This is a genomic window from Saprospiraceae bacterium (genome assembly GCA_016717265.1).
In the GTDB taxonomy this organism is placed as follows: Bacteria; Bacteroidota; Bacteroidia; order Chitinophagales; family Saprospiraceae; genus Vicinibacter.
Map to the genome: position 1 here is coordinate 1310172 of JADKFX010000001.1, position 57671 is coordinate 1367842.

The window sequence follows — 57671 nt, forward strand, 5'->3', positions numbered from 1 at the left end:
TCCATGATAGTTAAAGGTAATTTCTTTTCCAGCTGGAATATTTTTTATAGCAACAACCTCAATCGCTTCGTTTTCAAAATCAAAGATATATTCTGCATTGGGTTTGTAAGAATGGTTATAAAGGGAACCATAACCAAGGGCAATGGCGGCCTCTTCATCCTGTTCACCCCAAACAAAATAATAATCGTGCAATTCTGTTTCATGAATGATATCCACTTCATTTTGAGGAATTCTGAGAATAGGACACACTTCAATTAAAGATCCAGCTGGAATATCAATAGCTGAAAACACAGCTCTTCCTTTGTTTTTGATTTTAGAAATGTAGAGGCCCTGGATTCTTTGCATACATATATTTTTTTTGTATACAAAAGTATTAGCTTTGTGTTACTTTTTCATTAAGGTATGCAAGACGTAAAATTATTTTCAGGAACTTCGTCCAGATATCTGGCGGAAAGTATAGCGGATTATTATGGCTATTCATTGGGGAATCTAGATTTGATGCGGTTTAGCGATGGTGAAATGCAACCCGTGATCAATGAATCTGTGCGGGGTATGTTTGTTTTTTTTATTCAATCTACCTATGCTCCATCAGAAAATCTATTTGAGCTACTTCTCATGATTGATGCTGCAAAGCGGGCATCAGCAAATTATATATCGGCAGTAATTCCATATTTCGGCTATGCACGGCAGGATCGGAAAGATAAACCAAGGGTCCCAATTTCTGCGAAGTTGGTAGCCAATTTGTTGCAAGCTGCCGGAGCAGATCGCATTATGACTATGGATTTGCATGCGGATCAAATTCAAGGATTTTTTGATATCCCTTTAGATCACTTAAAAAGCGAGGCCATATTTATGCCTTATCTGGAAGAAAATACCCATTCACAAGTAGTTTTTGCCTGCGCTGATGTTGGTGGTGTAAAACGGGCTCGATCCTACTCCAAACATTTTGGCAGAGACCTGGTAATTTGTGATAAGTATAGAAAAAAAGCAAATGAAGTCGAAAGTATAACGGTTATAGGAGATGTCAAAGGCCGGGAGGTGATTCTTGTCGATGATATTGTCGATACAGCAGGTACCTTATGTAAAGCAGCAGATGCATTAATCGAAAAGGGTGCTATTAATGTGAAGGCTATTTGTACACACCCAGTACTTTCTGGAAAAGCATATGAAACCATTGAGGCATCCAGGATTTCAGAAATGATTGTAACCGATTCTATTCCACTGCGAAAGCAAACGCCAAAGATTAAGGTATTGAGCTCAGCAAAATTATTTGCCAAAGCAATCCGAAATACACATGAACATCGTTCGATAGAAGCGCTATTCGTTGATAAATAAGGCATTATCTATTATTTATCGTCAGTTTTGAAGAAAAAATAGGGATTTATTAAATTCTGTTAATATTTTACAGGTTTTCGGATTTTTCTTATCTTTGCGCTCCCTTTTCGGGATTTTAGTTTAATTTGAATCTATATGGAAACAATTGTATTGAATGCTACGCCAAGATCAGCTTTTGGCAAATTTGCTTCAAATAGTCAGCGTAAAGAAGGTTTAGTGCCTTGTATTTTATACTCTAAAGATGAAAATATTTGTTTTAACGCTTCTCCTGCGGAATTAAGGCATTTGCTTTATACTCAAGACTTTAAGACTGCAGATATTCATTTGAATGGGCAAGTTCATCGTTGTATATTAAAAGATGTGCAGACACATCCCGTTACGGATAGTATTGTTCACCTTGATTTTTTAAAATTAGTAAAAGGAACCACAGTTAAAGTTCAGGTGCCTTTAAAATTGACTGGATCTGCTACAGGTGTAAAATCTGGTGGTAAATTAGTTCAACGAATGAGAACTGTTTTAATTAAAGCAAGCTCAGAGGATATTGTCCCAGAAGTTAAATTAGATGTAAGTAAATTAGATCTTGGACAAACCATGAGGATTAAAGATATTTTGCCAATTTCCGGCGTTGAAATTTTAAATCCAGGTAGTACCCCAGTAGTTGGTGTCGAAATCCCTAGAGCATTAAAGAGTGCTGCTGCTGAAACAGCTGCACCTGCAAAAGGTGCTGCCCCAGCAAAAGCTGCAGCGCCAGCTAAAGCAGCGGCTCCAGCTGCAAAAGCACCTGCTAAGAAATAAGCTATTATTTAAAGATTATTATATAGAAAAGCCAACCCTAATGTTGGCTTTTTTTGTTTCTGTTTTAATTTTGTTAGGCTTATTTTACTATTTTGAAACATGCTTTTATTCTAGCTGTTATTTTATCGACTATGATCTATCAAGACTATAATTTTATAATTCTGTGGGTAACTTGCGAATAACTTTATGTCAATCTGATATCATTTGGGAACAAGCAGAAGCGAATTGTTTACATCTGGATTTGTTATTTGACAATTTAAAAAAGGATGAAACAGATTTGATTATTCTTCCAGAGATGTTTTTAACAGGATTTTCAATGAATTCAAAGCTCCTGGCGGAACCCATTTTAGGACCTGGATTTCAATGGATGAAAAAGCTTGCTCAAATGAAAAATGCTGCTGTTACAGGGAGCTTGATCATTGAAGAGGATGGTAAATTTTATAATCGATTACTTTGGGTAGAACCAGAAAATGAAATGCCTGAATTTTATAATAAAAAGCATTTATTTACTTTGGCTGGAGAGCAAAACCATTATAATTCTGGAAATCAAAAGCTTATAGTATCTTATAAGGACTGGAAAATCTCCTTTTTTATTTGTTATGATCTCCGGTTTCCTGTTTGGTCCAGAAATACAGATGCTGTGGATCTAATAATCTATGTAGCAAATTTTCCGGAACGAAGAGAGCAAGCTTGGAATTGCTTGTTGCCAGCCAGAGCCATTGAAAATCAATGTTATGTAGCGGGCGTAAATCGGGTTGGATTGGATGAAAATGATATAAAATATAGGGGTGATTCTGCTGTTTATAACTTTGAAGGCTCGAAAATTCTTGATTTAGAAGACCGTGAACAATGGTTAACAAGCACTTTAGATTCTCAATCATTGAAGGCTTATAAGCGGGCTTACCCGTTTTTAAAGGATCGGGATCTGTTTGATTTCAATTAGTTTAACCTTAATTAAATAGTGAATATTTTAATTAAACCATTGTAAATCATTGGTCTAGCTCATTTTCATATTATAATATTTTATAATATGAATAATTTACCTTACTTTAGCGTTTTATGTCGGAGTATGATTTGACTAACTCTGATTTAAAAGCTGCATTCGATAAACAGCGATGAAAACTACGAACTTTAATCGATGGATTCTGTATGCCTGGATTGCAATCCTGCTGAGTGGTATTGTCCTCTCCTGTGCGCCTGAAAGGCCTTCATTACAAGCATATAGACTAAAATCTAAGGATTCTAAACTAACAGAAAATTTCCGAAATGAAATTGTAGAATTTGCCAGAAAGCAAATGGGTACAAAATATAAAAAAGCGGGCAAAGGCAATGAGGGTTTTGATTGTAGTGGTTTTGTAGGATTTGTGTTTCATGAATTTCGGATCCAAATGGGTTCTTGTGCTCTTGAACAAGCTGAACCAGGGGCAGAAATTTTAACAAAAGAAGCCAAATGCGGAGATCTTATCTTTTTCGGTACACCAAAAAGAATTTCTCATGTTGGAATCATTACACAAAATAAAAAAAACGAACTTTGGGTAATTCATAGCACTTCTTCACGCGGTGTCATAGAAGAAAATATATTAAAGTCCGATTATTGGGTTCGAAAGATTATAAAGATTGTAGACTTGAATTCATATTTAAAATCGGGAGATATTTCACAACTTTAAATCGAATTTTTATTTTGATTGAAGCAATTCATTTAGGATGTCATGATTTCAATTTATAGATTGGTTAAATTTTTATTTCTTTAATCTTTGTATTTAAATCTTACATGATTAATTAATCAATCGGTCAATAAATCCTGTTTGAATTGTTTTAAGTATATTAATTTTTTCGGGTGCTAAACAGGCCTATTTGTTGATTCGTTTTGAAATACTTGTTAATCCATAGTTAGATTTATGAATTCAGTGCGTTGATATTTACCTTAATGTATCTTTGCGCCTCAAATAATTTTATGATTCATTTGATATTATTCGGACCACCAGGAAGTGGAAAGGGAACGCAAGCTGTTAAACTTGCAGAAAAATATGATTTATACCATATTTCCACGGGTGATTTATTCCGTTTTGAAACTTCTCAGAAAACCGAATTGGGTTTAAAAGCGCTTGAATTCATGAGCCAGGGTATGCTTGTCCCGGATGAAATTACCATTGGCATGCTAAAAAAGAAAATGGAGTCCATGCCTGAGGTTAATGGATTTATTTATGATGGCTTTCCAAGAACACAGCCACAGGCAAATGCTTTGGATGATCTATTAAATGAAACTGGACAAAGCATTAGTATCTTATTATCTTTGGATGTTCCCGAGCAAGAAATTGTAAAACGAATTCTGAATCGGGGCCTGAGTTCTGGGAGAACGGATGACAATGATGAATCCATTATTAGAAAACGGATTCAAGTATATTTAAAAGAAACATCTATCGTTTTTGAACATTATGCATGTACAGGTAAATCTAAAAGCATAAATGGAATTGGGAGTATTGAAGAAATTTTCGAACGACTCTGTATGCATCTCGATCTATTATGTTAAACACTCAATATGGCAGAGCAAAATTTTGTTGATTATGTAAAAATTATGTTTCGTTCCGGCAAAGGAGGGGCTGGATCTGTCCATTTTTTTAGAAGTAAGCATAACCCAAAAGGGGGTCCCGATGGAGGGAATGGAGGGCGTGGAGCGCATGTGATTTTAAGAGGCAACGCACAATTATGGACATTGCTCCATCTTAAATATAGAAAACATATTTATGCAACCGATGGTGAAAATGGTAGAGAAAATAATTCTACTGGTGCTGATGGGCAAGATATGATCGTAGAAGTACCATTAGGAACAATCGCTATTGATGCTGAAACAGGTGTTAAAGAATTAGAAATCACACAAGATGGGGAAGAAAAAGTACTGATGTCTGGTGGCCGGGGTGGTATGGGAAATACTTTTTTTAAATCTCCTACCCAACAAACACCAGATTTTGCACAACCCGGTGAACCTGGCCAGGAAGCTTGGAAAATTCTTGAATTAAAGATTCTTGCAGATGTTGGTTTAGTTGGATTTCCAAATGCTGGTAAATCAACTTTATTATCCGTTTTAACGGCGGCTAAACCTAAAATAGCAGATTACGCCTTTACTACTATCGTACCTAATTTAGGAATTGTTTCATATCGTGGAGACCGCTCCTTTGTAATGGCAGATATTCCAGGGATCATTGAAAATGCACATCTGGGGAAAGGACTCGGAGTGCGATTTATCCGGCATATAGAACGCAATAGTGTGCTGTTATTTATGATTCCTTGTGATAGTCAGAATATTCGTCAAGATTATCAGATATTATTAAATGAACTCGAACAATTTAATCCGGAACTCCTTGACAAACCTCGTGTTCTCGCAATTACGAAAATGGATATTGTGGATCCTGAATGGAAAGAGTTAATTCATAAAGACCTTCCAGAAGGTATACCCTTTGTATTTATTTCATCTATTACACAACTTGGCCTTGATGAATTAAAAGATTTATTGTGGAAAAACTTACAAACTCCTATGAATTATTAGGGTCTTATTTTTTAGGTATTTCAGATTCAACCTTATTCAAAGCTTCTTGTGTTTTTTGCCAAAATTCAAAAAATATTGGTTTGCATTTATCTATTGCCCATTTGGATTTAGCAGGTACAGCTTCTAAGTAATAATAAGACACTGACTTTTCTTTAGTTTCTCTTCCAATTAGATTTAATTGATTAAAAAACCAAATTACAGAACTGTATATGACAAGCGCAATGATCGCAGAAGTTATACCTCCGGCAAGTTGGTTAATAAAATTAATATGCGCCGTTTCTAAAATTTTTTCAAAGCCTCTTCCAATAAGCCGGATGCCAATCATGATTAATAAAAAAGTCAAAACAAAACCTATCATAATGGTCAACCTTGGATCCACAACTAGAATTTTTTCAACCAGGTTGATCATTAGAAATGAGAATTTTAAAGTAACCAGAATTGCCAAAAGAATACTGACGATTCCGAATACAGATTTAATGATCCCTTTCGTATACCCTAAATAGAAACTACCACCCAAAATAATTGCACATAGAATATCGATGAACATGGCTTGATTTTTGATTATTAGAAAGCACTGCAAGATGCTAAAAAGTTTCAAAGATCTAATCAAAAAGTTTAAAATCTTAATAAATACATCATGAAACAGTTTTCCTAAATAGTATTAGATTTGTATTATAAAATGTATTGCTTTAACCCACTTTTCTTGGTTTTTTTATTTTATACCTATACCGGTATAGCGCAACCCGCGTTTAGTAACAAGAATTTTCAAGGGGAGGTGTTGCCAAAAGTCTTTTTGATAGGTGAATATGAAAAACCATTTGAAGAAATGTCTTCAAATTATAGCACCCTGCTATTGAATAATTATCAGGATGATTTGGATAAAGCGTTTAATGGTTGGACTTCTGTATTGGTTGGAATGGAAGATTATGCGAATACGATTTCATTTGATCTAAGAGGATTAAAGCTTTGGGTGAATATTTTTTTTAATGTGGACGGCTCCATTCAACATTTAGTATATTATCCAAAACCAAATTCTAAAAATATGGATTTTGAATTACTGACAAATTTTTTTATTAGTTTTTGCAATACCTATCGATTTAAAGATCCTATTTCAAAGAAATGTTCACATATTGGAAGTGCATCTTTTCCAACATTTTCAAAAAGAAATTGAATTTGAATTCTTTCTATTTTAAGATTCTTTTTATTCTAACACTATTTTGTGTTTTTACTTCCTGTACAAAACAAGAAGCTATTCAATTTCAAAGCTATTCTGTTCTTACCAAAGATGAATTGACCGGCATTTATTTTGCAAGTCCGGATATTGCGTATGCAGTTGGTGGAAATACCTGGCTTCGTGGGATTATTTGTAAAACTACAGACGGTGGTCAAAATTGGAAAATCGATTCTGTATTCGATAAAGAATTATTCTGCATAAGTGGACGTGAATCTGGTTTAGTCATCGGGATGGGAATCGAGTTAATGTTTCATGCAATCACCCCAACTACCATCACTACACATAAACTAAAGCATGCCGGAAGTTTCAAATTTGTTAGAGGTGTATCGGTTTTTAATGCCGATTTAATGCTGGCAGTAAATGGTAATGGAACCGGAAGTATTGAAAAGTTTTCTATACATTCTGATACCACCAGGACTATTTTGGAACTGGATCACGAATTAAATGCCATCCAATTTATTGACAGTTTACATTGGATTGCAGTTGGTTATGGTATCGTTTTGCGATCTGTAGATGCTGGAGAACATTGGGATACTTTAGATATTAGGGGCGATCAGTTTTTGGATATTTCTAAGACTGATCAGGGAAATTTATTTTTTTTAGGTGCCGGAGGAAGTGTATATAGATCCAATGATAAAGGCGCTACATTTGAAAACATTAAATCTGGAGGCATTATTAGTAACAATCCCCCTATGCGTGCCATTTGTTTTATAAATGATACGAAAGGGATTATTGCAGGCGAAAATAGTTCAGCATACATTACCCGGGATGGCGGTTCAGAATGGATCCAATTAGAAGGTCTTCCGGATTTTGATATTAAAGATATTTTTTACGATGGCGATTTATTTTGGTTATGTGGATCAATGGGTACAATAATTTCACTAAAAATATAATGGCTTTTACCTACACCTTGATATTTGAAAATTATCCTTAGTCACTCATAAACGAACATCTTAGTATTGCAGAATTTAATTTTATTAAAATTAAGAAGTCTTGTTATTAATCTATTCCTGGCTCCTGGTTTTAAGCTACAAAAAAAAATAGCCCTCCTTTCGGAGAGCTATTTTATAGAAAGATTTTTGGGCTATATTAATATTTACATTGTTAGACGATTAATACTCTTTCCGATATAAGTTCCTTGTTTCTGGCCAGCCTCTAAACTAAAGCGATAATGAATTCCTCCATATAAGCTAGACATATTGATTTCGTCTGCCATTTGTTGGAATGTTTTATAAGATCTAGGAGATCCATTGATGTCTTTTCTAAATTCATGGGTACGATCTGTAAATGCATAATTGAATCCAAATAAGTCACTAAAAATTTCAGCACTTGTCATTGCAACAGAAGATGGACTTGCTGAATATTCTGGAGTAGCTTGTGAATTAATTAAAGATATGAAATCACCATCAATGTTTTCTTTAATATAGGTTTCGGGTCTTTGCATATTGTATTTATATTTTACTCTCCAAGCAGTTACAGTTGCATCATGAATTCCAATGCCTAATTTCACAAATGCTTTTGCAGTAAAGGCAAGATCTTTATTTTCTTTAGTTAAAATACTAATCATAATGGCCATCATGTGTCCTGATGTTGAGATAGAACGATCTTGATCATCATTCCAATACTTCACCATATTTTCAGTCAATTCATCTAAATTTTTAACCCGATTTCTTACATCTAAAGCATATGCATAGAAAACAGAATTAGTAGAGGTAGAATAACTTGGTGGTGTACCCATTTCTAAATCATTTGATGAACTTAAAAAAGTACGTACTTCACCCCAATAAGGAAGTAAAGGCTTTTTAATCTGGCTGGAAGTAGGTGACCATAATCCTTGTCCTTTAGGAGCAGAATATGAAGTTGGATAATTATTAAGATATGCTTCATCTTGACCATCTGTCATAGAATAGTCGTGAATAGCTTTTCCCATCATTTCACCAAACTGGCTAGATTTTTTGAAAATAGCTGGACTTATAATTGTTGAGAATGCATTTACATTTTCCTTATATAAATCCTGAATTTTTTTAACACCTGCAGGTGGTGCGTTTCTGTAATACCTTGTTAAAAGGTAATTCATACTCTCATTCACAGCAACTGACCAGTTGACTTCACCACCTTCATAAATAATTGGAAGGCTGTTTACAGGAAGGCCGTTTAATTTACCTTGCAAGCTAGCTTGTTGATCAATTCCTAAAACAACAGTTTCATAAATTGCTAAACCGAGATAAGCATATACACGGGATGCAATTGGAGAGGTGTATCCAGGCGTTTCAGAAGTTAATTGTAAACTGAGATTCATCCAGTCTGTGGCAATTTTACCACTTTCTAAATTCGTTTTACTCAATTCACTAATGACAATTGTTCTGTCGTCCTTAGTACAGGCAGCTAAAAATAATAGAGCTACCATTAAGCAGAAGTTTACTGGGGATGCTTTAAATTGTACTAAATGCCTCATGATAAATAGATTTAATAGTTTTCTAAATGAATAACTAAGAATCTGACTTAATCTAAAATTATCTTAAGTCCAGATAATATGATTGAGGCAATAGATCAGACCTGATCTAAAGTTAACAAAGGGGAGAATACGACACGAAGTTAAGAAGTCCTTTCAATAGTTACCAAATTTATTTTCACTTTTCAGTAAAATTCAGGGTTTACCCTGATAAATTATGTACTGTTAAGTAATTAATATTTTAATAAAATAATTTGTAAATAATTGATAATCAATTTAATAGACTATTGATTTGTATATATACATTTTTTATGTTGGACTAAGTCGTTTTCAAAATTCATTCTCCAGCTCTATAATTTATTTGTAATGTTGTTGATTATGAGGCTAATAGATGTAAATAAGGGTGGAATTTATCGAGGATCGGGATCCTAAATTAATTTTTGATATAATTTAGCCAATTCAAATAGTAAACTAAGTTTCAGAATTTCAAAGTGTTGTATTTAACTTTATAATTCTACCAATAAATTAAATTTGCAATACGTCGTTGGAGGGTTTGTATTTGCTGTAATTTCAATATCTACTATTTGAGGACCGATTTTATCCTTGCTATTATAGATGATTTTAATCGGACTTCTGGTGCCCGGTTTTATTGGGAGTCTTGACCAATCTAAGCTAGTGCATTCACAGGCAGACATCAATTCAATTACCAAATCACCAGGTCCAGGATTTGTAAAATAAATTTCTTTCTTTAATAAGCTACCTTGTTTTAGGCTTCCAAAATGGTAATTTGTAGAATCAAAAACAAGTTTTGCAATTTTACCAATCGTATCCGGAGATTCTATTTTCTGACTGTTTATTGAATTTGCTTTGCCAGCATCTTGTGTCTTTTTTTGAGCTATGGAACATGCTACACATACACCAAGTAAAATCAAAAGAACTGGTAAAACGCAAATTTTAATTTTCATAAACCAATTTATTTATATAAAAGGTAACTACCTATATTAAAATTGAAAATCAGCCTTTTAGTTCAAGTATATTGAATAGACTTCATACATTTCTTAAAATTGAACAGCCCTAATCGATTAAAACCAGGGCTGTCTGAAATTGTGAACGAGATATAATTTAATTATTTCTTAGGAGCTTTTGATTTCTTGTTTAAAACTTCTTTTTTAACTTCAATAGTGGTTGGTCCGGAAAGTATTTTAAATTCGGATCTTCTATTAAAACGGTGTTCTTCTTCAGTACAATCTTCACCATTTGTACAATTATTTAAAATTTTATCCTCACCATATCCTTTCGCCACAATTCTGGCAGCAGTCACGCCTTTTCCAACTAACCATTTCTTTGCTGAATTTGCACGTCTTTGAGACAATTTTTCATTATAGTTATCATCGCCTCTGGAGTCTGTATGCGAACTTAACTCAATAACCATATCAGAATATTTATCCATAAGTCCTTTTAATACCATCAAATCTTTTTCGGCATCTAATAAAATTTTATCATCATCAAAATCATAGTAGATATTATTCAATCGGATAGGTTCATTAATAGTTATAATTTCAACATCTGATTCTGGAGGCATCACTCTCAGAATGACTTCTTTTTTCATGGATTGATCCGATGTAATGCCTACTGTATTGACTTGAAAATCGGCTGGAAAATAGCCTTCCTTGCTGACTACAATTTTATAGGATCGATCTTTGTCCAATAAATGGCTTATTTCATTTCCTTCTGAATTCGTTTTAGATTGAATTGAACCTTCTTTACCAGCCATCACCTCAATTAACTGAGCGGTTGCAGCTTTAATTGGTTTTTTCTTTTCGTCTAAAACAATTGTCGTTAAATCAATTACTAATTTTCGTTTATCGACAAAGTAAATATCATCACAACAGGTTTTGCTTTTTAAGGATTTAGATTGTTCATCCGGCCGATTAGAGATTAAATATGCGCGATCACCACCTGGACTTAATTTATAAAATAAATCATCTGTACTACTATTTAACGGTAATCCTAAGTTTTCAGGGATTGACCAATCACTTCCATTCCACTTACTTTTAAAAATATCAAAACCTCCTATTCCAGGCCAATAATCTGAACTAAAATACAAGGTTCCCTCAAGCATATATGGGGTCAATTCATCTCCGACTGTATTTATAGATCCAATATTTACAGGAGAGGCATATTCTCCTTCAGAAACTTTATTAGCATAATAGATATCATATCCTCCTTTTCCTCCAGGAATGTTGGCACAAAAGATGAGTACTTTAGTCCCAAATAATTCTCCTTCTACAGGATGTCGGGCCATATATTCACCATTGATCCCTTTAACTTCGAGTGCAGGACTCCAATCGGTTGCTGTTCTGGAAGAGATATAAATTTTACTTTCTTCCATATGACCTCCCGTGGAAATGGTTCTGGTAAAAAACATGGTATTCCCATCTTTTGAAAAACTTACATTCGCTGTATGATATCCATTTCTATTAATTAACTCCGGAAGTTCAGCTGCTTTTGACCAGCCTTTTCCTTCAGAATAGCTACTATTATAGATCTTTGAAAAATCACTTGCATCGTCTTTAGATTCTTTATTTTCTTTTTCTTCTTTAGCTGTTTTACCTTGAAGCGAACTAAAATATAAAACACCTGCTGGATCGGATGCCGGGCTATTTTGTGATTCGGGTGTATTAATAGAATTTCCTGCATTTTTTACAACCAATGCAACATTTTCTTTCATTGTGGCACGCAATTCAATTCCTTTTAATTCGTTTGTTGCTAATTTTTTTAAATCATCATCAATCCCGGTTTCAATATATTTTTTAAACTCTTCAGAAGCTTCTGTATAAGAACCATTCATCTTAAGTGCCTTGCCAAACCAATAACGAGATTCATTATATTTATTTGCCTTATCCCGCGCTAATACCCGATTGTACCAATTTGCTGATTTTGCATAATCTCTTAATAACAAATGTGCATAGGCTATTTTAACTGCAATATCTTTTTCTTTTGCATCTTTATATGCTTTTTCATATTGCTCAAGAGCTCTATAATATTGTCCTTTTTCAACTTGTTCATCGCCAGATTTTAGGAGCGCATCTTTTGTATTTCCATTTGCAGGTTGCGCAAACGTTGTTGCAGAAAATAAGATAGAAACTGCGAATAGGTATATGAATTTATATTTCATGGATAACAATTTGAAATCATTCATTTATTTAGAATCAAAAATTAAAATCGTGGACAGAATATTTTTGGTTTTGGATTTGGTTTCTTTGTTACTGCACCAATATAGCTTACACCTAATTCTATTGCACCATAACCCGATGGATCCTGCGCTTTAGTCAGTCCAGACACCGTTTGATCGTATCCGATTTGTGCTTTTATTTTTCCATAGTCCATCCCGACCATAACTTGCAAAGCATCTCCAAAACGATAGCCTAAACCAGCATTTAAACGAATTTTCTTTTCTACATTAAATAAATAGCTAAGCATGCATTGGGTAACAGTTTCATTTGCTTTTTCCAAATTTCGCAGCCAAACCATAGGAATTAAGTCTGTTTTTTCATTCAAATGATATTGTAAAGAACCATGTGCACTCCATAACATTTTTAATTTATAGGCTGCACCGCTGCCAAGAATTCCAATGGTAGGTAGGGTAATATGTCCGGAGGATAGCCCAACTTTTAAAACATGTTTTGAAGATGTAATTGGAGCTGTATATGCTAATCCACCTGCGATATCCTGATAATTTGCTTTCGCTTGTTGTAATTTCATTTCATCTGCGCCAGAAGCACCGGTACTTATTTTTTGAAAAGTATTGGCTTTCTCAGGATTTTTAACATTTAAACTCACACTTCCAAATTGAGCTCCAATAGATAAATCGCCTTTACCAAGTGCCAAATGATATGCACCTGAAGCAAGAAATCCGCCTTTTCCTAAATTGATTTCGCCAGAACGGTCCTGAAAAAAACTAATCGACAAAGAAGTCCAGTCTTTTGGCCTGAATGCAAAGCCAAAATTTACATCAATGGCTAAAAACGGAGTTCTATAGTCCGATCCAAAGCCACTTATAGAAGCTGCCTGATCTCGATAAACACCGCCAATCCGATAGGTCCCTAGAAAACCACCTGTATTGGCAGGATTCACATGAATAGGCGTGAATTCATATTGAGTAAAGTGTAAATCCTGAGCTAATAGTTGATTAAAACTACCCAAGATTATAAAAATCCATAACTTTTGTAAGGTTTGTTTCATGTTGAGAAACTTTAAAGGCGAAATATACTGATTATTGTCGGATGCATTCATATCAGGGTTCAAAGATTAGAATTTTTAACGTTTTGCTAATCCAATTTCTGATTATTTTGAAATTCTTGGAAGCGATTCCATTCTTCCTGAGTGTCAATATCTTCAAGCTCTTCTAACATTTTAAAGCGTTTACCAAGCTGATTTAATGTTAAAAGGGTCTCTTTCAATAAATTTGAGCTACTCCAAGTTTTATTTTCAAATAGGGAAGGGAGCCATTCTCTTAAACCTAATAAATAATATCCCCCATCTTTTGCAGGACCGATCACACAATCTTGAGATTCAAGTAGCTGATATGCTGAAAAGAAAGTTTCCATTCTTAAATAAGGGCAATCACTACCAATAATTAAGGCTTTTTGGTGTTCCTTTAATATCGATTGCATTGCCTTAGACATGCGTTCCCCTAAATTGTTCCCTTCCTGCAATCTTTTGTTATATTCTAAAGAATTCCAAGTGTCGTTTAAATCTATAAAATCACTGTAGTAAAGGTATTTTTTTTCCAACGAAGCCAGAAGCTAGCGTTTGTGTAATTTTAAGTAATTCAATGTAAACGTTTAACGCTTCGGCATCGCCAATGGATTTAGCCAGCCGGGTTTTTACTTGTGATCGGATTGGATTTTTAATAAAGATTATTAAGGCTGAATCCGTATTCAAGGGTGTATTAATTAGTCGCGAATGGTAAGTTTGAACGAAATTTAGTTTTGAATTTATCGCAATCGATCCATAGATTTAACTAAGGCTTCATCTCTTCGAATGGCACGGGTTGCTAACCAAATTAATACGATCCCTGCCATGCTTAAAAATAAGCCTGTATCTGGCACAAATTCATTTAATTTATTACTTTTTGATAATAATAGAAAGGGACTGCCAACACATAAAATCAAATGAAGTAAACTGGAACCAGCAGATAATAATATTTGAAATGTGCGTTCCTTATACAAAAAAATTGAAATGAACACCAAAATGCCGGTTACACCAGAACCAATTAAAATAGACATACTCTCATTTGCATAGAGTTTAAGATCACTAAAAACACCTGCTGAAGCTGAAGTTGTTTTTACAACACTCAAGGAAGGTGCCCAAAGTCCTAAAAAACAAAATGCTGATAAAGTTAACCAAATGGTTTGTATGCGTTGAATCATAAAAATCAATTAAAGCCGAAAAATAGAGAGAATATTTAACTGTCTGAAATAAACATTGAATTTATGGCATTCTTATTCATTTTTTAACATCAAAAATATGCATTTGAGATAGTCGATTTAATAAAATTGAAAGTTTTATTTTCAATTGGAGTCTTCATTTTATAATGAATCGCTTTTTAAAATAGCACAATAAATTTCTTAATTCCTTATGAGTCAGGTGGTTTAACAGAATTTCTGCGTTTTTCGAGCTAATTTTGCATTAAATTAGGATATACTTATCATGTCACATCTAAGCTATTGGGAAAAAAGTATTTATTTTAATGATGTAGATATTGTAATCATAGGTGCTGGTATAGTTGGCCTTTGTACAGGAATTTCCCTTTTAGAAAAAGATCCAACGCTCAGAGTACTCATCCTTGAGCGAAATTATCTTCCTCTAGGCGCAAGTACAAAAAATGCTGGATTTGCTTGTTTTGGTAGTCCTTCAGAATTATTGGAGGATTTGGAGCACCATAATGAAGAAAAAGTATTTTCACTGTTTAAAAGACGTTTTGATGGAATCCAGAAATTAATTCAGTATACACATTCATTTCCAATTGAATTTGAGCACATTGGAGGATACGAATTACTGCATGCTAATCGGTCAAAATTTCTTTATGAGGAACAGGATTTAAATTATTTAAACAAACATATTCAAGAATATACCGGTTTAAAAAATTTCTTTTATTTTGAGGATGAAAAATTAGCCTCTTTTCAACTGTTTGGTTTTAAAAATTTAGTTGCAAATAAATATGAAGCAAGTCTTCATCCTGTAAAAATGATCTCGGCTTTGCAATCAATTTACCAATCGAAAGGCGGTAAAATTTTATTTGGAGCTGAATTAAAATCTTGGCATGAAGAAGAAAAATATGTAAAATTAGAGTTATCAGATTTTACGAAATTTCAAACCCGGAAAATAATTTTTTGTGTAAATGGCTTTGCGAAAAAATATTTTCCAGACATTGAAGTAAAGGCAGCTAGAAATATGGTTTTATTAATACAAACACAATCAAAAATTAAACTGAAAGGCTGTTTTCATATGGATCGTGGATATATTTACTTTCGCAATGTAGAAGATTATTTATTGATTGGCGGGGCAAGAAATGTGGATCTAGAGAATGAATACACAGAACAATTTGGATTTAACGAAACAATTCAAAGCTATTTAATGTCTTTTGTAAAAGAATGTATTTTGCCAAAGCAGGAAATTGAAATAAAAGAGCAATGGTCGGGAATTCTCGGATTGGGACACGAGAAAAAACCAATCATAAAAATGGTTTCAGATCATACTGCGGTTGCAGTTCGTATGGGCGGTATGGGAATCGCAATAGGCAGTTTAGTAGGAGAAGAAGCTGCTGACATTTTATATCAAAATTTACAGCTTTTACGTTGATTACACGATGTTTCAAAAAATGAGAAGGAAACTGCTATTTTTGTGCATACTATGCATCAGTCTTTCCAAGCTGTATAGTCAACAAGATACTGGGTCGACTAAAATTCAAGTGATCCATGCTGATATTTTTCGATTTGAACGGATTGGCGGAAAGGAATTTCAGTATTTATCCAAAGATGTTTTAGTAAGGCATAAAAACACCTATCTCTTATGCGATTCCGCAATGATAGATGGGAATAAAATGATTGCTATCGGACATGTGAGAATTGTGGAAGGTGATAGTTTACAAATTTATGGAGATAGTTTGAAATATGATGGGGATAAATTAACTGCAGATTTTATTAATAATATTGTTTTAAAACATAAGGATCAGGAATTATTTACAAATCAATTGCAGTATGATCTTAAAAATCGGATTGCAAGTTATTTTCAAAAAGGTGTTTTGTTTTCTGAAAATACAAAATTGCAAAGTAATCGAGGTTACTATTATGCACAAACTGGAAATGCCTATTTTAAAGATAGTGTTATCGTTTTAATGCCAGACAGTATGACTTTATTGTCAGATTCCTTAGTGTATGAGACTAAAAGTAAATTTGTCAGATTTACAGGACCCACCTTAATTGAACAAGATAGTTTGAATATTTATACAGAAAAAGGATATTATGATGTTGGCTTGCAAAGATCTTATTTTGGAAATAACCCACGTTACAAAAAAGGTACACAAATAGCAGATGCAAGAGATATTTATCACGATGCTAAAAATAAAATTATCACTTTAGTGCATGATGCCTATATCCGGGATCATAAGCAGGAGGCTAAAGCAGATAGTATTATTTTTAATGAAGCAACGAATGATGTGAAGCTTTATAAGCGGGCAAGTTATAAAGAGGGTGATCGCTTTTTAACAGGAGATAAAATAGAATATAACCGGAAAACAAAATCATTGAAAGTATCTGGAAGATCCAGTGTAACAGAAGCTGGGCGAACCATTGAAGCGCAACAATTAACCTATGATGGTGTGAAAGATCAGGGGATTGCAATTGGTGAAGTAATTGTGCAGGATACTTCCAGTGGATATTCAATAGTTTGTGATACCTTTTTGTACAATAAAACAAGTTCTAAATATCGGGCAATAGGTGGACGTAAAAGAGCCTATATCGTAAGCGCATTTGATAGTGACTCCCTCTATTTATCTGCTGATAGTTTGCTTTCAGAAAAAGTATTTGAAATTGCAGATACATTTCAGGTTTTATTTGCTTGGGGAGATGTGAAAATTTGGAGTAAACGAATGCAGGGACTCTGCGATTCCTTATTTTTTTCTGGAAAGGATTCCACCTTTTATTTATTTGAAAATCCTGTGATGTGGTCTGACACTTCTCAATTTTCAGGAGATACTATTTGGATTGTAATGGCAAATAAAGTATTGAAAGATATTTTCTTGAAACAAAAGGCATTTGTTATAAACCATGATAAAAGTAGTCTTGAAAATCAACTAAAAGGACGGGAAATTCAAACGCATTTTTTGGAAAAGAAACTCCATTCTATGGATGTACAAGGAAATGCTGAATCTGTTTACTTTATATTGGATGATGAAAAAGGCTATATAGGGACAAATTTTATTCAATGTAGTAGTATGCATTTGATTTTTAATGAGCAAGAAAAAATAGAGACTATTGATTTTTTTACAAAGCCAAAAGGAACGATGATGCCGCTTCAAGATGGTAAAAAGAAATTTCTGGAAGGTTATTTGCCACGAGATCCGGAAAAACCATTTTCATTAGAAGATATCATAACAAGACATTCAAAATGAAGCCAATTATTATATCTTGTTTTTGTTTACTATTTATTTTGGATTTGTGTAGCCAACCAAAAAAGGCTTTAGAATTTTACAAAGATTCAAATTTTGAAGCTGCTTTAAATGAATGGAATATTTTATTGCATGCTGGTGCAAAAGGGGAAGATTTGTATTATAATATAGCAACTAGTTATTTGCAACTTGAGAATTATCCGAAAGCTATTTTATTTTATAATAAAGCATTGAAATGGAATCCTCATTGTAAATCCTGTCATCAAAATCTTAGGATCGCAAGGAACAAAGCGGGTGTTGATAATTTTGAAATTCCTGAATTTTTCTTAAAGCGTTTCTGGCATTCTATTTTATTTCTAATTCAACCATTTTATTGGTTTATTGGTTTTTGTGTATTTCTAAGTATAGGAATCGCTTGTAATTTATTTTTCAACTATTTACCAGAATTTTTAAAGAAAAGAAATTCTATTTATTTAGTATATTTCATTGGATTCGTGTTTTTTATTTTTGCCTGGGAAGGAGATGCAACCCGAAATGAATCGAAGCAGCTTATTATCATGCAAGTATCTAAATTATATTCCTCTCCAGATCAGAATAGTGAATCTAAACTTGATTTACCTGCGGGTCAATCAGCGCGATTTGTGGATCAAATAAAAGATTGGATTAAAATAGAGACACCAGAATTAGATCTGGGTTGGGTAGAGAAGTCATCGGTGGAGTTTATTTCATTATAGTCATACTGAAAAATAGTTAAACCCAGATCATGCATTAGACTTTCTATTACGAACCAAAATATCTTCAAATACGGGCACTTACTCATATTTTTTTCCTCACCATAGTGTTGACTATGATTGCGGAAAAAATACTCCGTGAGCACCCATCTTTATTGATCTTTTTGTTCTCATGACGAAACCTAATGCATGATCTGGGTTAAATGAAATTTAGTTATGCACCTTGTTTGCGTTTTCTTCGTTCCTCAAAGAAACTTTTAAGTAACTGACTACTTTCTGTTCTCATTAAACCAAATTCAACTTTTGTGCGAGGATGTAACAATTCATTACCAAACCGCAGGTATCCCATTTTTTCATCTTCAGCAGCATATACTAATCTTGATAATTGAGCCCAACGCAATGCAGCAGCGCACATTGGGCAAGGTTCTAAGGTTACATATAAGGTACAGTTTTTTAAGTATTTACTATTTAAGTTTTGGGAGCCTGCGGTAATAGCAAGAATTTCAGCATGTGCCGTTACATCAAGCAAAAGTTCGGTTTGATTGTGTGCTTTCGCTAATATTTGATTCCCATGTACTAGAATAGCGCCAATAGGGATTTCGCCGGCCAGAGATGCTTTGTTGGCTTCCTCGAAGGCCTTCTTCATAAAATAGGCATCATTATAAACTTCAATCACGGGTAGCTTATTTTGAAAATAGTTGAGCAAAGTTAAGATATTGTATTAGGATCCTATTGAATTTTGATATCCATTTAGGGCCTATAGTCGGGTATTTTAACCGGATTATACAAATTCCCATACTGATGAAAAGGATTCTATCGGAGTTCTAAATTTAATTTTTGTAATAATTATTGGGAACGCTTGATTACCCTATTTTAATGCAATTCATGATATTTTTTATTGAAATTGATAAACTCATATCAAAGGACAAGCGGGATGCATTGCCGGATGCACATTTAGTATTTCTAATGAGCCTGTTAATTTGGCATGTTTCTTAAAAAATAGGATGCATTGGATTATCATTTTTTGGAATTTTTAAACAATGTTATATCTTTGCACATGGAACTACATTTCTTCTCATCGCAATTTCCTGCACAGGAAGCCCTTACTTTTGATGATGTACTTTTAGTGCTGGCATACTCTGAGGTTTTGCCTAGAGATACCGACATCAGCACCCAATTAACCACAGACATACGAATCAATGTGCCCATCATATCTGCCGCGATGGATACGGTTACGGAGAAGGATTTAGCAATTTCGATGGCACGTTCTGGTGGAATTGGTTTTATTCATAAGAATATGAGTATTGAACATCAGGCGAATCAGGTGCGCAGTGTCAAACGTTCAGAAAGTGGCATGATCATCGATCCCGTGACGCTGGATGCAAAATCCAAAGTCAAAGATGCCTTGCAATTAATGTCACACCATCGCATTGGTGGAATTCCTATAATTGATAATGCAAAAAAGTTAGTTGGAATATTAACGAATCGGGATCTCCGTTTTGAAGCACATCCAAACAGACCTATTGAGGAGATTATGACCAAGCAAAAGTTGATTACAGCTCCTGTTGGCACTACGCTCGAACAAGCAAAATCGATATTGCAGAAATATAAAATTGAGAAATTACCCGTAGTAAAAAAAGATGGAACGCTGATCGGACTTATAACCTATAAAGACATTATGAAACTGGAAAACTTTCCTAACTCATGTAAAGATAATTTAGGTCGGTTAGTAGTTGGGGCTGCTGTTGGCATTGCTAGTGATACGATGGATCGGGTGGAAGCACTTATGCATGTTGATGTTGATGTTATTTGTGTGGATACTGCCCACGGACATTCAGCAGGCGTTTTAAATATGATAAAACAATTGCGTAAAAAGTATAAACAGCTTCAAATTATAGGAGGAAATGTTGCAACTGGAGAAGCTGCCTTAGCATTGGTGGCGCATGGTGTGAATGCAGTTAAAGTGGGGGTAGGACCCGGGAGTATTTGTACAACCCGTGTTGTTGCAGGGGTTGGAGTACCGCAATTGACAGCGATTGCTTTGTCTGCAAGTGCTTTGGAGAAAAAAGGTATTCCAGTCATTGGAGATGGCGGTATTCGTTATACCGGTGATATTCCAAAAGCTATTGCCGCTGGTGCCAGTTCGGTTATGGGTGGTTCTTTGTTTGCAGGTACAGAGGAAGCCCCTGGTGAGACCATTATTTTTGAAGGTCGGAAGTTTAAAGTTTACCGTGGAATGGGTTCTATTGGAGCGATGCAACAAGGTAGTAAGGACCGATATTTTCAAGATGTAGAAGACGATATTAAGAAATTGGTACCAGAAGGTATTGAGGGAAGAGTACCATATAAAGGATTAGTTTCCGAAGTTATGGTTCAATATATTGGAGGCTTACGGGCAAGTATGGGATATGTTGGCGCAGCTACCATTAAACAAATGCAAAAAGCAAAATTGGTACGGATCACCAATAGTGGAATCACTGAATCCCATCCTCATAATATTACAATTACAAAAGAATCACCAAATTATACCAGAAGGTAAAACAAACATAGTATTTTATTTGAGAATTAATTTGCATTGAATATTTTTTGAGTTTCAATGAATTTTTGTTTTGTGAATTGAAATTAAAGAATTGCTTTCGATGGAATTATATTTTGGTTTGAAATCAATTCAACCTTGTTTTTATTTGGCTTGCTTTTTTTTTATGAACACGCTGACTATCAAAATTTTTTAAAATGAGAAGTTTTTCCTTGTATTTTAATGCCTTTGGTGGATATGAAATACCGAAATATTGATGCTGCTAAAATGGATCAATAGGATAGATAAATTCTCCATTTTAAATTCGAGTATATTTTTTAAATTTTATTTCCAATGCTAAGAATACTTAATTGGCTAATAGAGTTGAAAGCCTTTTATTCTAGTTTGGATTCTTTACCCAATCGTTCGCATTGGAATTTAAAAATCTTAGGCTTGCGATTGTGTAGTATTGATTAAATACATTCAGTTTGAAAACCAATAGGATATTTTTTAAGTTCATTTGCTTTAGTTCTTTGAATAACTTATATTTGTAACAACAATATTCGCAATTATTGCGCATAGCAAATTGTTATGCACAAGGTTTGACAAAGCCACAAATGAGCAAAATAGCAATCAATGAAAACATCTTTTTGGATATTACTTTGTTTCTTCAGCTTGAGTAAATCAATGCTTGGACAAAATCATATTGAAATTGAGGGCAAAATACTTGATAAGGAGACAAAAGAACCTATTCCATTCGCAAATATTTACAACAAGAGTTCAAAAAAAGGGACAATAAGTAATGCAGACGGTTATTTTAGAATTTTAATTAATGAAGTAACTGACACAATTACTATCTCCTTCATTGGGTACAAGGAGCAAATTATTAAAATTAAAGCAGACAAAAAGAACTATCTTATTTATCTAGAGGTAAACATTCTTTTATTAAACGAGGTAACAGTAACACCAAAAGATAACTCGTATTTGTTTGAACTAGTACAAGCAAGCAAGAAATCCATTTCAAGTATTGAAAGAAAATCTAAAGCGTACTACGAGTTAAAAAGTTATGTAGATGTCAGCCAAATTGAACTTGTAGAAGGATATTACAACATTGATGTGAAAGGCTATAGTCTGATGAACTTACATTTGAAGGCAGGAAGAATAGCATTAAGCACTAATAGAAACAGCTTTTTTGTTTCTTTAGAAAGTTCAAGAGCATTACTTATGTTAAACTTATTTGATCGAAATGATTATTTCCCTATAAATCCAATGGAATTATCTAAATCGAAATTAAGAAAAAACTACTACTTGGATTTGGAAAGCAAGTATCTTGATGGAACTAATGACTCAATATATATCATTGATTACAAACCCAAAGATACAACTGGATTATTTTTTTATGGAAAGATATGGATTAATAAAACTAAGAATCATCTCATAAAAATCACATTGAACTGTGCTAATACTCTGAAACATCCATTCCTGCCTCTAAATCTAATGGACAAAATCTCCAATGTCAGTTTTAATATAACTCAATCTTTCAGTACATCAAACGGCCAAGTAGTATTTAATCACACCGACTTTATTTACAAAACTGATTATGTAAGCAGAATTGGAATAACGGAAGAGCAAAAATATACTGTTCTGACTAAGGCTGTTTTATATGCATACGATTATGAGAACTCCTTCAATCTGCCTTTTTTTAATTTTAAAGATTTCAACATTGGCGACTATCAAAAAATAAATGCAATGCCTTACAATGATTTTTTTTGGACATATAATGATGAGTACCGTCTGAACGATAGTATCAATACCAATGAGCTTTTTTTTATCGACAGTTCCTCTCTAACTAATAAAACACTTTTCAAATCCAATACTTTTTTCAAATACGGTCTTTTTGAGCACCCTTATATTAGCTGGTCAAGAAACAGGATAAAATTCCGTGAAATTTTGTCAGACACTTCTGTGGCTTATTCGGCAACGGGATTTAAGTCAGAGCAGTACAAACTTGCCGTTAAAATTTATTTAGACATTAATTCTTACAGGGATTCAACTCATATTATTACTTCCACTATAATCGACCCTTATGAAAGTTACTATCATCTTCCAATGAATAATCAAACTCTTTGCTTCATAAACATTTACTTTGACCTATGCGAAATTGCAAGACGAGAATTGGAAGAAAAATTAAAAGCCCAAACAAATAATGTTTATCGACTAAAAGAAATCTATAACAACTTTTTGACCCAGTTTGAAACTAAAAGAAATGAATATCTAAAAGCTGTTGAACACGGCACGATTGAAAAAGAAATGATAAAATACAACAACATTGTTTATGAAATATTGCGAATTGACAATATTGAATTATTTCAACCATACAAAAATGAAAAATAACCTTGTGCATAACCTGGGCTTGGTGCAAGTGGCGGTAAAGTGCTTCGCAGGACAGATTTTCGTAAATTTGAACTTTAGTACTTCGCATGAAAGTGGATGCTGAAAATCGCCAACTTCTTTTAGCTGCAATCCGTTACCTCGGATTAAATGGAAAAAACAATGTTTCACCAAAGTGAAACATTGTTTATCTTTGCCTAATGAAGAATAAGAAGTTCAGAAATGTCATTTATTATAAGGACTATTTCAAAGATTTCTTTTCAAAGCAACCATTAGAAGTCAAAAGAAAATCATTTGGACACTTGAACTTATTGAAGATCATGCACTGATTCCAGAAACTTACTTTAAACATATAACTGGATCAAATGGGCTTTATGAAATAAGAATAAGTTTTGGCTCTAATATTTATAGAATATTTTGTTTTTTGGATAAATGGAAGTTGGTAATATTGATGAATTCCTTTCAAAAGAAGACGCAAAAAACTCCTATTGAACAAATAGAACACGCATTAAAAATAAAACAAGAATATGAGCAAGAAAATAAATAACATTGGCACTTTAGATGACCTAAAAGTAGAATTCTTTGGAAAACCAGGTACAAAAAAGCGCGAAGAATTAGAAGAAGGATATATTAATTTCAAAATCGGTAATATGCTTCAGGAAGCTAGACTTAAAAAAGGTTTGACTCAACAAGAACTTGCAGATAGAGTAGGCACAACAAAATCATACATTTCGAAACTTGAGAACAGTGTGAAAGAAGCCAGATTTTCGACACTTGAAAAGATTATAAGATATGGTTTTGGAGGAGAATTGGAACTGAAAATAAAAATGAAATAAAACCCAAGATAACAACGCACTGGACGGAGAGACTCCCTAACAGTTGTCCATCGTCAGTGGATTCCATCAGCGGTCAAGGTAGGACGACGCCGTGCAATCATCAAAATCTGTACTGACCGTGGACAACAAAATGCCAACGCTTCTCAAAATTCAAAGAGCTGCAAGCCGATATGCATGCCAGTTCCATTTCTGCACATTTAATTTTACCCAACCGCACCTCAGCTTCGCGGACCGTTTTATAGCCAATTTTTGAGTTTCTGACACCTTAAACAAAAATATTTTCACTTTTTTTGTAAAGTTAGGAATCCTTACTATGTTTGCACTGACAATAATATTTTAACTAATTTAAAAATTAAAAAATGTCAGAACAAATCAAAGGATACGCCTACGGGCAAGTAGGGCAATCACCTGTAAGCATTGCCGATTTAAACCTTCTCAAAAAAACAGTATTGTTTACAGAAGAAGACGAAAAAAACCTACGCCTTGCAGGCGAAGTGCTAAAAGACCAAACAAACGAAGTGCTTGACCTTTGGTATGGTTTCGTTGGTGGCAACGAACATTTGTTGCACTACTTCGCTAAAAACGAAAAGCCAAATATGGATTACCTTACAGCGGTTAGGGCAAGATTTGGGCAATGGATTATGGACTTGTGTAACAAACCGTATGACCAAACATGGCTGAACTATCAACACGAAATTGCTTTGAGGCATCACACAAGTAAGAAAAACAAAACGGACGAAGTAGACACAGTTCCAATAATCCATTACCGCTATATGGTAGCATTTATTTTTCCTATTACGGCAACCATCAAAGGTTTTTTAGCAAAAAAAGGACACGATGCAGAAACAGTTGAAGCCATGTATTCAGCTTGGTTCAAGGCAGTAACGCTTTCGGTTATTCTGTGGACATACCCTTACATAAACAAAAACGAATTTTAATTGAAACCCTACCTCAAAAAATTTGGAATAGCTGGATTTTTGTTCTTTCTCATAAAAGGACTAACTTGCCTATTCTTTTTTCTCTTCATTAAATCAAAAATTTGAAATTATGCAAGTAGCAGTTTGGGACACCTATGTAACTAAAAAAGATGGTAGCGTAATGCATTTTGACATTATTGCTCCCGACCATATAAAAGATGAAAAAATAATTTATACCTTTGGTAAGGATTACTTACAATCTAAAAATCAAGAAAATCAGCCTTTGGCTGCAAAGGAATGTAAATTTTGTCACATTGAAAAAGCAACAGATGTAATGGTTTTAAGTATTCAACAAAAAGGGTATTACATTGTTGAAATGCAAAACTGCAAATAAAAGTGTCGGTATTTAATTTAGAAAATCAAAACGCCAATCTTGACAATAAAATAGTTGCTGGGTTGGAACGCTTATCGCAAGTGTTCCGTATTTTGCTTTGGGAGAAAGCAAAAGAACATAGTTTAAGTCCTATTCAAATTCAATTGTTGATTTTTATTCAGCATCATTCGGCAGACAAGACAACTATTAGTTATTTAGCACAAGAATTTAATTTCACTAAACCGACAATTAGCGATGCGATAAAAGTGTTGGAACAGAAAAAATTAATCAAAAAATTGACTGACAGCAACGACACCAGAAGCTATACTATACAACTTACTGTAATAGGAAAAAAAATAGTAGCAAAAACAGAAAATTTTGCCAATCCATTGACTACTATTATTGCAAAGTCTAGCGAAACAGATAAAAAAATATTATGGCAAAATATTTCAAATCTTATCATCCAACTTAACAAATTAAAAGTATTAAGTGTGCAACGAACTTGTTTCAATTGCATACATTATGCTACCGAAAACAAAACACATTTTTGCAATTTGCTTAACCAAAAATTGGAAACAAAAGATATAAGAATTGACTGTGGAGAATTTGAAATTGCTTAAATTGATAACGCTTTTGGTGGCACATTTGTATTTTTTCCAACGCATTGACCAACACTATAAAATTCAAAAGAGCCACCAAGCAAACGCACCAAAAAAAGCAGAAACAATGGACAGTCACGCAACCAAAGACAATGTCTTGTCCTAAAAATACCTGCCCAACTGCAGGCGGGGTTTACAAATGTAGTTTGTTTTTGATAATAGTTCTTCCATAATTTTTGTGGTTTAATGGGTCTTATTGATTGATGAATTGCTTCTGGAGTAAAGTTTCCAATGCTCATGTGAGGTCTTTCTAAGTTGTATAAATCTATAATTTTTCTAAGTAAATTCTTAGCCTCTTTCAAAGTACTGATTTCATAGGTTTCTAAGTATTCATCTTTGATAATTCCATTTACTCTTTCTGCAACTGCATTTTCAAAAGGATCTCCATTCTTAGTCATGCTTATTTTAATTTCATTATCCTGCAATAATTTGACATACACTTGACTACAGTATTGAATTCCTCTATCACTATGGTGGATTAAATTCAAATGGTCTTCTAGTTTTAATTCAGATAGAGCCATTTCTAATGCATGAATACTTTTCATTGTTTCCATTGTTTCTCCTACCTGATATCCAACTATTTTACGAGAATAGGCGTCCGTAATTAAGCTTATGTACAAATGCCCTTGGTTTTGCTTCCAATATGTGATATCACTTACCCATAGCTGGCTAATAGCTGTTGGAATCATCTCTCGAATTAAGTTGGGATACTTCCGCAATCTATGATACGAATTTGTTGTTTGAATCTTGCGTTGTCGTTTTCTCACTAATAGATAATTAGATGAAAGTAAATCAAACAAGCTATCTCTGCCTATTTTAATCTGTTGTTCCAATATAAATGGTTGAAGCATTTCATAAAGCTTTCTTGTTCCCATTCTACGATGATCTTCTCGGATATGCTTTACCTGTTTCAAAATCATTTCTTCTTCTATTGTTGTTGATATAGCTTCCCAATTATATTGATTATAAGCCTGTCTGCTCATACCAAACCATCCACATAGCTTGGCTAATCCTATTGGTTTAAAATTACTTATCATGGTCTCTATGGCTTGGTATTTAGCTTTTTTCTAATTGGAATTTTAAATTCCTTCTCAGCTTTATCCACCATTGTAAAAAATGCAATCGCTTTTGAGTTTTGCATCTTTTAATTGCTTTTTAAGTTCAAAAATCCATTTTTCAATTGAAGATTTTCAAATGATTCCTCGGATGTTTTATGGAGTTTAGCTTTCTTCTTTTTAACTGCCATATCTGTCTCTTTTTTGCTCAATTTAACGCTCATTGGCCTTCCTGAGACTGAATATCCTAATTTCTTCATCCATCTCAGTAATTGTCCATGCTCTTCCTCTTGACCTGTGTACTTCTTCCAGATCTCTTTTATTGTACACCCATTAGTAATCATCTCTTGAATGATTCGATGCTGATCTTCTTGACTGAAGTATTTCCCCGCCTTTTTTACAATTTTTTTAATCATATTTACACTAGTTTTGTGTAAACCTATTTTAAGACAAGACAGAAAGTTTTGAAATGAAATTTGTTGACGGTAGTGCCTTTTTAAATCATTATTTTGTTAAGTTAGGTTGGCTTACAACTTGGATTGGTTTGTTTCCTAAGTTCGAATTGCAAGGACTATTTTTTGCTTTAGAACAGAACTTAAATGATTATTCAATGCAAAATAGTGGACTGACTTTAACAGTACCAATGGTATTTATTGAAGGGGAGAAAATTTAATGGATATGAACTACTTTGCCCCAATTACAGTAGCCGAAAGATATGCCAATGGCAGGCCTAACTTTCATAGCAACACGATTAGTCATGTTAAAGGGTTTCTTAAACTTGAACATAAATTTAATTCGGCACTGGACATTGCTTGTGGAACAGGACTCTCCACTCAAGCCTTATTAGAAATAGCTTCTCATGTCTATGGGACAGATAGTTCAAAAGCCATGTTGGACTTTGCTTTACAAAAAGACAAGATAAATTACCAAATTGCGAAAGCAGAGGAACAAGCTTTTGAAAACAATTTCTTTGATTTAATTACCGTTTGCTCAGGTGTTCACTGGTTTGATATAGATAAATTTTTAATGGAAACGAGCCGACTTTTAAAAAATAGGGCATGGTTAATTCTATACGACAATTTCTTTTTAGCTGAAATGGAGGGCGTTCCTAAATTCAAAGAGTGGTATAAAACTAATTATCTAAAAACATTTCCAGCACCGGCAAGAATTGTTAGTTACAACTGGACAAATGAAAATTTGGATAAAGTGAAATTCAACTTTTTTAAGGAAGAAAAATTTAGCAATGCCGTTTCATTTACTAAAAATGAGTTAGTACTTTATTTTACAACACAGAGCAATATTATCTCAAAAGTAGAAAATAATGAGACAAACTATAGGGATACTGAGATTTGGTTAAACGGTGAACTTAATGCATTTTTCATGAACGAAAATGATACTAAAACATTTCTTTTTGGTAATTGGATAAAATATTTACAAAAGATATCATGAATATCATCAAAACAAAAACACTTGCAATTCTACAATCCTCGCCAATCAATCCATTCTGGAATGATGAATATCCTCTAATTTTGAATGATAGGTTTCCAATTTTATTGGATGGAGTTGAAAAATGCAACCATTCTTTGATGGAAGATAAAAAAACCAAGATGTTATTGATTCGGATGTGGATTTTGAAAAGGAAAATGAAATTCGATTTTCAATATTTGTAAACATTAAACATAAAGAAGAAGATATGGGAAGTATGCATGTTGAAAGACTAAAAGCTGAAAATCAATTGTTTTTTGTTTGGGTGATAGACCGTAACAATGATTTAAAGTAACAGAGAATATTACCTAACACCAATTCTATTTTATTTTTAACATGGTTTGGAAACGCGGCATGATGTAAAAATAGAAAGTGAAATGATAAAGCGATTAATGTTAAATATAATATGGATCAATGAAAATAGAAACTTTAGAATTCAAAGAGTTTAAACCGATTGCTCCTTTAGTCGAGGAGGTTCTAAACCTCCACTTGGATTTATTTCCGAATGTATATAAGATATTTGAATATGATGGAATTCAAAAAGCAACGGGATCTACACTTTTAATTGAATTCTGTAAAGTTTTTATTACCCAGATGCGTGATGTAACTATAGGCTATATCATGATTTTGATTAAACTATTTTCGGAAAATGCCTTTCATTATTCCTTCAGTCTTAAACAGATTACTCGGCTGTCAGTTGGAGAAAGTTATAAAAGAACAGGAATAGATGCAATCTTGACTGGAAAGGCAGAAGCAGCTGTAAAGGAATTGAATATTAAGCGATTGGAACTTGACCACTTAGATAATAAATGGTTAGCAAATTCTTATTTTTCATAGTTAAGGGTTACTTCTTTTTTGAAGTAACTTGTTGAAACTGTTAATTTAAAGCATGAAAATAGCAGCAGCTCAAATAAAATCATATAAAAATAATACAGAGGCAAACATTCAAAATCATTTGCGTATGATTGAACTGGCTGCACAACAAAATGTTGGGTTAATTCTGTTCCCTGAGATGTCGCTAACCGGCTATGAAAGAGAATTGGCAAAGGAGTTATCGTTTGATGCCAATGATTCACGGCTCAATATTTTTTGCAATAAAGCCATTGAAAACAATATGATCATTCTTGTTGGAGCACCAATCAAAATAAACTCGCAACTATACATTGGTTCATTTATCTTTTTACCAGATGGTTCAAATACTATTTACACCAAGCAAAATTTGCATGAAGGAGAGGAAAAATATTTCTCTCCTAGCTCAAAATTCAACCCATTAATTCATTTACAGACCCAAAGAATATCAGTTGCTATTTGTGCTGATATTGCAAATCCAGGGCATCCGGCAAATGCAAGTCAAACTAAATCCACTTTGTATTTAGTCAGTTTTTTTTACACACCAGGCGGAATTGCAAAAGGTTATGAACTTTTGAGTATCTACGCAAAAAAGTATTCAATGAATGTCCTCATGGCAAATTATACAGGTTCATCTTACGGACTTGAGGGTGCTGGGCAAAGTGGATTTTGGAATAGTGACGGGAAGTTAAATGCTCAATTGAACAACTCAGAAGAAAATTTATTAATTATTGTAATTTAACATTAATACTTAAATGTATAACAATTTTGAGATACGCTTCATTAACGAAACAGATACCCAAGCTGTTCTTGATATTTACAAATATTATGTTGACCATACTATAATTTCATTTGAATATGAAGCACCAACTCTTGAAGAATACAGAGAAAGAATCCGAATAAGCACTGAGAAATACCCATGGTTGATTTGTTTGTGTAACAATAAAATTATTGGCTTTGCTTACGGAAGCACATATCGTTACCGCAACGCCTATCAATGGAGTTCTGAATCAAGCATTTATATAGCTCCTGATTTTCACACAAAAGGAATTGGAAGAATTTTATATATGACTCTCTTAGAACTCTTAAAACTGCAGGGATATTTCAATGTTTTTGCTGGAGTGGCTTTACCGAACGAAAAAAGTGTTGGCTTTCATCGGACATTAGGATTTAAAGAAATTGGATTTTTTAAAAAGGTTGGCTATAAACATGGCAATTGGCACGACATACATTGGTTTCAGCTTCACTTAACTGATAACATTTTAAATCCACCAACTCCAAAAACAATAAATGCAGTTTTAACAAGTTCAGCATTTCAAACTATTTTGACAAATGCAAACGAAAGAACAAAAAACATAAAATGAAATCAAAGATAATAATTTTAACTATCATGATATGCTTTGGTACTCTTTTTACCAAAGCTCAAAACATGGACAGTGTAAAATACATTCTGGATAGCATGTATTCATGTTCGCCATTCTTTGGTAATATTTTAATTACCAAAAGCAACAAAATACTTTTTGAAAAAAGTTATGGATATGCAGATGCCATCCATAATATACCACTTACCAATCTAAATTCGTTCCAAGTGGCTTCTATTTCAAAACAATTCACAGCTTACGGAATTATGATTTTGAAGAGCAAGGGGTTTTTGAATTACGATAGTTTTGTATGCAAGTACATTTCAACTTTTCCATACAAGAATATTACAGTTAGACATTTACTTAAACATACATCGGGGCTTCCAAATTTTTGGGATGAGATCAGACCCAACATGGATACTACCAAATCAAACGGCAACAAAGAAGTTTTAGCATATTTAATTCAACATCAACTTACAATGCAATTTGAACCAGGCACAAAATTTCAGTATGTTGATATTGGTTATGATTTTTTAGCAAGCATTATTGAAAATATTTCGGGCTTGACTTATCAGGATTTTATGTACCAAAACATTTTTGAACCATTAAAGTTGGAAAGTACGGTTGCTTATATGGTTACAGACATTCGTAAAATTCAAAATAAAAAATTAGCCATTGGACACATATTTGAAAATGGAAATTTTGAATATGCACATCTGCATCCAAAATATAACTTCGTATCTTACTTGGGCAATTTTTATGGTGATGGATCGGTTGTAACAACTGCAAGAGATTTGGCTAAGTGGGATAAAGCACTTAAAGACTGCCAACTATTGCCTTGCGAAATTCAAAATGAATCTATAACCGAAACAACATATAACGGACAGACAATTTATGCCAAAACAAACCCAAACATCAGTTATGGTTTTGGTTGGTTTATAAAAGAGAAACCTTCAGGAAAATTGGTTTATCACACTGGCGGACATCCCGGAAACTCACATGTTATGTATCGTTTATTGGATAAGGACATAACTTTTATTTTTTTATCTAATTCAGAAACATCAAACTTGAAATTTTTACGAAACAGGATACTTGAACTGTTAAATTAAATACTAATATAGAAATACCACAATGGAAAACTCCATTTATACAATAGTATATGTTCAAGCAAAGTCATTGGCAAAATCATTTTTATTTTTTGAAATTTGTTTTTTTATTTGTTGTTGGAGTTTATTATCCGTAAATCTCCAAACCACAAGTATTTTCGTATTCCTTAAGTCAAGCTGCATTTTTGCCTTGTTAATTTATTTAACACCTATTTTTTTTATTTGTAGTTTTCTTTTTGAGGGGTTCTTAATAAAGCAGAGTAACAAAAAAGGCATTCTGAAACCTTTCATCGATGGAATTCCTGTAAGTTTAAACCTGACAATGATTAGTTGATATTTTTTAATGCATAAATTATAAATGAGTAATCAAACGGCATATTGGAACAAAATAGCGAATGAAAAAACATTCACACATCCACTCAATATTTCATTGCTTGAAAAGTTCGTGGACAAAGACGCCTGCATTGTAGATTATGGTTGCGGTTATGGGCGTTTGATTGAAAAACTTAATGAAGAAAAGTTTACCAATGTGAAAGGTTTTGATATTTCGGCTGAACTAATTAACAGAGGAAATAAAAATGGCATAGAATCCATTTTTCAAATTGATATGCCACATGGTTTGCTAGTTGAAAATAATTCCGTTGATTGTTTCCTTTTGTTTGCGGTACTGACGTGTATTCCAGAGAATGCTTTGCAAGTGGAATTAATTCAAACTTTATATTCTAAACTTAAAAGGGGTGGAATCATTTATATCAGTGACTACTATTTGCAAACCCAATCCTCCGAAATGGACCGTTATGATTACCTGGATAGCAACAAAGAAAACTATGGTGTGTTCACATTAGCAGAAGGAGTGACATTTCGGCATCATACCAAAGACTGGATACAGCATTTACTCAACAATTTTGAAATTATAAATGAAAGGTTGATTGAAGTTAAAACAATGAATGGAAATCATGCGGAAGCATTTCAAATAATTGCTAAAAAGGGATAAGGAAGATTATGAGTCCAGAAAGTCACACACAAAAATATCATGACGGCAAGGCAACAGGCCAAACGATAATGGCTATTTTATTTGACCACTTACAGAGTTAACATCGCTTAAAAATTTTAAATTTATGAGACAGAGACTATTTACAATTTTCTTATTTATCAATTTTAATTGCATTTTTGGACAAAATATTTCAAGGCTTGACAATAATAAAATTTCAACTATTGAAATAGACAGTATGGTTGAGAAACTCATAGATACTGCGAATGTTCACGGGTTAAATCTATCAATAATCAACAAAAATAGGCTTACATATATTAAATCATATGGTTTCAGAAATAAAACAAAAGAGGAGTTGTTAGACACCTCAACAATTATGTATGGTGCATCATTCAGCAAAGCTGTTTTTGGTTTTTTAGTTACCAAATTGGTTGAAGAAAAGGTACTGAAATTGGATAGACCATTGTATAAATATCTTGCAAAGCCCATCCCTGAATATGATTATTTTTCCGATTTAAAAAGCGATGAAAGGTGGAAATTAATAACAGCACGAATGTGTTTAAGTCATACCACAGGACTTCCAAATGTGAGATGGTTTCATCCGACTTCAGGAATTCAAGATACATTAGGAGTAATGAGAATATATTTTAAACCAGGAGATAAATACGCCTACTCTGGAGAAGCTTTTAAACTATTGCAATTAGTAGTTGAAGAAATTACGCACAAGAATATTGATGAATTGGCTCAAGAAAAAATATTTAAGCCGTTTAAAATGACAAGAACTGGTTTTATTTGGCATAATTCATTCGGAGATGATAATGTTGCTGTTGGTCATATGGATAATGGAGCTATCGATATTAAGAAAAAACGGACAGAACCAGTCGCAGGCGGTTCATTAGTAACTACAATTTCTGATTATTCAAAATTTATTGAGAATGTAATGCAAAAAAGCGGGCTTAATATAGAAAGTTACAATAAAATGCTCTCACCGCAAATATCCATTCATTCAGTAACCCAATTCCCTCCAATAACAACTGAAACAACCAGCGAAAACGACAATATTGCTTTAACCTATGGCCTTGGTTGGGGGCTTTTCAATTGTGATCAAGAAAAGGCTTTTTTTAAAGAAGGAAATGGTGGTTCTTGGAGAAACTTCAATATAAACTATCCTGAAAAAGGAATATCAATAATTATTATGACAAATAGTGAAAACGGTGAAGAGATATACCAGCCTTTATTGGAATTTATACTTGGCAAAACCTGTATACCTTGGAAATGGGAAAGTTGGATACCGTACTACAATAAGATAAAAAAATAGCAACATTTGAAAATGCAGAGTTCCAAAAATTATAGATTCTTGTTGATTCCAATATTTGGAGCATTCATTTTTATTATACTTTATGTTTTTGCATCATTTTTATATCCCGGTGGCTGTCAGGTTTCTAAAAATTCTATTGGGTTTAGTTGGACAAATAATTATTGGTGCAACTTACTAAATGAGAACGGTATTAATGGACAATATAATCCTGCAAAACCAATTGCAATGTTAGGAATGTTAGTTCTTAGTTTAACGCTTTCTTTTTTTTGGATTTTATTTCCAATACATTTTAGTACTAAAAGAATGGCACTTACAATTCAGATTTCAGGGACACTTGCAATGATAATTCCTTTGTTTTTATTTTCAAATCTCAACCACGACATTGTAACAAACCTTGCAGCAATATTTGGAATTATAGCCAGCATTGGTACTTTTATAGTGCTTTATAAAGCTAAATGGTATTGGCTTTTTGTTTTTGGTCTATTGAATATTTTGCTTGTCGGACTAAATAATTACGTCTACCATTCAAAAGAACTTATAGTTTATTTGCCTGTAATTCAGAAAATTAGTTTTGCAATTTTTTTAATATGGATATGTTGCCTATGCATAAATATATTTATAATGGCGAGGAAAAACAGCCAATAATGGCCGTAATACAAAAACGGAGGTTCCGTGCTTTTATAACAATGTACCTCTTCCTAAAACAAGTTAACATTTTTTAAAAGCTAATTTAAAAAATAACTCTTAAATTTACTAAAACTTATGAAACTTACAAGGAAGATAAATGGAATGAACTTAACGAGGCATTGCCGGAAACATATGGTGCAAATAGAAGTTTAATTCCGGTTGAGACTTTTGTATTTGTGGCCTATTACAAAAAATAAAATTGGGATTGGATTTTAAAAACTGGTTTGTTTAATACAAGAGCCGGTAGCAGTCGCGGCTCATTAAGATTGGGGCTTCACGAAACTGAAGCTAAGTACATATTATTGCACAAAAAAGGAGAAATCCAAACCGGAAAATTATTTTAAGTCCGAGAATCAGGACCCAGAATTTTCTCAAGGAAAACTTTAGAAAGAATAAATTACCTTAAAAACACTAAAAACAAGCACAATATTATTTGGTTTACAAAGTAGAAGAAATTAAAGACGAAGAATTTTTAAATTTAAATTGGGACATGACAGAATTGGATGGCTATAATAAAGGCTGAGGGTAAGCGCTACCCTTTTCAGCAACAATGACCGAATTAATGAAAACAAAAAAGAAATAGAAACCAGCTCATTTTGCAAGCACATTTAGAACCCGCACAAGCAACTGCAAGACCAAAGTTTAATAGAAAGTTTACTTCCAGTCTTAGATTAGCTCCTAATAATAAAATTAGCGGGGACAATGTATTGCGTAATCAAATTGGAAGGTGGGCCAATCGTTTTAAGATAGCACTTAGATGGGCTGCTAATTGTATAGCAAAATCATTAAGTATATAAAAAAATAATTGAATAGCTTTGCCTTTGTCAAGAAAGAACAAATATTCTCTAACATGCCGAAACAATTGGAATTGTATTAAAACTTATTTCGGACTATTATTTAACACAAGCATCATTGACAACAAATGACGAAAAAAAAAGGAATGTACAACATCGCTTGGCAATATGGTGGCAGAGGTGCTTTCTGGAGACATTTTTGCAAGGTTTACCATTTCTGCTCCGTATGAACTTTAATGCTAAAATCCACCACATCGCCAAGCCAATCCGTTAGCTGTTATTATAAATGACCTTGACTAATGAAAAGAACTATTTTAATATTTGCCTTTTGTAATTTCACAACGATTTCATTCGGACAATTTCCTGGCTCGGTAGACAGCCTATATTCTTTTATTAAATCAAACTCCATTTTACGGAACAAGGTTGACTGGAAACCAATTGACCATAATTTCAACTATCAAATCACGAATTCTAAAAACATTCAAGACACGATGAAATGTTTTGTATCTGTCTTAGAAAGTTTGAATGATGTTCATTCTCAAATATATTTGAAAAACCAGTATTTTGGTCACTATCCACAATTTGATGATACAACATTAGCTTGGATTATACCATTAAATGACAAAGCCATATTGTCAACCAATCAAATCTACACTTCTTTTCTTCCGAATAGAATTGGATATGTGAGAGTTCCTTCATTTCAGGTTTATGACCCTAAACAGATAAACTATTCTGCTCAATCCTTATATGATAGCATCAACAATATTGCAGTTAAAAAACCAAAAGGTTTTATTATTGATCTAAGACTAAATGGTGGTGGAAATATTTACCCAATGCTTTCGGGACTTAGTGTTTTATTAGGAAACAATATTATTGGATACGAAACAGATATAAATGATAGCATTGTGAGAACTTGGGAAATCAAAAACGGAAACTTCATTATTGGAGGTTATCAGGCTACCAATATTTCAACGAAATTAAGACCAAAGTTTCAATCAATACCAATTGTAGTACTAATAGGTCCAGTATCAAAAAGTTCTGGTAGTATGATGGCAATTGCATTTAAAGGAAGACCCAATACATACTTTATTGGAGAGCCAACAGCAGATGGATATACAACATCGAATGGATATTTTCAGTTTGCCCCAAATTTGACCTTAAACTTTGCAACCAACTTTGTTGCAGACAGAAATAAAACGGTTTATAAAACCGTAGTTAATCCAGACGTAATTGTTCATCACGGTGACAATTTTGAAGACTTAATGAAGGACGAAAAAATAAAATTAGCCATTCAATGGTTGACGAGAAAATAAGAGTATAACATAGGACGGGTTTGGCAAAAGCGGCGGTTCCGTGCTCCGCAAACACATTTGTGGTTAATCAAACAATTGGTTCTTCTAATCAATATTTATGTTGAAATTGAGACCTTCGCCAAGCTTGAAAAAGTTAGCGGTAACGCTGGTGAACCTGAAAACGGAGAAAATAATTTGGAATAACAAAAAAGAGATGAGTAGAAAAATTAAGCTTTTGGGTGGTCTATTTTTATTGGTCACTATTTTTATATTAAGTTGTCATAGCAATGGAAATGTGCAACACTTTTCTTTGAAGACCCTTTCTCCTATTGTGCTAAAAATAAATGGAGTAGAAATCTTTCAATATTGGGAATTCAAGAATGACTCTTTTTTATGGGACACGAATTTTGTTCAACCACCTTCCATAAAATTATATAAAGATTCAGTAAGTGAAATACTTGGCAAGGACACCTTTAAACTTATTTTACGAAAACTAGCATATCAAGACATTTCTTACAAATCTGTAGATACCGAAAATGGAGATTCTATGAATGCTCAACTTATTCATTCTAAAACCTTAGGAAAAATAAGACCAATAAACTATTTGGAGTCGCAATTATTAGATTATCAAATAAGCAGGTATCCTTTATTAAGTCATCCAACAGAGTTTCATGGGTTCGTTTTATTTAACGATTCTTTAAAACTTGTCAAGGTTTATTTTGCCGCAAGCGATCAGCCTTGGCCTCCTAAACCAAATATTATTTTAAAAGCAGTAAAAAATGATTTAAAGAAAGGATGGACTTTTAAATACCACTTACATAATCATTATGAACCAAAATCTAATCACTATTTAGGAATACTTGCCCCTAGTATGACGGATGTTCAGTATTATTTATTCTTAACGGAAGAGTTTAATTTAGAGCAAGCATTGATAACTAATGGATTTAATACGGTTGAAATTCAAAAAGGAGAATTTCCGAAACTAAAATCCCCAGAAAATAATTGAACAAACAAATAGTAAAATAGGAAAAGTCCGAACCGCTTGAACAGCACATTTGCAATAAGCGAGGTTTCGTGCTCCGCAGACAGTTTTGTGGGTATAGAAAGTGTAATCAGAAGAAAATTGATAGACATTTAACTTACATAGACGAGCAATGAATTTTTAAATCAACTTGATCAAAACGATATCCAAGAAGATTTAATTGAGGTATCTAATATCCAGGAAAAGCTAAATTGTCTTGTCCTGAAATAGCTTGTCACAAAAAAAATTCAATATGCACCACCCAAAGAGTACCTAATGCTAATTCAAAAAAGAAAACAAGGCATAGTCAGTAGAATTCGAAAATCCATAGCTAAATTTGATCTAAAACCAGCTGATTTTTGATTTTCAACGTGTTGATTTTTAGTCTTGACTGGTGACGTTAGTCAGAAGCATATGCAGACTGACAAGAAATTTAAAATATAAAAATGTTACAACTATTAGGACTATTCTCAATTTCTTGGTTACTAATTTGGCTTTTTGAAAAAGGGAACTTATCAGTTTTGGGTTTGACACTTACAAAAGACAGGCTGAAATATTTCACAATCCTTTTTATTGTTTCGGCCATACTTTCTGCGACAGCTTTTCTTTTGAGAATGTACTTTGCAAAAGAAGAATACACAATATCACAATCTTTGACGATTCAGTCAATTTTAATTGAAACCTGGTATCAATTCAGGACAGTTTTGACAGAAGAGTTAATTTGCAGAGGGGCATTACTTTACATTCTAATTAAAAAAATCGGACAGGCAAAAGCTGTACTTATTTCATCTATAATTTTTGCGGTATTGCATTGGATAAATGCAGGAGTTTGGGGCAACCTGACACAAATGATTATGGTGTTCATTTTTACATTTTCAATGGGACTTTTATTGGCTTACTCATACGCAAGAACTTTTTCATTACTGATACCTTTTGCAATACATTTTGGTTGGAACTTGACGCAGAACTATATTTTTCCAGGCACTCCAACAGGCAGCCACATTTTGACATTAACAGCTCCACCGCCAACAGTGACAATTTCTTACTTTGCTTTTTTTACAATGCTTTTACTTCCGAAAATATCTGTAATTTTAATTGACCTTTTAATTGTAAAACGCCATCGACAAGTTGACTTACCTTAGAAAAATGCCAGTACATAATAACACATTCGCAATAGGCTCGGTTGCATACTCCGCAGACAGTTTTGTGGTTATAGAAAGATTAAAACTTATTTCGTACTATTATTTAACACAAGCATCATTGACAACAAATGACGAAAAGGAAAAAAACGAATGTACAACATCGATTTGGCAATATGGTGGCTGAGGTGCTTCCTGGAAACATTTTTACAAGGTTCAGCATTTCTATTCCGTATGAACTTTAGTCCTAAAATCCGCCACATCGCCAACCAATCCGTTTTAGTTAACACTATGAATACCTTACTAAAACAAATAGACATAGAAGCGACAGACAAAAAGTTTATTATTAATAATTTTAAAACACAGATAGAATGAAGCAAACAACAACATTAGGACACAGTGCTCTACAAGTGAAACGAATTGGACTTGGTTGTATGGGTATGTCAGAGTTTTATGGTTCTTTTAACGAAGAAGAATCTATGAATACTTTGCATAAAGCCATCGATCTAGGAGTAAATTTTTTCGACACAGCCGACATGTATGGTTGGGGAGCAAATGAACGACTATTAGGGAAAGCGTTTAAAGGACGTTGGGGTGAGCTAATTTTAGCGACCAAGTTTGCTGTGATGCGAGGATCCAAAGGTGAATTTCTTGGACTTAACGGTAAGCCAGAATACATAAGACAAGCGTGCGAACAAAGTCTTAAAAATTTGGGAGTTGATACAATTGATTTGTATTACATGCATCGGCAAGACCCGAAAGTAGAAATTGAAGAAATTGTTGGTGCAATGAGTGACTTGGTAAGACACGGAAAGGTAAAGCACTTAGGCATCTGTGAAGCGAATGTAGAAACAATTCGAAGGGCACATGCTGTGCACCCGCTTACTGCCGTTCAAAACGAATATTCTTTGTGGAGCCGCGAACCTGAATATGAGATTTTGGATGTGTGTCTAGAACTTGGAATCACCTTTGTCGCATATAGTCCATTGGGTCGGGGTTTCTTAACAGGGGCTATTAAAAGCCGAGCAGATTTAGAAACAAATGATTGGCGTCTAACACTACCTCGCTTTCAAGATGAAGCAATCGAAGAGAATTTAAAGTTTGTTGAAGTTATTGAACAAATTGCACAAGACAAAAAAGTTTGCAAAGCGCAAATTGCTTTAGCGTGGGTATTATCTCAAAACGATGAAATCGTGACTATTCCAGGCACTAGAAAAATTCATCGTCTCGAAGAGAATTTAGGAGCATTTAAGGTGGAGTTAACAGATTCTGATCTGGCTATTATTCAAAATTCTATGCCTTCGGTAACAATTGGAAATCGTTATTAGTAATATACAGCGTTTTGGAATCTAATAAAGTTTTAGATATAATTAAAAGATAAATTCAAAAACTAATTATTGCCAACAAAGCGTTTATACACTGATGGGTGTTCAGTGGTTCATTGAACATGCAAGCGCGCATCAACATTTTTGGTGGCTTGACAGTTTTGTGCTCCCCCGCCTGAATGGTGCAGTCGGGCAGGGAAATCGCCAATTCTTAATTCCACAAACCGTTCGTTAACAGCTATATTAAGAAAAAATTCTACATCAAAAATTTGATTGATTTATGATAAAACAGATTTATCGATTTTTAAATCCAAGATTTCAGAACTTATTTCTTGAATACAAAGTCGATCTTAAACCAAGATACGGACATGGAAAGCCCGCACATCAAGAATTATTAAATATTATTAATTTAAATAGAGACAAATACAAAGAATTGATATGTAAATCACTTTCTTTGAAAGAGCGAATTTGGACAATTCAGGATTCAAGTAAAGAAGACAACCCGATTAATCCACGGTGGAATAATGGCTTTTTACCTGGACTTGATATTATTGGCATTTATACATTATTGACTATGTATAAGCCTAAAAAATATATCGAGATTGGATCCGGAAATTCAACAAAAGTTGCATATAAAGTTAAGAAAGATTCAAATTTGACTACAGAGATAATTTCAATTGATCCTATGCCACGCGCAGAGATCGATAATCTTGCAGATAAAGTTTTCAGGGTTCCATTTGAAAATATTGATTTTAACATCTTGGAAGCTTTAAATGAAAATGACATTCTCTTCGTTGATAATTCACACAGAATATTGCCAAATTCAGATTCTATGGTGTTTTATCTTGAGATATTGCCCAGACTTAAAAAAGGGGTTATTGTTCATATTCATGATATTTATCTTCCCTATGACTATCCACAATTTATGTGTGACAAATTCTATTCAGAACAATATGGATTGGCAATGTATTTACTAGCAAACTCAAAAAAATACGAGACCATTTTGCCGAATTATTTCATATCGGAGGACAAAGAATTATCAGAAATGATTTCACCAATTTGGGAACATGATAACCTTAAGAATGTTGAAAAACATGGAGGTTCATTCTGGATTAAAATAAACGAGTAAATATACTCCGGTTGCCAAACACAGGGTATTGTATATGCAGGTTTCAAAGGTTTGTAGCTCGTTAAAAATGCCAAGCTAATTGGATCAGAATTCGGGTTTGTAAACCCTCACAACACCATACTATCAAAGCTTAGCAGGGATGCCATAACGACAAAAATAACATTGACATAGAAACAAATATTTATCTTTGACACCGCTAAATATTTTAAAAATGGCAGACAAAAAAGCGATCTCTTCAGCAACAACTTTTGAAATGCAAACTTTCGTTGCAACCAACATTAAAGCACCAGCTGACAAAATTTTGCGGCTGTTGACAGAAGCTAAGAATTTCACAAAATGGAATTCAACCCAAGTTTCACTTCAAGGTGAAATGAAGCAGGGTGAATCAACCAGACTTGTTTCTAAGGTAGACCCAACGTGAATTTTCAAACTCAAAGATGCTGAACAGACATCGATTACACTTGTTTGGAAAGATATTTTTGCAACGCTGTTTGCGAGTGTTAGGATTTTTAAATTGTAATCTAAATAAGATGAGTCAACAGATTTCTCAAGGACAGAAATTTTTAAGGAATAATTCTACCGATGATTAAAAGTTCATTTCCTGACTTCAAAGAAAATTTTCAAAAATATGCTGTGGATTTGTAAAAGACCGCAGAAAATAATTAACCAATAAAATTTATAAAAATGGCACAAGAAGGAACAAAAGAAAATCCATGGAAGCTAAAAACACCTCCTTTGACTTCTGATTACGAAATGTACAAAGACGAAAAGGATGGAAAAGAAGTAATCGTTTGTGTTGTTGGCAAAACCACATTGCTTTATGACTATCGCTGCTTGACGGACCTTCAAACTATGCTTAAAAAACACGGCGATTGGTTGGAGCTTGGTAGCGCAGACGAACAGAAGCCTGCTAAAGAAGGGACGGTTGAAGCCTGGGGGCGTTCCGAGAAAAATCCTGTTGGTGGTTGGTATGGACTAAAGAAAGGGCTTCGTGGACGCTTTGGAATGTATGTTCCACCTTTGATGGAAAAACTTGGACTTGCAGAAGTAACACACGATCCCAAGGGAAACAAAATGAGAGCAAAGTAACTACCGTCGAATAAATACTTAAGGTGAATACGCAATTGTTATTCCGTTAAAGCTGGATAAATAGACGGGGTTGTGTTGCTGAAATGCCACAAGCTAGGTTCTGCAACCGGTATTGTGGATAATGAATATTATAGTTTTGACAATATGAATCACAAATTAAATCTTCGGATTACAAAAAAATAAAAATTATCCAGCTTATTTTAGTGAAACAAAGCAATCAAACATTTTGATTGTAACAGATGAAAGTTTGTCGTTTTTATTTTGAATTTACTTTGACAATTTTAAACTGATGGTTCAAGAGGGTGCTTTTAAATTCGGTTTAGGATTATATGGCGGTTTAGCCGATTAGTATATTATTGGAGATGAAGACATTTTACGGTTTGACAAACCAACTTTTGGACAAAGATGGAATCCACTGTAACCTAAAAATAAATTATGCTACCTAAACAATACAAAATACAAACCAATTATAATCTTGTTGGCGGATTTTTTAAATTGTATTTTGCAAATAGAAATCCAAAACTTTAGTATTTTCACACGATGCCCTAATCTGTCAATGTAAAACAACAAAGCCAAATACGAATGATAGTATCAGTAACTAAAATCGAGTTAAATTCTTATTCAAAGTTTATTTCCTTTTTTAAGTTTAATGGGCAAATTATCAAAGAGTTGAAACACTCAAAGTGTATAAAATATAAAATAGCCGGCAATTGGAATTTGAAAGTGTGGTACACCATGACATTATGGGCAAATGAAACTGAGCTTAACGAGTTTTATCGGAATGGTACACATTTAGAAGCAATGAAACAATCGAAGACATTTTCTTCTAAAATTCAATCCCATCGGATACAGAATGAGGATTTGATAAGTTGGAAGGAAGCTAAAAAACTATTTGTTTAAAATTAATTCCATAATTAAGGACGAATGGACAAATTGAAAGTATGGACTGAAAACCAGAATTCAGAGAAGTTTTATTATGCCACAAAGGCAAATTTGAAACTCGAACAGTTGATGGAACCTGGCTTTAATTCAAACTATAGAAAAAGAAATATGGCAAGTACGGATTGTGTAAGTCTTGGATGATCCAATATTACCAAACCAACTTCTTCAATGGGAAGAATAGCTTTTCTGATATTGCTACAAAATGGTTAGCAATTTAAAACCTAATGTAAAATTAAACATTTAACTTGAGCATATTCCAAAATTTTAAATCAGCATTTTTAAAAAAAATCTGATATCTCAAACTGAATTATCTAAAAAATTTTCTAATCTCACTCTTGAAATAATGCACAACATGCACCTGCAGGATCTTTAATGATTGCATACCGGGCACCTCCACCATAAGATTTTGGTCCGGATAGGATTTCCCCACCTTTTTGTTTAAGGATTTCTAAGCTTGCGTCTAAATCGGCTACGTAAAAATATACTAACCACATAGGCGGTATATCTTTATTGCCGCCTCTTGCATGACAAATACCAGATTTAGTTTGGTTGTCATCAGGAGAATTCATACAATAATCAGAATAGCCACCCATGTCCATTTCTGTTATTGTATAGCCTATTACAGAGGCATAAAAATCTTTGATCTCCGATGCATTTTCAACGGTAAGATCAGCCCAACTAAAAGAACCGATTGCTGCCTTCATGATTTTTTTTTAAAAGAATTTATAATTAAAATAGTCTAAATGTCCTGATTGTAAAACCATATGCCTAATAAGCTGTGCTCCATGAGTAGGCTCTGGTAATTTATTTCGCTCACCCAAAAGCATGCTAGAATTACAAAAATAACTGAAATATTGGAAATTATTTTTCAGGCGTAGTGAATTTTAAACCAGGCTGGTGATTCCTATGAACACCCATATTATTTATAAACAAACACCCTGAAATGGTCTTAAATAGCAATTTTATATATAAAAAACCTTCATATGAACCATCTGGCTTATATTTGCAGGAATTTAATTTTCTGAATGATCCATTATAAAAGACATCTGGTCACTGCGGCGCTTCCGTATGCTAATGGACCCTTGCATGTTGGTCATCTGTGTGGTGCCTATTTACCAGCTGACGTCTATGTTAGGTTTCAGCGATTAATGGGAAAGGATATTTTATTAATTTGTGGTTCTGACGAACATGGTGCTGCAATAACTATGAGGGCGATAAAAGAAAACAAGTCGTCACAAGAGATTATAGATACCTATCATTCGTTATTTCAAAAAACGTTTAAAGGCATTGGTATTTCATTTGATTATTACCACCGCACTTCGGATCCCCTACATCATAAAACTTCGCAAGACTTTTTTCGCGATTTATATAATCAGGGAGAATTCCAGGAAATAGAATCAGAACAATATTATGATACCAAAAACGAACAATTTCTTGCAGATCGATATATCGTTGGGACCTGTCCTAAATGTGGAAATGAAAATGCTTATGGTGATCAATGTGAGCAATGTGGTAGTTCGTTAAGTCCTACAGAACTTATAAATCCAAAATCAGTACTCAGTGGTGAGACACCAATTCTTAAGAAAACTAAACATTGGTATCTTCCTTTAAATCTATATGAGTCCTGGCTTAAACCTTGGCTGGAAGAAGGTTTATTAAATGGTCAAGAACATCATGATCCAGCGGCTTGGAAAAATCATGTATTGGGTCAATGTAAATCCTGGATAGAAGGCGGATTGCAAGCAAGAGCCATGACACGGGATTTAGATTGGGGTGTGGATGTTCCTCCTGAAATTCCTGGAAGTGAAGGCAAAAAATTGTATGTCTGGTTGGATGCTCCCATTGGATATATTTCGGCAACAAAACAATGGGCAATCGACCATCACAAAGACTGGGAATTATATTGGAAAGATCCGGAATCTGAACTCATCCATTTTATAGGAAAAGATAATATTGTATTTCATTGTATCATTTTTCCAGCAATTTTAAAAGCTCACGGTTCTTATAATCTTCCAAGTAATGTACCTGCAAATCAGTTTATGAATTTGGAAGGAAATAAAATTTCAACTTCCAGAAACTGGGCAGTTTGGGTACATGAATATTTGGATGAATTGCCAGGATTAGAAGATTCCCTCCGGTATTATTTGATTAAAAATATGCCGGAACAAAAAGATAGTGAGTTTACCTGGAAAACATTTCAGGATGCGCATAATAATGAACTGGTAAATAATCTATCTAATTTTGTACATCGCGTTTTATCCTTAGTTCATAAATTTTATAAAGGAAAAGTACCAGATTTTGATCCAGATGAAAGTATTGAAGGAGTTGCAGGCGATGAATTAGGTGGATTCCATGATGCAGAAATGATTTATCTTTTTGATATCCTGGATGAATTAAATCAACATCTCCGGGAATTTGATTTTAGGTCTGCCCTTAAATCATTAATGCAAATATCGAGTTCTGGAAATCAATTATTACAAAATAATGAACCCTGGAAAATGCAAAAGTCCAGTCCGGAAACGGTTGAAGTCGTTATGAATTTATGTGTGCATTATGTGGTTGCATTGAGTGTTGCAATGAAACCGTTTTTGCCATTTACTTCTGACAAATTAAGAATCATGCTGGATCTTCCTCCACTAGAGGAAAAAGGGGAATTGAATGAAATGTTAGATAAAATTGCTGAGGGTGAATTTTTAATTCAAGCAGGTCACCAATTAAAGGAAGCTACTTATTTGTATTCCCGGATTGAAGATGACTTAATTCAAAAACAAATTGACAAACTCCATAAGCCTGAAAATAAAATGACGCATATTGAAATTGAAGAGAACAGCAATACCGTTTATCATCCCTTGAAAGAAACGATTAGCTATGATGATTTTGCTAAAATAGATTTGCGCACAGCTAAAATTATCGCTGCTGAAAAAGTAGCAAAGGCAGATAAACTTTTAAAACTTAGTTTAGACTTAGGTTTCGAAACTCGAACGGTAGTTAGTGGTATTGCTCAACATTACAGTCCGGAAGAAATCATTGGTAAAAATGTCTTAATCTTAGCGAATCTTGCACCCCGATCTTTAAAAGGAATAGAATCTAATGGAATGATCCTCATGGCAGAAAACGCAGAAGGCAAACTAACGTTTGTTAGTACTTTGGAGGAGTGGCAAAAAGGGAGCATCGTTAAATAAATTAAATATTTTTTAGCGGGTCTTAGCCTTCCGTTTTAAATCGCAGCATAGTATTTTCTAATGACTTCAGCTTGTTCTATGACGCGTGCTTGTACAGCTATAATAGTTGCCAGAATTCAACGAGCGAAGCGAAAATAGTAAGCTAGAATGTGTATTATTCCAGTTTTAAAATTCTTCGATTACCGAACCAATGTAACGCCGCCTCTATAGACTTTCACTGCACCACAATCTGTTGCTTTTACCGTAGCAAAATAAGTGTAAGTATCAATTGGGGCAGGTGCACCTTTAAATTCACCATCCCATCCTAAATTGACTTGATTACTGGTAAATACTTTTTGACCCCAGCGGTTATATATTTCAAGATTATAATCTGTTAAAGTACTTGCAGAATCTTTAACAAAGGGTTTGAAAATTTGATTTTCTTTAATGTCAGAATTTGGTGGAAATACATTTGGAAAAACTAAAAAATCACTTAAATCTTTAACAATGAATGTATTGGTATACGTATTCATGCAATATTTAATTTCAACCGTATAGGTTCCGGGCTTTGGAACAGCAATTACACTTGTTGTTTCTCCGGTATTCCATTTATATGAATCACCATTATCAATTAAAGCGGTAATGAGAATTGGAAAATTACTGCATGAATCTTTGATTTCAACTGTTTGATTACTGCGAATATCTAAACTAACATTGAAAGTAGTTTTAAATGTCGACTGACAATAAGTGTTCGTAACTACGTATGTTCCTGGTCCTGTGATGGCTCTTGCACCATTTGTAGAACCATCATCCCATAAATACCGGACAGCTGTTATACCAGGTCCTTGATATCCATATAATGTAAACGGATAATTGCAAATGGTATAATTAATAACTTCATCTTTAAATTGCTTTAAAGAGACATTAAAGGTCAAGGTAAAAGGGCTTTGGCATTTTGTAACGGTAACGGTATAAGTGCCCGGACCCGTTATATTTAAAAAATCAGTGCTATCTCCAGTGGCCCATTTATAACTGGCGCCTGGCCCTCTGTTGGCATCGAGTTTTCTCGGGTATTCACATTCTTCAATGGCGATAACTTCATTGGCATAGCTGATGTAAAAAACTTTATAAGTAATGGTTACAGTCTTTCCGCAATAGCTTATTTGCAATGAATAATTACCCGCTTCTTTAACATAAGTGCCGCTTTGCATTGAGCCATTGCTCCAAACGTAGGTTGCATTTGGTATGATTACCCCTGCTAAAAATATGGAATCTCCCTTGCATAAAGGTGTTGGGACTTCACCATCTTTCAAATCAAAGACTTCACAAACTCTGAAAAGTTTCATGCTGTCTTCAATAATACTGAATTGAGGCGTTTGAATTGTCAGCGCAGAATCTGGTAAATTGACCAGAATTAAGCTATCCATTATAATGTTGTGAATTTGTTTATTTATAAAGGATTTCGTTTCACAAGCTTCATATTGCATACTGGTTTTAATATTCAGGAATGCTAATGGATTTTTTGATGAGTCAACATGGTTTGCTACCACAGCAAAATTACCATCATCTAATAAAGCAGATTTATAATCCGATATTAAGTGTTGACTTGACCAATATTTAGAATTTACGATTCTGCCACTATCATTTAAGGTGTGCGCAAATATTGCAGTCTTTGGATCTCCATCTACCGTATCAACAGTGTTTAATATAACGTTCTTTTGACTGTTAAATAATAACCTGGAATTAAATTCCTGATTTAAATTTACATTTCTTAAACTCCGGATTCTATCAGATTGCCAGATAAGCTTACCTGCAAAATTTAAACAAATTACTTTTTTATAACGTGGTTTAAGAATGGTGCTCGTATCAAAAATAGGATTTACATAATCCATAGCAAAAATGATATTGCTGTCTTTTACTAAAACACTGTTATACATCATGAAATAGTCCACAAAATATTTTGACCAAATATTCTTACCGGTGGTATCATATTTCATAATGTTAAATATATCACCTACAACAAATTCTGTATCATTAATCATTTTTACCCAACGGATATGGCTTTCTTGTTGAATATGTTTTGACCATCTCACATTAAGCTGTTTGTCTAATAACACCACCCTGCTGCTTCCAAAAGACCCTGAAACATAATTAAATCCTAATAGTATTTTATCATCTTTATAAACTGAAAGTACCGGATTATAATTTCTGGTATTATTTGCAGCACCGATCACTTTAGCTTGTGAAATGACTCCATTTTCATAATAAAAAAGAATGATTCCAGAACTCGTAGAATTCTCAATGGTACCTGCAATCAGATATTTGTCTTGACCTATATATGCGAGCTGTGGTGTACTTAATTTCAAAGAAGCCTGGATATTTAATTTTGTGCAAGCATCTACTTTTCCACAATGATCAAATACTGTAATCTGAAAATTGGAATCTTTTGTTTGACTTAAAGTAAACCAACCCCCTTTATTATTGCCTACAAGGTCAACAGCGTTAAAAGTTGTTGAATCGGCTTTGTCTATAAATTGAAGAGGTTGTGCTTGAATTCCTGTTAAAAACAAACAAACCAAAAAGAGTACTTGAATGTAGCGCATGTGCTTATGAATTTACGAAGCAACAAATTTAGAGAATATTGACCAGCCCAACTGTTAAAATTTTATGAAATCCTGAAGCATGAAGATATCTTGACGAACTTTACCTTTTCATCTAAAGTTATATGGCAAAAGTATCCAAATATTTATTATATAATTTAAAAATTATATATATAATTCTACTCATTAATAATGTATTATATTCTCAAATATCAAATCATATGGATTTGGTATCCCAGGTTAAAATTCCAGAGCATGCCAGCAGTATCTGGGGTTATACCGATTCTTCAGGTATTGAGTATGCAATTCTAGGTACTGAGCAAGGAGTTAGAATTTATTCTTTAGAAGTTCCAAGCAGTCCTCTTGAATTGAAATTTATACAATGTACACCCTCAGCCTGGAGGGAATTAAAGACAGCAAAAGAGTATGCCTATGTTGTAACAGAAGGTGGAGATGGCTTACTTATTATAGATTTAAGAAACCCAATGGATTCCATACCATATCAATTTGTTAAAACCTTTAAGAATCTTAATGGGGATACTTTTTTTGTTCATTCAGCGCACACCTTGTATGTAGATGAAAAAAATTATATATATCTATCTGGTGCCCGGACGATTGGGGGCGGTTTTATTATTCTGGATCCAAATCAAGATCCTTTTAATCCCGTAATTATAAATTCAAATGAAGACCAATATATGCATGAAGTGCATGCTTATCATGACACTTTATATGGTGCAGAATTATTTAATGGGGTATTTAGTATTTGGGATCTTAAGGATCGCACTAAACCAGTTCGGATTTCTGATCAGATCACCTCAAAAACATTTACACATTCTGTATGGATTGAAAAAAATCGTCCGATTTTATACACTGCAGATGAAGTAGAAGCAGCCGTTATAGAAGCCTGGGATATTTCAGACCCTTTGAATATTAAAAAAACAGATGAGTATAAAGTTAAGGATGGAAAATCACCTTTTATCATACCCCATAATGTATTTCATTATAATGATAAACTATATGTTTCGTATTATACAGAAGGGGTTCGCATTTTAGATACGAAGGATCCTTATAATTTAATTGAAGTCGCATATTATGATACACAAGAAAATTTTGAATCAGGATTCCATGGATGTTGGAGTGTTTATCCTTTTTTCGATTCCGGAATTTGTATCGCTTCGGATATTGAAAATGGTCTCTTTGTGCTGCGGTATGATGGAAATAAACCAGCTTATGTGGAAGCGCTTATTGTTGATAAAGCGGATGGTTCACCCATCTCCAATGCGGTATTGAAAATTGAACAAAAGAATCGTTCTGTAGAAGCATTTTCTAACTTAAAAGGTATTGTAAAAACGGGATTCCCGGAAGAGGATTCCGTAAATATTGAGATCACTAAAAAAGGATATTACACGCAAACTCTGCAAATTAAATTAGATAAAGGGATTCCACTCAGTTTAAAAATTGAACTTATAGAATTACCGAAACATTCAATCCAAATTTTAGTAAAAGATCAATTGAGTAATGAAATTATTCAAGATGCTAAGATCGCATTATATAATACTGATTTTAAATACTCCATTTCAACAGATCAAAATGGCTTCGCCCAGATTCAAGATGTTTATGAGAATCAATGGAGTTTAGTGGTCGGAAAATGGGCTTACCAACAAAAAGCATTATTAGATTTTAAATTGAATCAAAATCAAATTATTGAAATTGCATTATCGAAAGCTTATGAAGATGATTTTATTCTGGATCTGGGTTGGACAACACAGAGCCAGGATCCAATGGTTAAATGGAAGATTGGAGATTTCACAGAGTTTCCTTTTCCATTCAGCAATTTTCCATCTAAAGATATTGATTCCGATTTTGGTAGCTCTTGTTATTATACAGATAACTATAATGAAAGTGATATCAATTATCGAATCCATGGAACCGTTAGTTTGATATCACCACGAATGGATTTGTCTGGTTTTGAAAGTATAGATCTTAGGTATCATGCATGGGCCTATGGTGGATTTATAGCTACTAAAGAAATTATTTTACAAACACAAGATACCAGTATATTGCTTGAATCAGTTTCCGAAAATTTAAGTGGATTGTTTAATCCAGAATCGAATATTCACCTGGAATTAAATAATCTAAAGAGGGATTCGGTTAATTTTATTTTCAAATTGTATAATGATTCAGCAACTGCGGATATGGCAATTCGATTAATGGGTGCTATAGATGTATTTCGGTTGACTGGAAAGGAAATTGTAGGAACGGTTACTTCAAAATCGAAAAGTGCATTCCAGATTTATCCGAATCCTGTTTCATCTAAATTACATCTGAAATATAATGAAGAATATATAAATAAAACAGTTTCAGTTTATTCACTTACGGGTCAGTGTATTCAAAAGCTAGAAATAAACTCAGCAGGAAATATGCAAATTGATATCAGCCATTATAATGGTGGAATTTATTTGATTAGAATTGATGGAGACCCTTTGATTTATCAATTTGTTAAAATGTAAAGGATCCCTGTTTACATATTCATTTGAATGCATGGTGAAGCTTATCAGCGGCTTCAATTCGAAATTCAATTTGAAACGGTGAATATATTTTTCGTGTTTTAGACGATGCAATCATTAATACATTGCAAGTGATACAATGAAGGTTATGTTATATACACATTTCATTTTGCAATCCTTTGAATCTTTACTATAGGATCCATAAAATAGACTCTTCAGAATCCCTTTTACCCAATTCCAAAACATATCTTCTATTACCTTTGCGGAAAGAAATTAAGCATATGCAATACCGGAAGGAAAAAGATACCATGGGCATCGTTGATGTGCCTGCCCTTGTTTATTGGGGAGCGCAGACCCAGCGATCCATTGACAATTTTAAAATTGCAAGGGAGACTGATAAAATGCCGATTGAAATTATCAGGGCATTTGCATATTTAAAAAAAGCTGCAGCCCTTACCAATTTGGAAGCAGGTGTGCTCCCGTTGGCGAATTGCCAGTTAATCTGTGCTGTTTGTGATGAAATCCTTGAAGGTAAACTGGATGATCAGTTCCCATTGGTTGTATGGCAGACGGGTTCTGGTACACAATCCAATATGAACGTAAACGAGGTCATTGCATATCGGGCCCATGTAAATCAAGGGGGGTCCTTATTAGACGAGAAAAAGGTAATTCATCCAAACGATGATGTCAATAAATCACAGTCGTCAAACGACACCTTTCCAACGGCAATGCACATAGCAGCCTATAAAATGTTGGTCGACCTTACTTTACCAGGAATAAAGCAATTGCGGGATACCTTGGATGCTAAGTCAAAATCCTTTCAGCAAATCGTCAAAATAGGTCGTACCCATCTCATGGATGCTACACCATTGACGCTCGGACAAGAATTTTCTGGGTATGTATCTCAATTGAGCCATGGAATAAAAGCGATAGAACACACCCTGGCTCATTTATCAGAATTGGCACTTGGAGGAACTGCGGTCGGCACAGGAATTAATACACCTCCAGGATATTCAGAAAATGTAGCAGGGCATATTGCAAATCTTACAGGATTGCCATTTATTACTGCAGAGAATAAATTTGAAGCATTAGCTGCGCATGATGCCATTGTTGCTGCTCATGGAGCCCTAAAATCAGTAGCCTGTAGCCTCATGAAAATTGCGAATGACATCCGCTTATTAGCTTCTGGTCCCCGCTGTGGTATCGGTGAATTATTTATACCAGATAATGAGCCAGGATCTTCCATAATGCCTGGTAAAGTGAATCCTACTCAGTGCGAAGCGATGACGATGGTAGCTGCACAGGTATTGGGGAATGATGTTGCAATCAATATAGGGGGGAGCCACTGGACATTTTGAGTTAAATGTCTTTAAGCCTATGATGATTTATAATTTTTTACATTCTGCAAAACTAATAGGCGAAGTTTGTATCTCTTTCAATGATAAATGTGCGGCTGGGATTGAAGCCATTCCTGAAAATATTCGGCGAAATCTTGATAACTCTTTAATGTTGGTGACTGCTTTGAATACTAAAATTGGGTATTATAAAGCAGCTGAAATTGCGCAAACCGCGCACAAACAAGGAAAAACACTGAAACAAGTTGCCCTGGAATTGGGTTATCTTACAGCCGAACAATTTGATGCGTGGGTGATACCCGAGCAAATGGTTGGTAATCTTTAAAATCCAGAAAACAAATTATCCTGAACGAATCAAAGTCTTCTATCATTCCTCCATTCCAGAAATATTATTTGGATAATGGTTTGACTGTTTTATTACAGCAAGATAAATCAACTGCTATGGTTGCAGTTTGTGTTTTATATAAAGTAGGCTCCCGGGATGAGCAAGCAGATAAAACAGGCATTGCGCATTTATTTGAACATCTCATGTTTTCTAATTGCGGACCCGGAATTGATTTTGATGAAGTCTTGCAAAATGCAGGTGGTGAATGCAATGCTTTTACTACAACAGATACAACCCAGTATTATTCGATTGCTCCTGCTTCCCAACTTGAATTATTGTTAGCACTGGAATCAAATCGAATCAGTGGTTTTCATGTCACCAGGAAAGATTTTAAAACCCAGCAGCGGGTTGTGATTGAAGAGTTTAGCGAAATTTATCTCAACAATCCATATGGTGAATTTACGCATCATTTGATGGCCCTTGCATACAAGACACATCCATATCGTTGGCCGGTCATCGGATTCAATCAAAATCAATTAAAAGAACTAGACATTTCAGATGCGGAACATTTTTACAATACCTATTATAATCCAACGAATGCAGTATTAGTAGTGAATGGAAATATCGATTGGGAAGAAACAAAAGCACTTATTGAAAAACATTTTGGAAAAATAAAAGCAGGATTAAGTGGCATCCGTTTTTATCCAAAAGAAAGTGAATTAAATACTAAAAGAAGTCTCACCATTTCAAAAGAATTACCGGAAGAAGGTTTTTATTTTGCATTTCCTTATTGTGGCCGTATGGATCCTGATTTTTATGCTGTAGATTTTATGACGGATATGCTTTCCGAAGGAAAATCATCGATGTTGTATAAACGATTGAAAAAGGAGAGCCTCCTGTGTTCAACTATAGATTGTTATATAACCGCAACTACAGATCCTGGTTTGATAATTGTGGAAGCCAAACTGAGTCAGGGGCGTATCATTGAAGAAGCGGAGCAAGAATTCTGGACCATTATTCAGGAATTAAAAAACAATAAGATTCCGGATCATACCTTTGAAAAATACATGAATAAAAATGAAAGTGCTTATTTGTTTTCTCAATTAGGAGTTATGAATCAAGCGCTTAACCTATCTTATGCAGAATGGCTAGGAAATCCAAATCTGGTATATACAGAGTTAGATAATTATTTAAGTTTGACAAAAGATCAAATCCACGAAGCTGCAAATAAATATTTTATGGAAGATCAGTTTTGTAGTTTGTATTACCGGCAAAATAAATAACACCGCAAGCAGCAAATTTATATTTATGAATTTTTTGCTAGATCAAATTTTATAAATTGAATATTTTCAATTAGAAATAGATGAATTTAGCTTAAACCCTGCAATTTTATCTTATAAATCAAATTCCAAAGTATCCCCTGCTTTATAGGAAGTGCCATTTGCTTTTGTTGGTGTTTTAAGATCTTTACTTTGATCAACTACCCGAATCAAGGGTAGATCTTCTATGCGATTTCCAATTGCTTTCCAACCTTTGACATCTACAAATTCGTGAATCGTTAAAATCTCATCGATTTTTTCTTTTCCTCGTTTATAAGTAAATAAAACTTCGGGTTTTGGATGGGTGGTTGCAAAGTAGACTTTTGAATCTTTATGTTCGGTAATAAATAAAAATTTAGAATTAAGCGTTGAGGTTTCAATCACAAAACGCTTCGCCATAGACCACGCTTTTTCACCTTCATAATAGACTACAGAAATAATCATTTCTGGAAAAAATTTTGCAATATGGATAAGATCTTCATAACTATAGCGATTATTTAAATCATATTCTGTGATTTCATAGTTGCCATTTTTATAAAGTGCAATGATTTTATCACCCCGATTCATGCCACCTAGAAACTTTCCGCGTTCTTCTGTATTTAATCGGCCAGTATTTTCATCATACCAAATTTGTTGTGCCCCTAAGGTAGATTTCCCTTTTTCCTTTAAGCTAATTTTACGTACAGGATATTTGGTGATGATATTTCCCTGACTACTGCGTCCTTTGATTTCAAGTTCTGTAAAATCAAAATCAAAAGTTTTTAATTTGGCTTTGCAACCGGGTGTTAAATAAACACTTACAACTTCTGCTTCTCCTTCTGCATTTGCAGTAAAATAGAGACATTTACTTTTTGGATGACCTTTTGTTAAATCATATTCTTTATCCCGTGTGATTCCTGTTACATTAAATCGTTTAGCCATCGCGCGACCACTTTCGCCATCCAGATAAATCATATTATAGGTGGTGCGTTCGTCCGCTTTTTTCCAGACATCCACATGCAAGATATCTTTACCTACAAAAGTTTTTTCTGAGATCCGACTTACAATCATCTTTCCATCTGCGCGAAATACGATGATATCATCGATATCACTGCATTCTTTGATAAACTCATCTTTTTTTAATCCAGAACCAATAAAACCATCTTCTCGATTAACAAATAACTTACTATTGTTAGCAACTACCTGAACAGCCTGGATGGATTCAAATTCCAGTAATCGCGTTTTACGCTCCTTCCCTTTACCATATTTTTCTAAAATTCTTTCGAAATAGGCAATTGCATAATCTGTCAGATTTTCCAAATCATGTGCAACTTGTTTTAATTCAAGTTCAAGTGCTTTTAATTGTTCGTCGGTGTGAAACTTATTATATTTTGAAATCCGCTTTATTCGAATTTCTGTTAAATGCAAAATATCTTCTTTGGTTATTTCACGGGTTAGTTTTATTTTCCCTGTAGCCGATTTAAGATTCATCGATGGCGTGTGCACATATTTTTTTAAACCGATTTCAATAACCTCTAATACTTGTTCGAAACTGGTACATTCTTCAATGTCACGATAGATCCTTTGTTCGATAAATATTTTTTCCAATGAAGTTAAATGCCATTTTTCTAATAACTCATTGCGTCTTATTTCTAATTCTTTTTGTAATAAGTCCTTTGTATGGAATGTGGATATTTTTAAAATTTCATTTACTTGTAAAAACAAAGGTTTATCATCAACGATTACACAGGCATTCGGAGAAATACTCACTTCACAATTTGTGAAAGCGTATAATGCATCGATGGTGACTTCTGGAGATACTCCGGGTTGTATTTCAATTCGGATTTCTACATCTTTGGCGGTATTATCGGAAACCTGTTTGATTTTAATCTTTCCTTTTTCGGAAGCTTTTACGATGCTTTCTATTAAATTTCCAGTAGTAACTCCATATGGAAGTTCTCGGACGACTAAGGTTTTTTTGTCTTCGATTTCCACTTTTGCACGCACCTTCACTTTGCCACCGCGCAATCCTTGATTATATTCGGCTACATTAATAGAACCCCCGGTTTCAAAATCTGGGTAGAGTTCGATTTTTTTTCCTTTTAGAATTTGAATAGAAGCTTTAATCAGTTCGATAAAATTATGGGGAAGGATTTTAGTGGCTAGTCCGACGGCTATACCTTCAACGCCCTGAGCCAATAAAAGTGGAAACTTCATAGGTAAGGCAATGGGTTCTTGATTTCTGCCGTCATATGAAAGTTGCCAATCCGTGGTATCTGGATTAAAAGCGACTTCGAGAGCAAATTTCGTGAGCCGGGCTTCAATATATCTTGGTGCGGCAGCAGAATCTCCGGTGCGGTAATCTCCCCAGTTTCCCTGGGTATCT

The 57671-nt window shown here is 33.8% G+C and carries 52 protein-coding genes and 3 pseudogenes (2 of these 55 cut by a window edge); 41 read left to right on the forward strand and 14 right to left on the reverse strand.

Annotated elements, in window-relative coordinates:
* Positions 1 to 345, reverse strand: the 5' portion of a protein-coding gene (locus IPO86_05125; protein ID MBK9727484.1) for an SET domain-containing protein-lysine N-methyltransferase. It extends 78 nt beyond the left edge of the window; only the first 345 of its 423 coding nucleotides appear in the window; the start codon lies at positions 343 to 345; the stop codon falls past the left edge of the window.
* A gap of 57 nt (positions 346 to 402) precedes the next feature.
* Between IPO86_05125 and IPO86_05130 the strand changes: the two genes are divergently transcribed.
* The 6 genes from IPO86_05130 (at position 403) to obgE (ending at position 5674) form a co-directional block, all read left to right on the forward strand.
* Positions 403 to 1335 carry a ribose-phosphate pyrophosphokinase gene (locus tag IPO86_05130; protein MBK9727485.1) on the forward strand — a complete coding sequence of 311 codons (933 nt, stop codon included), beginning with the start codon at positions 403 to 405 and terminating at the stop codon, positions 1333 to 1335.
* A 135-nt stretch (positions 1336 to 1470) separates the two neighbouring features.
* On the forward strand, positions 1471 to 2130 hold the full coding sequence (locus IPO86_05135) for a 50S ribosomal protein L25 (GenBank protein ID MBK9727486.1): 660 nt from the start codon (positions 1471 to 1473) through the stop codon (positions 2128 to 2130).
* 172 nt (positions 2131 to 2302) lie between these two features.
* The gene (locus IPO86_05140; protein MBK9727487.1) at positions 2303 to 3073 is read left to right on the forward strand and encodes a nitrilase family protein; all 771 of its coding nucleotides are present in this window, start codon (positions 2303 to 2305) and stop codon (positions 3071 to 3073) included.
* A 172-nt stretch (positions 3074 to 3245) separates the two neighbouring features.
* The gene (locus IPO86_05145; protein MBK9727488.1) at positions 3246 to 3797 is read left to right on the forward strand and encodes a C40 family peptidase; all 552 of its coding nucleotides are present in this window, start codon (positions 3246 to 3248) and stop codon (positions 3795 to 3797) included.
* Between the two features lie 287 nt (positions 3798 to 4084).
* A complete protein-coding gene (locus IPO86_05150; GenBank protein MBK9727489.1) occupies positions 4085 to 4660 on the forward strand; it encodes an adenylate kinase in 576 nt (191 codons plus the stop codon).
* 9 nt (positions 4661 to 4669) lie between these two features.
* Positions 4670 to 5674 carry a GTPase ObgE gene (gene obgE / locus IPO86_05155; GenBank protein MBK9727490.1) on the forward strand — a complete coding sequence of 335 codons (1005 nt, stop codon included), beginning with the start codon at positions 4670 to 4672 and terminating at the stop codon, positions 5672 to 5674.
* Positions 5675 to 5678: 4 nt separating this feature from the next.
* Here obgE and IPO86_05160 read toward each other — a convergent pair whose 3' ends face one another.
* Entirely contained in the window at positions 5679 to 6221 is a 543-nt protein-coding gene (locus tag IPO86_05160; GenBank protein MBK9727491.1) for a CvpA family protein, read from the reverse strand.
* Positions 6222 to 6377: 156 nt separating this feature from the next.
* On the opposite strand from IPO86_05160, the gene IPO86_05165 reads away from it, so the two are divergent.
* Both IPO86_05165 and IPO86_05170 read left to right on the forward strand, forming a co-directional pair.
* Complete coding sequence (locus IPO86_05165) at positions 6378 to 6845, forward strand: hypothetical protein (GenBank protein MBK9727492.1); 468 nt, start codon at positions 6378 to 6380, stop codon at positions 6843 to 6845.
* A 2-nt stretch (positions 6846 to 6847) separates the two neighbouring features.
* Positions 6848 to 7801: a hypothetical protein gene (locus IPO86_05170; protein MBK9727493.1), complete on the forward strand. Its 954-nt coding sequence runs from the start codon at positions 6848 to 6850 to the stop codon at positions 7799 to 7801.
* Positions 7802 to 8004: 203 nt separating this feature from the next.
* Here IPO86_05170 and IPO86_05175 read toward each other — a convergent pair whose 3' ends face one another.
* The 6 genes from IPO86_05175 to IPO86_05200 form a co-directional block, all read right to left on the reverse strand.
* A complete protein-coding gene (locus IPO86_05175) occupies positions 8005 to 9363 on the reverse strand; it encodes a vanadium-dependent haloperoxidase (GenBank protein ID MBK9727494.1) in 1359 nt (452 codons plus the stop codon).
* Positions 9364 to 9866: 503 nt separating this feature from the next.
* On the reverse strand, positions 9867 to 10325 hold the full coding sequence (locus IPO86_05180; protein MBK9727495.1) for a DUF1573 domain-containing protein: 459 nt from the start codon (positions 10323 to 10325) through the stop codon (positions 9867 to 9869).
* 161 nt (positions 10326 to 10486) lie between these two features.
* Complete coding sequence (locus IPO86_05185; GenBank protein MBK9727496.1) at positions 10487 to 12538, reverse strand: OmpA family protein; 2052 nt, start codon at positions 12536 to 12538, stop codon at positions 10487 to 10489.
* 41 nt (positions 12539 to 12579) lie between these two features.
* Positions 12580 to 13605, reverse strand: a complete 1026-nt coding sequence (locus IPO86_05190) for a PorP/SprF family type IX secretion system membrane protein (protein MBK9727497.1) — start codon at positions 13603 to 13605, stop codon at positions 12580 to 12582.
* Positions 13606 to 13691: 86 nt separating this feature from the next.
* On the reverse strand, positions 13692 to 14156 hold the full coding sequence (locus IPO86_05195; GenBank protein MBK9727498.1) for a TIGR04282 family arsenosugar biosynthesis glycosyltransferase: 465 nt from the start codon (positions 14154 to 14156) through the stop codon (positions 13692 to 13694).
* 204 nt (positions 14157 to 14360) lie between these two features.
* Complete coding sequence (locus IPO86_05200; protein ID MBK9727499.1) at positions 14361 to 14795, reverse strand: DUF4293 domain-containing protein; 435 nt, start codon at positions 14793 to 14795, stop codon at positions 14361 to 14363.
* A gap of 280 nt (positions 14796 to 15075) precedes the next feature.
* Between IPO86_05200 and IPO86_05205 the strand changes: the two genes are divergently transcribed.
* The 3 genes from IPO86_05205 to IPO86_05215 are packed head-to-tail and all read left to right on the forward strand — an operon-like array spanning position 15076 to position 18768.
* A complete protein-coding gene (locus IPO86_05205) occupies positions 15076 to 16227 on the forward strand; it encodes an FAD-binding oxidoreductase (protein MBK9727500.1) in 1152 nt (383 codons plus the stop codon).
* Between the two features lie 19 nt (positions 16228 to 16246).
* Positions 16247 to 18037, forward strand: coding sequence for a hypothetical protein (locus tag IPO86_05210; protein ID MBK9727501.1), 1791 nt, complete (start codon positions 16247 to 16249; stop codon positions 18035 to 18037).
* On the forward strand, positions 18034 to 18768 hold the full coding sequence (locus tag IPO86_05215) for a tetratricopeptide repeat protein (protein MBK9727502.1): 735 nt from the start codon (positions 18034 to 18036) through the stop codon (positions 18766 to 18768). The genes IPO86_05210 and IPO86_05215 overlap by 4 nt, the downstream gene beginning before the upstream one ends.
* A 211-nt stretch (positions 18769 to 18979) precedes the next feature.
* Here IPO86_05215 and IPO86_05220 read toward each other — a convergent pair whose 3' ends face one another.
* On the reverse strand, positions 18980 to 19441 hold the full coding sequence (locus tag IPO86_05220) for a nucleoside deaminase (GenBank protein MBK9727503.1): 462 nt from the start codon (positions 19439 to 19441) through the stop codon (positions 18980 to 18982).
* Between the two features lie 381 nt (positions 19442 to 19822).
* Between IPO86_05220 and guaB the strand changes: the two genes are divergently transcribed.
* The 7 genes and pseudogenes from guaB (at position 19823) to IPO86_05255 (ending at position 26417) form a co-directional block, all read left to right on the forward strand.
* A complete protein-coding gene (gene guaB, locus IPO86_05225) occupies positions 19823 to 21304 on the forward strand; it encodes an IMP dehydrogenase (GenBank protein MBK9727504.1) in 1482 nt (493 codons plus the stop codon).
* Positions 21305 to 21916: 612 nt separating this feature from the next.
* Complete coding sequence (locus IPO86_05230) at positions 21917 to 23674, forward strand: carboxypeptidase-like regulatory domain-containing protein (protein ID MBK9727505.1); 1758 nt, start codon at positions 21917 to 21919, stop codon at positions 23672 to 23674.
* Positions 23675 to 23871: 197 nt separating this feature from the next.
* Positions 23872 to 24218 (forward strand): annotated as a pseudogene (locus IPO86_05235) (type II toxin-antitoxin system RelE/ParE family toxin).
* On the forward strand, positions 24199 to 24507 hold the full coding sequence (locus IPO86_05240) for a helix-turn-helix transcriptional regulator (protein ID MBK9727506.1): 309 nt from the start codon (positions 24199 to 24201) through the stop codon (positions 24505 to 24507). Before IPO86_05235 ends, IPO86_05240 begins: the two are co-directional and overlap by 20 nt.
* Positions 24508 to 24866: 359 nt before the next feature.
* Entirely contained in the window at positions 24867 to 25445 is a 579-nt protein-coding gene (locus IPO86_05245; GenBank protein ID MBK9727507.1) for a protogloblin ApPgb, read from the forward strand.
* A 109-nt stretch (positions 25446 to 25554) separates the two neighbouring features.
* A complete protein-coding gene (locus IPO86_05250) occupies positions 25555 to 25818 on the forward strand; it encodes a DUF2024 family protein (GenBank protein ID MBK9727508.1) in 264 nt (87 codons plus the stop codon).
* Positions 25819 to 25820: 2 nt separating this feature from the next.
* Entirely contained in the window at positions 25821 to 26417 is a 597-nt protein-coding gene (locus tag IPO86_05255; GenBank protein ID MBK9727509.1) for a winged helix-turn-helix transcriptional regulator, read from the forward strand.
* Here the strand turns inward: IPO86_05255 and IPO86_05260 are convergent.
* Positions 26414 to 27493, reverse strand: coding sequence for an IS3 family transposase (locus IPO86_05260; protein MBK9727510.1), 1080 nt, complete (start codon positions 27491 to 27493; stop codon positions 26414 to 26416). The genes IPO86_05255 and IPO86_05260 overlap by 4 nt on opposite strands.
* 107 nt (positions 27494 to 27600) lie before the next feature.
* The gene (locus IPO86_05265) at positions 27601 to 27927 is read right to left on the reverse strand and encodes a hypothetical protein (GenBank protein MBK9727511.1); all 327 of its coding nucleotides are present in this window, start codon (positions 27925 to 27927) and stop codon (positions 27601 to 27603) included.
* 53 nt (positions 27928 to 27980) lie between these two features.
* Between IPO86_05265 and IPO86_05270 the strand changes: the two genes are divergently transcribed.
* From IPO86_05270 to IPO86_05360, 19 genes and pseudogenes are all read left to right on the forward strand, one after another.
* Positions 27981 to 28184 (forward strand): hypothetical protein, encoded by a 204-nt coding sequence (locus tag IPO86_05270; protein MBK9727512.1) that lies wholly within the window; start codon positions 27981 to 27983, stop codon positions 28182 to 28184.
* The gene (locus IPO86_05275; protein ID MBK9727513.1) at positions 28184 to 28960 is read left to right on the forward strand and encodes a class I SAM-dependent methyltransferase; all 777 of its coding nucleotides are present in this window, start codon (positions 28184 to 28186) and stop codon (positions 28958 to 28960) included. Before IPO86_05270 ends, IPO86_05275 begins: the two co-directional genes overlap by 1 nt.
* Positions 28957 to 29181: a hypothetical protein gene (locus IPO86_05280; GenBank protein MBK9727514.1), complete on the forward strand. Its 225-nt coding sequence runs from the start codon at positions 28957 to 28959 to the stop codon at positions 29179 to 29181. Before IPO86_05275 ends, IPO86_05280 begins: the two co-directional genes overlap by 4 nt.
* Positions 29182 to 29410: 229 nt before the next feature.
* Complete coding sequence (locus IPO86_05285) at positions 29411 to 29833, forward strand: hypothetical protein (protein MBK9727515.1); 423 nt, start codon at positions 29411 to 29413, stop codon at positions 29831 to 29833.
* Between the two features lie 52 nt (positions 29834 to 29885).
* Positions 29886 to 30587, forward strand: coding sequence for a carbon-nitrogen hydrolase family protein (locus tag IPO86_05290; GenBank protein MBK9727516.1), 702 nt, complete (start codon positions 29886 to 29888; stop codon positions 30585 to 30587).
* Positions 30588 to 30600: 13 nt separating this feature from the next.
* Complete coding sequence (locus IPO86_05295) at positions 30601 to 31209, forward strand: N-acetyltransferase (GenBank protein ID MBK9727517.1); 609 nt, start codon at positions 30601 to 30603, stop codon at positions 31207 to 31209.
* Positions 31206 to 32315: a beta-lactamase family protein gene (locus tag IPO86_05300; protein MBK9727518.1), complete on the forward strand. Its 1110-nt coding sequence runs from the start codon at positions 31206 to 31208 to the stop codon at positions 32313 to 32315. The genes IPO86_05295 and IPO86_05300 overlap by 4 nt, the downstream gene beginning before the upstream one ends.
* A gap of 340 nt (positions 32316 to 32655) precedes the next feature.
* Positions 32656 to 33306 (forward strand): annotated as a pseudogene (locus tag IPO86_05305) (class I SAM-dependent methyltransferase).
* Between the two features lie 235 nt (positions 33307 to 33541).
* Entirely contained in the window at positions 33542 to 34621 is a 1080-nt protein-coding gene (locus IPO86_05310) for a beta-lactamase family protein (GenBank protein ID MBK9727519.1), read from the forward strand.
* A 12-nt stretch (positions 34622 to 34633) separates the two neighbouring features.
* A complete protein-coding gene (locus tag IPO86_05315; GenBank protein ID MBK9727520.1) occupies positions 34634 to 35266 on the forward strand; it encodes a hypothetical protein in 633 nt (210 codons plus the stop codon).
* 1135 nt (positions 35267 to 36401) lie between these two features.
* Positions 36402 to 37415, forward strand: a complete 1014-nt coding sequence (locus IPO86_05320) for a S41 family peptidase (protein MBK9727521.1) — start codon at positions 36402 to 36404, stop codon at positions 37413 to 37415.
* A gap of 97 nt (positions 37416 to 37512) precedes the next feature.
* Positions 37513 to 38400 (forward strand): hypothetical protein, encoded by an 888-nt coding sequence (locus IPO86_05325; protein ID MBK9727522.1) that lies wholly within the window; start codon positions 37513 to 37515, stop codon positions 38398 to 38400.
* A 461-nt stretch (positions 38401 to 38861) separates the two neighbouring features.
* Positions 38862 to 39557, forward strand: a complete 696-nt coding sequence (locus IPO86_05330) for a CPBP family intramembrane metalloprotease (GenBank protein ID MBK9727523.1) — start codon at positions 38862 to 38864, stop codon at positions 39555 to 39557.
* Positions 39558 to 39925: 368 nt separating this feature from the next.
* Positions 39926 to 40882, forward strand: a complete 957-nt coding sequence (locus IPO86_05335) for an aldo/keto reductase (protein MBK9727524.1) — start codon at positions 39926 to 39928, stop codon at positions 40880 to 40882.
* Between the two features lie 277 nt (positions 40883 to 41159).
* On the forward strand, positions 41160 to 42008 hold the full coding sequence (locus IPO86_05340; protein MBK9727525.1) for a class I SAM-dependent methyltransferase: 849 nt from the start codon (positions 41160 to 41162) through the stop codon (positions 42006 to 42008).
* A 211-nt stretch (positions 42009 to 42219) separates the two neighbouring features.
* On the forward strand, positions 42220 to 42429 hold the full coding sequence (locus tag IPO86_05345; protein MBK9727526.1) for a hypothetical protein: 210 nt from the start codon (positions 42220 to 42222) through the stop codon (positions 42427 to 42429).
* Between the two features lie 263 nt (positions 42430 to 42692).
* Positions 42693 to 43097, forward strand: a complete 405-nt coding sequence (locus IPO86_05350) for a hypothetical protein (protein MBK9727527.1) — start codon at positions 42693 to 42695, stop codon at positions 43095 to 43097.
* 582 nt (positions 43098 to 43679) lie between these two features.
* Positions 43680 to 43997: a hypothetical protein gene (locus IPO86_05355; GenBank protein MBK9727528.1), complete on the forward strand. Its 318-nt coding sequence runs from the start codon at positions 43680 to 43682 to the stop codon at positions 43995 to 43997.
* Between the two features lie 24 nt (positions 43998 to 44021).
* Entirely contained in the window at positions 44022 to 44180 is a 159-nt protein-coding gene (locus IPO86_05360; protein ID MBK9727529.1) for a hypothetical protein, read from the forward strand.
* Positions 44181 to 44368: 188 nt separating this feature from the next.
* On the opposite strand, the gene IPO86_05365 is transcribed toward IPO86_05360, so the two are convergent.
* Positions 44369 to 44746, reverse strand: coding sequence for a VOC family protein (locus IPO86_05365; GenBank protein MBK9727530.1), 378 nt, complete (start codon positions 44744 to 44746; stop codon positions 44369 to 44371).
* 318 nt (positions 44747 to 45064) lie between these two features.
* On the opposite strand from IPO86_05365, the gene metG reads away from it, so the two are divergent.
* Positions 45065 to 47221 (forward strand): methionine--tRNA ligase, encoded by a 2157-nt coding sequence (gene metG / locus IPO86_05370; GenBank protein ID MBK9727531.1) that lies wholly within the window; start codon positions 45065 to 45067, stop codon positions 47219 to 47221.
* A 179-nt stretch (positions 47222 to 47400) separates the two neighbouring features.
* Here metG and IPO86_05375 read toward each other — a convergent pair whose 3' ends face one another.
* The gene (locus IPO86_05375; GenBank protein ID MBK9727532.1) at positions 47401 to 49803 is read right to left on the reverse strand and encodes a gliding motility-associated C-terminal domain-containing protein; all 2403 of its coding nucleotides are present in this window, start codon (positions 49801 to 49803) and stop codon (positions 47401 to 47403) included.
* A 122-nt stretch (positions 49804 to 49925) separates the two neighbouring features.
* Between IPO86_05375 and IPO86_05380 the strand changes: the two genes are divergently transcribed.
* From IPO86_05380 to IPO86_05390, 3 genes and pseudogenes are all read left to right on the forward strand, one after another.
* Complete coding sequence (locus tag IPO86_05380; protein MBK9727533.1) at positions 49926 to 52310, forward strand: choice-of-anchor B family protein; 2385 nt, start codon at positions 49926 to 49928, stop codon at positions 52308 to 52310.
* A 278-nt stretch (positions 52311 to 52588) separates the two neighbouring features.
* Positions 52589 to 53987 (forward strand): annotated as a pseudogene (gene fumC / locus IPO86_05385) (class II fumarate hydratase).
* Positions 53988 to 54067: 80 nt separating this feature from the next.
* Positions 54068 to 55270 (forward strand): insulinase family protein, encoded by a 1203-nt coding sequence (locus IPO86_05390; protein ID MBK9727534.1) that lies wholly within the window; start codon positions 54068 to 54070, stop codon positions 55268 to 55270.
* A gap of 111 nt (positions 55271 to 55381) precedes the next feature.
* Here the strand turns inward: IPO86_05390 and IPO86_05395 are convergent, their stop codons facing one another.
* A protein-coding gene (locus IPO86_05395; GenBank protein MBK9727535.1) for a DNA gyrase/topoisomerase IV subunit A crosses the window boundary here: on the reverse strand, positions 55382 to 57671 show its 3' portion. It continues 293 nt past the right edge of the window; the window shows 2290 of its 2583 coding nt (coding positions 294-2583); its start codon lies beyond the right edge, outside the window; its stop codon occupies positions 55382 to 55384.

Bases quoted from the DNA above. Each gene is read 5' to 3' on its own strand.
- IPO86_05210 (MBK9727501.1), top strand. From the start codon at position 16,247: ATGAGAAGGAAACTGCTATTTTTGTGCATACTATGCATCAGTCTTTCC.
- IPO86_05300 (MBK9727518.1), top strand. From the start codon at position 31,206: ATGAAATCAAAGATAATAATTTTAACTATCATGATATGCTTTGGTACT.
- IPO86_05185 (MBK9727496.1), bottom strand. From the start codon at position 12,538: ATGAAATATAAATTCATATACCTATTCGCAGTTTCTATCTTATTTTCT.
- IPO86_05280 (MBK9727514.1), top strand. From the start codon at position 28,957: ATGAATATCATCAAAACAAAAACACTTGCAATTCTACAATCCTCGCCA.
- IPO86_05240 (MBK9727506.1), top strand. From the start codon at position 24,199: ATGAGCAAGAAAATAAATAACATTGGCACTTTAGATGACCTAAAAGTA.
- IPO86_05295 (MBK9727517.1), top strand. From the start codon at position 30,601: ATGTATAACAATTTTGAGATACGCTTCATTAACGAAACAGATACCCAA.
- IPO86_05380 (MBK9727533.1), top strand. From the start codon at position 49,926: ATGGCAAAAGTATCCAAATATTTATTATATAATTTAAAAATTATATAT.
- IPO86_05325 (MBK9727522.1), top strand. From the start codon at position 37,513: ATGTTGAAATTGAGACCTTCGCCAAGCTTGAAAAAGTTAGCGGTAACG.
- IPO86_05230 (MBK9727505.1), top strand. From the start codon at position 21,917: ATGAAAACATCTTTTTGGATATTACTTTGTTTCTTCAGCTTGAGTAAA.
- IPO86_05135 (MBK9727486.1), top strand. From the start codon at position 1,471: ATGGAAACAATTGTATTGAATGCTACGCCAAGATCAGCTTTTGGCAAA.
- metG (MBK9727531.1), top strand. From the start codon at position 45,065: ATGATCCATTATAAAAGACATCTGGTCACTGCGGCGCTTCCGTATGCT.
- IPO86_05335 (MBK9727524.1), top strand. From the start codon at position 39,926: ATGAAGCAAACAACAACATTAGGACACAGTGCTCTACAAGTGAAACGA.
- IPO86_05315 (MBK9727520.1), top strand. From the start codon at position 34,634: ATGCAGAGTTCCAAAAATTATAGATTCTTGTTGATTCCAATATTTGGA.
- IPO86_05330 (MBK9727523.1), top strand. From the start codon at position 38,862: ATGTTACAACTATTAGGACTATTCTCAATTTCTTGGTTACTAATTTGG.
- IPO86_05270 (MBK9727512.1), top strand. From the start codon at position 27,981: ATGAAATTTGTTGACGGTAGTGCCTTTTTAAATCATTATTTTGTTAAG.
- IPO86_05180 (MBK9727495.1), bottom strand. From the start codon at position 10,325: ATGAAAATTAAAATTTGCGTTTTACCAGTTCTTTTGATTTTACTTGGT.
- IPO86_05245 (MBK9727507.1), top strand. From the start codon at position 24,867: ATGTCAGAACAAATCAAAGGATACGCCTACGGGCAAGTAGGGCAATCA.
- IPO86_05150 (MBK9727489.1), top strand. From the start codon at position 4,085: ATGATTCATTTGATATTATTCGGACCACCAGGAAGTGGAAAGGGAACG.
- IPO86_05175 (MBK9727494.1), bottom strand. From the start codon at position 9,363: ATGAGGCATTTAGTACAATTTAAAGCATCCCCAGTAAACTTCTGCTTA.
- IPO86_05345 (MBK9727526.1), top strand. From the start codon at position 42,220: ATGGCAGACAAAAAAGCGATCTCTTCAGCAACAACTTTTGAAATGCAA.
- IPO86_05350 (MBK9727527.1), top strand. From the start codon at position 42,693: ATGGCACAAGAAGGAACAAAAGAAAATCCATGGAAGCTAAAAACACCT.
- IPO86_05265 (MBK9727511.1), bottom strand. From the start codon at position 27,927: ATGATTAAAAAAATTGTAAAAAAGGCGGGGAAATACTTCAGTCAAGAA.
- IPO86_05200 (MBK9727499.1), bottom strand. From the start codon at position 14,795: ATGATTCAACGCATACAAACCATTTGGTTAACTTTATCAGCATTTTGT.
- IPO86_05145 (MBK9727488.1), top strand. From the start codon at position 3,246: ATGAAAACTACGAACTTTAATCGATGGATTCTGTATGCCTGGATTGCA.
- IPO86_05310 (MBK9727519.1), top strand. From the start codon at position 33,542: ATGGTTGAGAAACTCATAGATACTGCGAATGTTCACGGGTTAAATCTA.
- IPO86_05360 (MBK9727529.1), top strand. From the start codon at position 44,022: ATGGACAAATTGAAAGTATGGACTGAAAACCAGAATTCAGAGAAGTTT.
- obgE (MBK9727490.1), top strand. From the start codon at position 4,670: ATGGCAGAGCAAAATTTTGTTGATTATGTAAAAATTATGTTTCGTTCC.
- IPO86_05340 (MBK9727525.1), top strand. From the start codon at position 41,160: ATGATAAAACAGATTTATCGATTTTTAAATCCAAGATTTCAGAACTTA.
- IPO86_05285 (MBK9727515.1), top strand. From the start codon at position 29,411: ATGAAAATAGAAACTTTAGAATTCAAAGAGTTTAAACCGATTGCTCCT.
- IPO86_05130 (MBK9727485.1), top strand. From the start codon at position 403: ATGCAAGACGTAAAATTATTTTCAGGAACTTCGTCCAGATATCTGGCG.
- IPO86_05205 (MBK9727500.1), top strand. From the start codon at position 15,076: ATGTCACATCTAAGCTATTGGGAAAAAAGTATTTATTTTAATGATGTA.
- IPO86_05290 (MBK9727516.1), top strand. From the start codon at position 29,886: ATGAAAATAGCAGCAGCTCAAATAAAATCATATAAAAATAATACAGAG.
- IPO86_05215 (MBK9727502.1), top strand. From the start codon at position 18,034: ATGAAGCCAATTATTATATCTTGTTTTTGTTTACTATTTATTTTGGAT.
- guaB (MBK9727504.1), top strand. From the start codon at position 19,823: ATGGAACTACATTTCTTCTCATCGCAATTTCCTGCACAGGAAGCCCTT.
- IPO86_05250 (MBK9727508.1), top strand. From the start codon at position 25,555: ATGCAAGTAGCAGTTTGGGACACCTATGTAACTAAAAAAGATGGTAGC.
- IPO86_05275 (MBK9727513.1), top strand. From the start codon at position 28,184: ATGGATATGAACTACTTTGCCCCAATTACAGTAGCCGAAAGATATGCC.
- IPO86_05160 (MBK9727491.1), bottom strand. From the start codon at position 6,221: ATGTTCATCGATATTCTATGTGCAATTATTTTGGGTGGTAGTTTCTAT.
- IPO86_05355 (MBK9727528.1), top strand. From the start codon at position 43,680: ATGATAGTATCAGTAACTAAAATCGAGTTAAATTCTTATTCAAAGTTT.
- IPO86_05190 (MBK9727497.1), bottom strand. From the start codon at position 13,605: ATGAAACAAACCTTACAAAAGTTATGGATTTTTATAATCTTGGGTAGT.
- IPO86_05260 (MBK9727510.1), bottom strand. From the start codon at position 27,493: ATGATAAGTAATTTTAAACCAATAGGATTAGCCAAGCTATGTGGATGG.
- IPO86_05375 (MBK9727532.1), bottom strand. From the start codon at position 49,803: ATGCGCTACATTCAAGTACTCTTTTTGGTTTGTTTGTTTTTAACAGGA.
- IPO86_05320 (MBK9727521.1), top strand. From the start codon at position 36,402: ATGAAAAGAACTATTTTAATATTTGCCTTTTGTAATTTCACAACGATT.